General features: G+C 29.4%; 59 protein-coding genes and 1 tRNA gene (1 of these 60 running past the window's edge). 26 read left to right on the forward strand and 34 right to left on the reverse strand.

Annotation, left to right across the window (positions count from 1 at the left end):
• Positions 1–40: 40 nt before the first annotated feature.
• Together L8X33_RS04955 and L8X33_RS04960 are read left to right on the forward strand one after the other, a co-directional pair.
• Positions 41–1,387: an ATP-dependent DNA helicase gene (locus L8X33_RS04955; protein WP_263670108.1), complete on the forward strand. Its 1,347-nt coding sequence runs from the start codon at positions 41–43 to the stop codon at positions 1,385–1,387.
• Entirely contained in the window at positions 1,384–2,034 is a 651-nt protein-coding gene (locus L8X33_RS04960) for a flagellar basal body-associated FliL family protein (RefSeq protein WP_263670110.1), read from the forward strand. The genes L8X33_RS04955 and L8X33_RS04960 overlap by 4 nt, the downstream gene beginning before the upstream one ends.
• Here the strand turns inward: L8X33_RS04960 and lolA are convergent, their stop codons facing one another.
• Complete coding sequence (gene lolA, locus L8X33_RS04965) at positions 2,035–2,541, reverse strand: LolA-like outer membrane lipoprotein chaperone (protein ID WP_263659319.1); 507 nt, start codon at positions 2,539–2,541, stop codon at positions 2,035–2,037.
• A 119-nt stretch (positions 2,542–2,660) separates the two neighbouring features.
• Here lolA and secA point away from each other — a divergent pair, with 119 nt between their 5' ends.
• The 7 genes from secA (at position 2,661) to L8X33_RS05000 (ending at position 10,181) form a co-directional block, all read left to right on the forward strand.
• Complete coding sequence (secA, locus tag L8X33_RS04970; protein WP_263670112.1) at positions 2,661–5,252, forward strand: preprotein translocase subunit SecA; 2,592 nt, start codon at positions 2,661–2,663, stop codon at positions 5,250–5,252.
• Positions 5,253–5,260: 8 nt separating this feature from the next.
• Positions 5,261–6,550 carry a sigma-54-dependent transcriptional regulator gene (locus L8X33_RS04975; RefSeq protein ID WP_263670113.1) on the forward strand — a complete coding sequence of 430 codons (1,290 nt, stop codon included), beginning with the start codon at positions 5,261–5,263 and terminating at the stop codon, positions 6,548–6,550.
• 9 nt (positions 6,551–6,559) lie between these two features.
• Positions 6,560–7,579, forward strand: coding sequence for an aspartate-semialdehyde dehydrogenase (locus L8X33_RS04980; protein WP_263660564.1), 1,020 nt, complete (start codon positions 6,560–6,562; stop codon positions 7,577–7,579).
• Positions 7,580–7,590: 11 nt separating this feature from the next.
• Entirely contained in the window at positions 7,591–8,097 is a 507-nt protein-coding gene (locus L8X33_RS04985) for a YqhA family protein (RefSeq protein WP_087699510.1), read from the forward strand.
• A 14-nt stretch (positions 8,098–8,111) separates the two neighbouring features.
• Positions 8,112–9,134 carry a uroporphyrinogen decarboxylase gene (gene hemE / locus L8X33_RS04990; RefSeq protein WP_263670114.1) on the forward strand — a complete coding sequence of 341 codons (1,023 nt, stop codon included), beginning with the start codon at positions 8,112–8,114 and terminating at the stop codon, positions 9,132–9,134.
• Positions 9,131–10,039: a radical SAM protein gene (locus tag L8X33_RS04995; protein ID WP_263670116.1), complete on the forward strand. Its 909-nt coding sequence runs from the start codon at positions 9,131–9,133 to the stop codon at positions 10,037–10,039. The genes hemE and L8X33_RS04995 overlap by 4 nt, the downstream gene beginning before the upstream one ends.
• A 67-nt stretch (positions 10,040–10,106) precedes the next feature.
• Positions 10,107–10,181, forward strand: a tRNA-Asn gene (locus tag L8X33_RS05000).
• Between the two features lie 102 nt (positions 10,182–10,283).
• Here L8X33_RS05000 and L8X33_RS05005 read toward each other — a convergent pair.
• Genes L8X33_RS05005 through der form a run of 5 tightly spaced genes read right to left on the reverse strand, consistent with a single transcriptional unit; the run spans position 10,284 to position 16,764 of the window.
• A complete protein-coding gene (locus L8X33_RS05005) occupies positions 10,284–12,686 on the reverse strand; it encodes a tetratricopeptide repeat protein (RefSeq protein ID WP_263670118.1) in 2,403 nt (800 codons plus the stop codon).
• Between the two features lie 8 nt (positions 12,687–12,694).
• Positions 12,695–13,930 (reverse strand): serine--tRNA ligase, encoded by a 1,236-nt coding sequence (serS, locus tag L8X33_RS05010; RefSeq protein ID WP_263670120.1) that lies wholly within the window; start codon positions 13,928–13,930, stop codon positions 12,695–12,697.
• A gap of 11 nt (positions 13,931–13,941) precedes the next feature.
• Positions 13,942–14,901, reverse strand: a complete 960-nt coding sequence (trpS, locus tag L8X33_RS05015) for a tryptophan--tRNA ligase (protein ID WP_263664759.1) — start codon at positions 14,899–14,901, stop codon at positions 13,942–13,944.
• Positions 14,898–15,395: a shikimate kinase gene (locus L8X33_RS05020; RefSeq protein WP_133319327.1), complete on the reverse strand. Its 498-nt coding sequence runs from the start codon at positions 15,393–15,395 to the stop codon at positions 14,898–14,900. Before L8X33_RS05020 ends, trpS begins: the two co-directional genes overlap by 4 nt.
• Positions 15,379–16,764, reverse strand: a complete 1,386-nt coding sequence (der, locus tag L8X33_RS05025) for a ribosome biogenesis GTPase Der (protein ID WP_263670122.1) — start codon at positions 16,762–16,764, stop codon at positions 15,379–15,381. Before der ends, L8X33_RS05020 begins: the two co-directional genes overlap by 17 nt.
• Before the next feature lie 99 nt (positions 16,765–16,863).
• Between der and L8X33_RS05030 the strand changes: the two genes are divergently transcribed.
• The 6 genes from L8X33_RS05030 to pyrF are packed head-to-tail and all read left to right on the forward strand — an operon-like array spanning position 16,864 to position 21,533.
• Positions 16,864–17,796 carry a DMT family transporter gene (locus L8X33_RS05030; protein WP_133319325.1) on the forward strand — a complete coding sequence of 311 codons (933 nt, stop codon included), beginning with the start codon at positions 16,864–16,866 and terminating at the stop codon, positions 17,794–17,796.
• Complete coding sequence (locus tag L8X33_RS05035) at positions 17,786–19,147, forward strand: uracil-xanthine permease family protein (RefSeq protein ID WP_263670123.1); 1,362 nt, start codon at positions 17,786–17,788, stop codon at positions 19,145–19,147. The genes L8X33_RS05030 and L8X33_RS05035 overlap by 11 nt, the downstream gene beginning before the upstream one ends.
• Positions 19,148–19,166: 19 nt before the next feature.
• Positions 19,167–19,970, forward strand: coding sequence for a 3-deoxy-8-phosphooctulonate synthase (kdsA, locus tag L8X33_RS05040; RefSeq protein ID WP_263670124.1), 804 nt, complete (start codon positions 19,167–19,169; stop codon positions 19,968–19,970).
• 12 nt (positions 19,971–19,982) lie between these two features.
• Positions 19,983–20,453, forward strand: a complete 471-nt coding sequence (gene ribE, locus L8X33_RS05045) for a 6,7-dimethyl-8-ribityllumazine synthase (protein ID WP_263670125.1) — start codon at positions 19,983–19,985, stop codon at positions 20,451–20,453.
• Between the two features lies 1 nt (position 20,454).
• Positions 20,455–20,853 carry a transcription antitermination factor NusB gene (gene nusB / locus L8X33_RS05050; protein WP_133319322.1) on the forward strand — a complete coding sequence of 133 codons (399 nt, stop codon included), beginning with the start codon at positions 20,455–20,457 and terminating at the stop codon, positions 20,851–20,853.
• Positions 20,850–21,533, forward strand: a complete 684-nt coding sequence (pyrF, locus tag L8X33_RS05055; protein ID WP_263665646.1) for an orotidine-5'-phosphate decarboxylase — start codon at positions 20,850–20,852, stop codon at positions 21,531–21,533. The genes nusB and pyrF overlap by 4 nt, the downstream gene beginning before the upstream one ends.
• A 10-nt stretch (positions 21,534–21,543) precedes the next feature.
• Here the strand turns inward: pyrF and L8X33_RS05060 are convergent, their stop codons facing one another.
• The 11 genes from L8X33_RS05060 to rpmH are packed head-to-tail and all read right to left on the reverse strand — an operon-like array spanning position 21,544 to position 32,605.
• The gene (locus L8X33_RS05060) at positions 21,544–21,957 is read right to left on the reverse strand and encodes an META domain-containing protein (protein ID WP_263670127.1); all 414 of its coding nucleotides are present in this window, start codon (positions 21,955–21,957) and stop codon (positions 21,544–21,546) included.
• Between the two features lie 17 nt (positions 21,958–21,974).
• The gene (locus tag L8X33_RS05065) at positions 21,975–23,567 is read right to left on the reverse strand and encodes a methyl-accepting chemotaxis protein (RefSeq protein ID WP_263665645.1); all 1,593 of its coding nucleotides are present in this window, start codon (positions 23,565–23,567) and stop codon (positions 21,975–21,977) included.
• Positions 23,568–23,582: 15 nt separating this feature from the next.
• Positions 23,583–25,115: a bifunctional phosphoribosylaminoimidazolecarboxamide formyltransferase/IMP cyclohydrolase gene (gene purH, locus L8X33_RS05070; protein WP_263666750.1), complete on the reverse strand. Its 1,533-nt coding sequence runs from the start codon at positions 25,113–25,115 to the stop codon at positions 23,583–23,585.
• Entirely contained in the window at positions 25,115–25,882 is a 768-nt protein-coding gene (locus tag L8X33_RS05075; protein WP_263670128.1) for a DnaJ domain-containing protein, read from the reverse strand. Before L8X33_RS05075 ends, purH begins: the two co-directional genes overlap by 1 nt.
• Positions 25,883–25,884: 2 nt before the next feature.
• The gene (purL, locus tag L8X33_RS05080) at positions 25,885–28,062 is read right to left on the reverse strand and encodes a phosphoribosylformylglycinamidine synthase subunit PurL (protein ID WP_263670130.1); all 2,178 of its coding nucleotides are present in this window, start codon (positions 28,060–28,062) and stop codon (positions 25,885–25,887) included.
• A gap of 13 nt (positions 28,063–28,075) precedes the next feature.
• A complete protein-coding gene (mnmE, locus tag L8X33_RS05085) occupies positions 28,076–29,404 on the reverse strand; it encodes a tRNA uridine-5-carboxymethylaminomethyl(34) synthesis GTPase MnmE (protein WP_263670131.1) in 1,329 nt (442 codons plus the stop codon).
• The gene (locus L8X33_RS05090; RefSeq protein ID WP_133319314.1) at positions 29,401–30,246 is read right to left on the reverse strand and encodes a Jag N-terminal domain-containing protein; all 846 of its coding nucleotides are present in this window, start codon (positions 30,244–30,246) and stop codon (positions 29,401–29,403) included. Before L8X33_RS05090 ends, mnmE begins: the two co-directional genes overlap by 4 nt.
• Entirely contained in the window at positions 30,230–31,813 is a 1,584-nt protein-coding gene (yidC, locus tag L8X33_RS05095; RefSeq protein WP_263661572.1) for a membrane protein insertase YidC, read from the reverse strand. Before yidC ends, L8X33_RS05090 begins: the two co-directional genes overlap by 17 nt.
• Positions 31,777–32,160 (reverse strand): membrane protein insertion efficiency factor YidD, encoded by a 384-nt coding sequence (gene yidD / locus L8X33_RS05100; protein WP_039664776.1) that lies wholly within the window; start codon positions 32,158–32,160, stop codon positions 31,777–31,779. The genes yidC and yidD overlap by 37 nt, the downstream gene beginning before the upstream one ends.
• A complete protein-coding gene (gene rnpA / locus L8X33_RS05105; protein WP_082018444.1) occupies positions 32,148–32,474 on the reverse strand; it encodes a ribonuclease P protein component in 327 nt (108 codons plus the stop codon). The genes yidD and rnpA overlap by 13 nt, the downstream gene beginning before the upstream one ends.
• A complete protein-coding gene (rpmH, locus tag L8X33_RS05110) occupies positions 32,471–32,605 on the reverse strand; it encodes a 50S ribosomal protein L34 (RefSeq protein WP_012661270.1) in 135 nt (44 codons plus the stop codon). The genes rnpA and rpmH overlap by 4 nt, the downstream gene beginning before the upstream one ends.
• A 141-nt stretch (positions 32,606–32,746) precedes the next feature.
• Between rpmH and L8X33_RS05115 the strand changes: the two genes are divergently transcribed.
• The 3 genes from L8X33_RS05115 to L8X33_RS05125 are packed head-to-tail and all read left to right on the forward strand — an operon-like array spanning position 32,747 to position 35,045.
• Positions 32,747–33,220 (forward strand): GNAT family N-acetyltransferase, encoded by a 474-nt coding sequence (locus L8X33_RS05115; RefSeq protein WP_263660624.1) that lies wholly within the window; start codon positions 32,747–32,749, stop codon positions 33,218–33,220.
• Complete coding sequence (locus L8X33_RS05120; RefSeq protein WP_263670132.1) at positions 33,220–33,831, forward strand: uracil-DNA glycosylase family protein; 612 nt, start codon at positions 33,220–33,222, stop codon at positions 33,829–33,831. Before L8X33_RS05115 ends, L8X33_RS05120 begins: the two co-directional genes overlap by 1 nt.
• A complete protein-coding gene (locus L8X33_RS05125) occupies positions 33,828–35,045 on the forward strand; it encodes a hypothetical protein (protein ID WP_263670133.1) in 1,218 nt (405 codons plus the stop codon). The genes L8X33_RS05120 and L8X33_RS05125 overlap by 4 nt, the downstream gene beginning before the upstream one ends.
• Here L8X33_RS05125 and L8X33_RS05130 read toward each other — a convergent pair.
• On the reverse strand, positions 35,023–35,403 hold the full coding sequence (locus tag L8X33_RS05130) for a YbgC/FadM family acyl-CoA thioesterase (protein ID WP_087699453.1): 381 nt from the start codon (positions 35,401–35,403) through the stop codon (positions 35,023–35,025). The two genes, L8X33_RS05125 and L8X33_RS05130, sit on opposite strands and share 23 nt — an antisense overlap.
• Before the next feature lie 173 nt (positions 35,404–35,576).
• Here L8X33_RS05130 and L8X33_RS05135 point away from each other — a divergent pair, with 173 nt between their 5' ends.
• The 4 genes from L8X33_RS05135 (at position 35,577) to L8X33_RS05150 (ending at position 39,715) form a co-directional block, all read left to right on the forward strand.
• Positions 35,577–36,227 (forward strand): thiol:disulfide interchange protein DsbA/DsbL, encoded by a 651-nt coding sequence (locus L8X33_RS05135; RefSeq protein WP_263670134.1) that lies wholly within the window; start codon positions 35,577–35,579, stop codon positions 36,225–36,227.
• A gap of 196 nt (positions 36,228–36,423) precedes the next feature.
• The gene (locus tag L8X33_RS05140; protein WP_263670135.1) at positions 36,424–37,086 is read left to right on the forward strand and encodes a thiol:disulfide interchange protein DsbA/DsbL; all 663 of its coding nucleotides are present in this window, start codon (positions 36,424–36,426) and stop codon (positions 37,084–37,086) included.
• A 13-nt stretch (positions 37,087–37,099) separates the two neighbouring features.
• A complete protein-coding gene (gene dsbI / locus L8X33_RS05145; protein ID WP_263670136.1) occupies positions 37,100–37,837 on the forward strand; it encodes a protein-disulfide oxidoreductase DsbI in 738 nt (245 codons plus the stop codon).
• Positions 37,838–37,858: 21 nt separating this feature from the next.
• Entirely contained in the window at positions 37,859–39,715 is a 1,857-nt protein-coding gene (locus L8X33_RS05150) for an aryl-sulfate sulfotransferase (RefSeq protein WP_263661569.1), read from the forward strand.
• Between the two features lie 35 nt (positions 39,716–39,750).
• Here the strand turns inward: L8X33_RS05150 and L8X33_RS05155 are convergent, their stop codons facing one another.
• Together L8X33_RS05155 and L8X33_RS05160 are read right to left on the reverse strand one after the other, a co-directional pair.
• A complete protein-coding gene (locus tag L8X33_RS05155) occupies positions 39,751–41,145 on the reverse strand; it encodes an anaerobic C4-dicarboxylate transporter (protein WP_133319306.1) in 1,395 nt (464 codons plus the stop codon).
• A 134-nt stretch (positions 41,146–41,279) separates the two neighbouring features.
• Positions 41,280–42,548, reverse strand: coding sequence for a M20/M25/M40 family metallo-hydrolase (locus L8X33_RS05160; protein ID WP_263670138.1), 1,269 nt, complete (start codon positions 42,546–42,548; stop codon positions 41,280–41,282).
• 53 nt (positions 42,549–42,601) lie between these two features.
• On the opposite strand from L8X33_RS05160, the gene L8X33_RS05165 reads away from it, so the two are divergent.
• Both L8X33_RS05165 and L8X33_RS05170 read left to right on the forward strand, forming a co-directional pair.
• A complete protein-coding gene (locus L8X33_RS05165) occupies positions 42,602–43,126 on the forward strand; it encodes a thermonuclease family protein (RefSeq protein ID WP_133319304.1) in 525 nt (174 codons plus the stop codon).
• 8 nt (positions 43,127–43,134) lie between these two features.
• Positions 43,135–43,320, forward strand: coding sequence for a hypothetical protein (locus L8X33_RS05170; protein WP_133319303.1), 186 nt, complete (start codon positions 43,135–43,137; stop codon positions 43,318–43,320).
• Here the strand turns inward: L8X33_RS05170 and L8X33_RS05175 are convergent.
• The 7 genes from L8X33_RS05175 to L8X33_RS05205 are packed head-to-tail and all read right to left on the reverse strand — an operon-like array spanning position 43,300 to position 50,039.
• Positions 43,300–43,863 (reverse strand): hypothetical protein, encoded by a 564-nt coding sequence (locus tag L8X33_RS05175; protein ID WP_133319302.1) that lies wholly within the window; start codon positions 43,861–43,863, stop codon positions 43,300–43,302. The genes L8X33_RS05170 and L8X33_RS05175 overlap by 21 nt on opposite strands.
• Before the next feature lie 2 nt (positions 43,864–43,865).
• On the reverse strand, positions 43,866–44,741 hold the full coding sequence (cmoB, locus tag L8X33_RS05180) for a tRNA 5-methoxyuridine(34)/uridine 5-oxyacetic acid(34) synthase CmoB (RefSeq protein WP_220566748.1): 876 nt from the start codon (positions 44,739–44,741) through the stop codon (positions 43,866–43,868).
• Between the two features lie 38 nt (positions 44,742–44,779).
• Entirely contained in the window at positions 44,780–45,529 is a 750-nt protein-coding gene (locus tag L8X33_RS05185; RefSeq protein WP_263670140.1) for a flagellin, read from the reverse strand.
• Positions 45,530–45,562: 33 nt separating this feature from the next.
• Complete coding sequence (locus tag L8X33_RS05190) at positions 45,563–46,030, reverse strand: DUF4149 domain-containing protein (protein WP_263670141.1); 468 nt, start codon at positions 46,028–46,030, stop codon at positions 45,563–45,565.
• Between the two features lie 30 nt (positions 46,031–46,060).
• Complete coding sequence (locus L8X33_RS05195) at positions 46,061–46,861, reverse strand: HemK/PrmC family methyltransferase (RefSeq protein ID WP_263670206.1); 801 nt, start codon at positions 46,859–46,861, stop codon at positions 46,061–46,063.
• Complete coding sequence (locus tag L8X33_RS05200) at positions 46,861–48,048, reverse strand: M48 family metallopeptidase (RefSeq protein ID WP_263670142.1); 1,188 nt, start codon at positions 48,046–48,048, stop codon at positions 46,861–46,863. Before L8X33_RS05200 ends, L8X33_RS05195 begins: the two co-directional genes overlap by 1 nt.
• A 53-nt stretch (positions 48,049–48,101) precedes the next feature.
• On the reverse strand, positions 48,102–50,039 hold the full coding sequence (locus tag L8X33_RS05205) for an ABC-F family ATP-binding cassette domain-containing protein (protein ID WP_263670145.1): 1,938 nt from the start codon (positions 50,037–50,039) through the stop codon (positions 48,102–48,104).
• A 70-nt stretch (positions 50,040–50,109) separates the two neighbouring features.
• Here L8X33_RS05205 and L8X33_RS05210 point away from each other — a divergent pair, with 70 nt between their 5' ends.
• Both L8X33_RS05210 and L8X33_RS05215 read left to right on the forward strand, forming a co-directional pair.
• Positions 50,110–51,240, forward strand: a complete 1,131-nt coding sequence (locus L8X33_RS05210; RefSeq protein ID WP_263666737.1) for a metallophosphoesterase — start codon at positions 50,110–50,112, stop codon at positions 51,238–51,240.
• Positions 51,241–52,050, forward strand: coding sequence for a phosphatidylserine decarboxylase (locus L8X33_RS05215; protein ID WP_263660591.1), 810 nt, complete (start codon positions 51,241–51,243; stop codon positions 52,048–52,050). It abuts the gene before it with no gap.
• Here the strand turns inward: L8X33_RS05215 and L8X33_RS05220 are convergent.
• The 7 genes in view from L8X33_RS05220 to L8X33_RS05250 are tightly spaced (at most 2 nt apart) and all read right to left on the reverse strand, a layout consistent with a single transcriptional unit that may run on beyond the window.
• Positions 52,025–52,315 carry a FlhB-like flagellar biosynthesis protein gene (locus tag L8X33_RS05220; protein ID WP_133319292.1) on the reverse strand — a complete coding sequence of 97 codons (291 nt, stop codon included), beginning with the start codon at positions 52,313–52,315 and terminating at the stop codon, positions 52,025–52,027. The genes L8X33_RS05215 and L8X33_RS05220 overlap by 26 nt on opposite strands.
• Before the next feature lie 2 nt (positions 52,316–52,317).
• Entirely contained in the window at positions 52,318–54,327 is a 2,010-nt protein-coding gene (locus L8X33_RS05225; RefSeq protein WP_263670147.1) for a flagellar hook-length control protein FliK, read from the reverse strand.
• Entirely contained in the window at positions 54,317–55,513 is a 1,197-nt protein-coding gene (locus L8X33_RS05230) for an MFS transporter (protein ID WP_133319290.1), read from the reverse strand. The genes L8X33_RS05225 and L8X33_RS05230 overlap by 11 nt, the downstream gene beginning before the upstream one ends.
• Positions 55,507–55,992: a hypothetical protein gene (locus L8X33_RS05235; RefSeq protein ID WP_012661294.1), complete on the reverse strand. Its 486-nt coding sequence runs from the start codon at positions 55,990–55,992 to the stop codon at positions 55,507–55,509. The genes L8X33_RS05230 and L8X33_RS05235 overlap by 7 nt, the downstream gene beginning before the upstream one ends.
• Positions 55,976–56,254, reverse strand: coding sequence for an AtpZ/AtpI family protein (locus L8X33_RS05240; protein WP_039641170.1), 279 nt, complete (start codon positions 56,252–56,254; stop codon positions 55,976–55,978). Before L8X33_RS05240 ends, L8X33_RS05235 begins: the two co-directional genes overlap by 17 nt.
• On the reverse strand, positions 56,251–57,528 hold the full coding sequence (gene hemL / locus L8X33_RS05245) for a glutamate-1-semialdehyde 2,1-aminomutase (protein WP_263666735.1): 1,278 nt from the start codon (positions 57,526–57,528) through the stop codon (positions 56,251–56,253). Before hemL ends, L8X33_RS05240 begins: the two co-directional genes overlap by 4 nt.
• Positions 57,525–57,671, reverse strand: partial view of a c-type cytochrome gene (locus L8X33_RS05250; protein WP_263666734.1) — the 3' end only. 198 nt of this gene lie beyond the right edge of the window; the window shows 147 of its 345 coding nt (coding positions 199–345); its start codon lies off the right edge, out of view; its stop codon occupies positions 57,525–57,527. The genes hemL and L8X33_RS05250 overlap by 4 nt, the downstream gene beginning before the upstream one ends.

Raw genomic sequence — 57,671 nt, forward strand, 5'->3', positions numbered from 1 at the left:
TTAGTTGAGTTTTAGTAGATTATAATATAATATTAGGATGATGTTAAATAAATTAGATTTTTTCTTAAAAGATAATAATATATTTCTAAGTGGTTCTGCTGGAGTTGGTAAATCATTCTTAACTACAGAACTTGTTAAATTATATAGAAAACAAGGTAGAATTGTTGTTGTATTAGGTTCTACTGGATTAAGTGCATTTAATATAGGAGGAGTTACTTTACATAGTTTTTTTGCTTTTAAAAGATGTCAAAATTATGATGAGTTATATTATGAAGATAGAAAGCAAAGGGATAAACTAGAAAAATTAAAGAGAATTTTAAAGCAATGTGATTTATTAATTATTGATGAAATTTCTATGATAAGTGCATCTTTGATGGAAATGATTTATTATAGATTAACAAGAAGTGACTTTAGTGGTAAAATTTTATTAGTCGGTGATTTTTTTCAACTTCCACCTGTAATAAACTACAAAGAGAATCAAAACACTTTATTTCAAAATACTCTATATGCTTTTTCTTCTCAAGCTTGGAATGATTTAAAATTTGTCAATTTAAAGCTTAGTATTACTAAAAGAACTTTAGATAAACAATTTTATGAATATTTATTTTTTCTTAGAATTGGCAAAGTAAATCAAGAAATACTAAGTTTTTTTAAAAAAATGTTAATTTATCCAAAAGATTTGCTTGAGTATATGGACGAATATACCCTATTGTGTGCTACAAATAAAAAAGCTAATTGTATAAATGCTAAAAAATTAAATCTTTTACAAGGTAAAGAAAAAATATTTAAATCAAGAATGGAAAAATTAGATTATACTTTAGATGATAAAATTTATGAGCAGTGGATTAAAGGATTAAATTCTTTAGAGGAGTTAAAATTAAAAATAGGTTCTAAGATTATTTTTTGTGTAAATAATAAAGAGGAAAATTATTACAATGGAGAACAAGGAATTATTTTAGATTTTATAAAAGATAAAGAGCAAGAATATATTCTGATAGAGAAAAATAATGGTGAAAGATTGAAATTAAAACCATATGAATATACCTTAGAAGAGTATGAGTTAGACAAAGATGAAAAACTAGAAGTTAAGATAAAAGCTAAATTTGTTCAATTTCCTATAAAGTTAGCTTATGCTATAACAATCCATAAATCTCAAGGTATGAGTATAGATAAGCTTATATGTGATATTGATGGAATTTTTGAAAAAGGACAATTATATGTATGTTTATCAAGGGCCATTAATCCTTGTAATTTAAAAATCATATATAATTATAAAATACCTTTTGAGGATTATTTTTTAAGAATTTTAAAAACCGATAAAGAAGTGAAAAAATTTTATTTACAGGAAAAATTTATAGATTTAGAAGAAGATGAGGAGATAATATGAAATGGATTATAGTTTTGCTTTTAATGTTTTTTAATATCCATGCTAGTTCCTTGAGTATAGAAAATTTTAGAACTGATTTATATTCAAAGGTTGGAAATAATACTTTAAAAAAAATTGAAATGAATTTAGATTTTGAAGGAGAAAATTTAGATCAAAAGAAAATTATAGATGCTTTAAATACCATTGTATCTAGTTATTTTTATGAAGATTTATTTACAGAAGTTGGTAAAAATAATTTTAAAGAAACCTTGCTTAAATTTAGTAATAAAAAATATAAAACTCAAATTAAAAATATTTATATTTTAAAAATTAATTCGGTAGCTAAGTTTGACTTGGAAGAATTTAAGCGTTTTATAAATGATTTGGAAAAAAAAGATGACAATACAATAAAAACTATCAAACAAAAGAAAATTCAAGATAATTCCAAAGTTGCAAAAAATACGGATCAAAATAATACTCAATCAAAAGATATAAATACCGATCAAATAAACAACAATGATAAAGATGATAATAAAAGTTTTAATCAAGATACTAATACAAGTAAAGAGGCTATGGATATGATTTTAAAAACCATGGAAAAAACTCAAATGCAAATGTTAGCTCCAAGTAAAGAACAGCAAGATTTGTTTAATGAAATACCATTTTGATTATTGAATAATATCAAAATGGCTTGGGATTTTTGGTATAAAAATATTTTCGTTGATATTTTGATCAAATTTCTGATTATAAAAATAAATACTAACTAAGTTTCCTAACTCATCTTTATAAGAAATATTACTAAGATTATCATTTTTTAGTTTGATATTATATGTGATATTTTCGTATTTTGCTTCATAATTTTCATGAGATATTAATTTTGCATTTTTAAAAATTTCTTGAAGATTTGGTAAATTTTGCAATTGAGTATAAATGGCTTGTTCTAACTCAGGCTCTATGATAATAACTTCTTTGTGATTGATATAAATTTGTTTTTTATTTGGTTTAGTATAATTCCAAAAGGCTTTATTTTGAGTAATGATAAAATTTCCTTTATAATTTAGTGAAGAATTATTGCTTTGCACCTTTTGTTCAAAATCACTACTAAAATTTTTAAAATTTATATCAAAAGCAAAAATACTACAAGCAAATAACATTAAAAATATAAAATATCTCATAATTATCCTTTAAAAATTTTGTAAATTATATAAAATTTATCCAAACAAAACTTTTTATATAGTTCTAATTAAATTCAAGGTATAATCTAGCATATATTTTTGTAATTAAAGGTAAAAAAATGTTTTCTAGTGTATTTAAAGCAATATTTGGCACAAAAAATGATCGAGAAGTAAAAAAATATTTAAAGAGAGTTGCACAAATTAATGCTTTAGAATCAAAATACCAAAATTTAAGCGATGATGAATTAAAACAAGTATTTATAGAATTTAAAACACAAATTCAAAAAGAAGAACAAACTTTAGACCAAATACTGAATGATGTTTTTGCGATAGTTAGAGAAGTAGGAAAAAGAACTCTTAATATGCGTCATTTTGATGTGCAATTAATTGGTGGTATGGTTTTACATGATGGAAAAATTGCTGAAATGAAAACTGGGGAAGGTAAAACCTTGGTTGCAACTTTACCTGTTGTATTAAATGCTATGAGTGGTAAGGGTGTGCATGTGGTTACCGTAAATGATTATTTGGCTAAAAGAGATGCAGAGCAAATGAGTGCTATTTATAATTTTTTAGGTTTTAGTGTAGGTGTGATACTTTCAGAACAAAATAGTGATGAGGCACATAAAAAAGCTTATGAGTGTGATATAACTTATGGTACAAATAATGAATTTGGCTTTGATTATTTACGCGATAACATGAAATTTTCAAAGCTTGAAAAAGTACAAAGAGAGCATAATTTTGTTATAGTTGATGAAGTAGATAGTATTTTAATAGATGAAGCAAGAACTCCGCTTATCATAAGTGGACCTACGAATAGAACTTTAGACGGCTATGTTAAAGCAAATGAAGTAGCAAAACAAATGCAAAAAGGCCAAGCAGCTACTACTCCTCAAGAATTGCCAAGTGGTGATTTTGTTGTCGATGAGAAAAATAGAACTATTATGATTACAGAGGCTGGAATTTCTAAGGCTGAAAAATTATTTGGAGTAGAAAATTTATATAGCTTAGATAATGCAATATTGGCCCATCAGCTTGATCAGGCTTTAAAAGCGCATAATTTATTTGAAAAAGATGTGCATTATGTATTAAGAGATAAAGAAGTTGTAATTGTTGATGAATTTACGGGAAGATTAAGCGAGGGAAGACGCTTTAGTGATGGTTTACACCAAGCATTAGAAGCTAAAGAAGGGGTAAAAATTCAGGAAGAAAGTCAAACTTTAGCAGATATTACTTTCCAAAATTATTTTAGAATGTATAAAAAGTTAGCAGGCATGACAGGTACTGCACAAACTGAGGCAACGGAATTTTCTCAAATTTATAATTTAGATGTAGTTTCTATACCTACAAATATACCAATTGCAAGAATAGATAAGGATGATTTGATTTATAAAACTCAAGAAGAAAAATTTAAAGCAGTTATTGAAGAGATAAAAAAAGCAAATGCAAAGGGTCAGCCAGTTTTAGTGGGAACTGCAAGTATTGAAAGAAGTGAAGTATTTCATAATATGCTTGTAAAAGAACGCATTCCTCATCATGTGCTTAATGCTAAAAATCACGAGCAAGAAGCTTTGATTATCCAAGATGCAGGTAAAAAAGGTGCAGTGACTATAGCTACTAATATGGCAGGTCGTGGGGTTGATATAAAAATAGATGATGAAATAAGAGCTTTAGGCGGGCTTTATATTATAGGAACTGAGCGTCATGAAAGCAGAAGAATAGACAATCAACTTCGTGGTCGTGCAGGGCGTCAAGGTGATCCTGGTGTAAGTAGATTTTACTTAAGTTTAGAGGATAATCTTTTGAGAATTTTTGGTGGTGATCGCATAAAAAATATCATGGAAAGATTAGGTATAGAAGAGGGCGAGCATATAGAAAGTCGTATTGTTACAAGAGCTGTTGAGAATGCGCAAAAAAAAGTTGAAAGCTTGCATTTTGAGAGCAGAAAACATTTGCTTGAATATGATGATGTGGCAAATGAACAAAGAAAGACTATTTATAATTATAGAAATGAATTGTTAGATGAAGAATTTGACTTGCAAGATAAAATTTTAAAAAATATTGCCGAGTATAGTAATCACTTGGTAAGCCAAATTTATCTAAATGCAGAACTTGAAGATGATGTTAAGCATTTTGAAAGCTTAAAGCAAAAAGTAAGTTATGAGTGTAATCTTGATCTTAGCGAAGCTGATTTTAAAGATTTAGGTGTAATTGAAGCAGAAAATAAATTAAGTGAAATTTTAGAAAAAGCTTACAAAGATAAAATGAATATTATTGAAGATAAGGAAGCCAGAAGAATTGAAAGAATTCTATATCTTCAAATTTTGGATAATCTATGGAGAGAGCATTTATACCAAATGGATATTTTAAAAACTGGTATAGGTTTAAGAAGTTATAATCAAAAAGATCCTTTAGTAGAATACAAAAAAGAAAGTTATAATCTTTTCATGGAGCTTGTTGAGCGTGTTAAATTTGATAGTTTGAAATTGTTATTTAATGTAGTTTTTACTCAAAAAGAAGCACAGAATTTTGAAGAAAAAAGCCATGAGCAAAACGAGCAGTTTTTAGCTAGTACTACAGAAAGTGGTGTTAATGAAAATGGTGAAGCACAAATTACTAAAGTACCTAGAAATTCACCTTGTCCTTGCGGTAGTGGTAAAAAATATAAAGAATGTCATGGTAAAAGTGGTCCTAAAAAGGGTATTTTAGCTTAAGGTTTGAAATGAATTTAGTTATAGTTGAAGATGATATAAATATGAGAAAATCACTCGAAATTGCTTTGAGTGAGTATGAAGAATTTGCTATAAAATCTTATAAATCAGCAACTGAAGCTTTAAAAAAACTAAATGATGATGTTGATTTGATTATTACAGATATTAATATGCCGGGTATGGATGGTATTGAATTTGTGCAAGCTTGTGAGAATAAATATGATTTTATTATTATTACAGGTAATGCAACGCTAAATCGTGCCATAGAAGCAGTAAGACTTGGAGTAAAAGATTTTCTAGTAAAACCATTTGATATTAATACTTTAGTAACTGCGATAAAACGCGCAAAAATAATTCAAGAAAAGACTTCTAAAAAAACAAACAAAAAGATTATCAAAAAAGAAGAAAATCAAGATTTTTATGGCACTTCTAAAGCTTTGGAAGATTGTTTAAAATTGGCTACTAAGGCTGCTAAGACAGATGCAAGTGTGCTTTTTTTTGGAGAAAGTGGGGTAGGTAAAGAAGTTTTTGCAAATTTTGTGCATAAAAATTCAAAAAGAGCACAAAAACCTTTTGTGGCTATTAATATGGCAGCAATTCCATCAAATTTGATAGAAAGTGAGCTTTTTGGTTTTGAAAAAGGTGCATTTACCGATGCTAATACTACTAAAATAGGGTTGTTTGAGCTTGCTAATGAAGGCACTTTGTTTTTAGATGAAATAGGTGAAATGCCTTATGAAATTCAAGCAAAATTATTAAGAGCCTTGCAAGAAAAAGAAATTACAAGATTAGGAAGTACTAAAAGTATAAAGATTGATGTAAGAATTATTAGTGCAACTAATGCTCATATAGAAAAAAAGATTACAGATAATGAATTCAGACAAGATTTATATTATAGGCTTAATACTATTCCTATTAATATACCACCACTAAGAGAGCGTCAAGAAGAAATTTTGCAAATTGCACAAAAGGTATTACTTGATACATGTAAAGAATATGATTTTAATGAAAAAACTTTAAGTCAAGAAGCACAAGATGCTTTGCTAGCTTATGATTTTCCAGGCAATATTAGGGAGTTAATTTCTATTATACAAAGAGCTTGTATTTTAAGTGAAAATGATGAGATTAGCGCTCAAGATTTATTCTTAGAAAGTAGAAAAAGTAAAGATATTAAAAATCTTGAAAAAGAATTGATTTTAGAAGCTTTAAAAAATTCGCAAGATATTGCAGAAGCAGCTAAGCTTATAGGGATGAGTGAAAAAATTTTTAGTGAAAAAATGAAAAAATACAATATTACTTAAAAAGGATGGATGATGAAAAAAATAGCCATTGTAGGTGCAACTGGAGCAGTCGGAGAAGAGCTTTTAAATGTTTTAGATGAGCTTGATTTCCCGGTTGAAAGTATTTTACCATTAGCAAGTGCAAAAAGCGCAGGCAGTGAAGTAGAATTTAGAGGAAAAAGTTATAAAGTAAAAGAATTAACTCCAAATGTTTTTAAAGAAAATCCTGTAGATATTGCTTTTTTTAGTGCCGGAGGAAACATAAGTGCTGAGTATGCAAAATACGCAGTAGAGTGTGGTGCTGTAGTGATTGATAATACTAGTCATTTTAGAATGGATGAAAATGTTCCTTTGGTAGTTCCTGAATGCAATAGCGAAGATATTAAAGATTGGGAAAAAACAGGAATTATTGCTAATCCAAATTGCTCTACTATACAAATGGTACATGTTTTAAAACCACTTGATGATGTATTTAATCTAAAAAGGGTAGATGTAAGTACTTATCAAGCAGCAAGTGGTGCAGGTAAAGAAGGTATGGAAGAATTAGTTCAAGGAATGCAAAGTTTTTTTGCTTTTAAATTAGATGAATTTGAGGCAAAAACTTTTCCATATACCTTAGCTTTAAATTTAATTCCTCAAATTGATGTTTTTAGTGAAAATGGCTACACTAAAGAAGAATTAAAAATGGTAAATGAAACGCAAAAAATATTGCATAAAAAACTTGAAATTTCAGCAACTTGCGTAAGAGTTCCTGTGCTTAGAAGTCATAGTGAAGCTATTACTATGCATTTTGAAAAAGATGTTGATGTTGCTAAGGTTAGAGAGATACTTTCTAAAGCACCAAGTGTTGTTGTGATTGATGATGTAGAAAATAAAAAATATCCTATGCCACTTTTTACAAGCGATACTAATGAAACTTATGTAGGAAGAATTAGACGCGATATTAATCATAAAAATATTTTACACTTATGGTGCGTGGCTGATCAAATTCGTGTAGGAGCTGCTACAAATGCAGTGCGTATTGCACAAAAATGGCTAGAATTGGTTTAAAAAGGAGAAAAATGTTAGAAAGATTTTTTGAAAATTTATTAGTTAAAAGTCGTTTAGTCACTATTTTGCCTGTAATTTTTGGCCTTATAGGAGCTTTTGTTTTATTTTTTATTGCAAGTTATGATGTGATTAAAGTTTTAAAATATGTATTTGAGTATTTTATGTTGCCTAATTCTACGGTAGATTTGCATGAGGATATTGTTGGTTTGATTATAGGGGCTGTAGATTTATATTTAATGGCTTTAGTTTTATTTATATTTTCTTTTGGAATTTATGAACTTTTTATTAGTGAAATAGAAGAATTTAAACAAACTAAACAGTCAAAAGTTTTAGAAGTGCACAGTTTAGATCAACTAAAAGATAAGCTTGCAAAAGTTATTATTATGGTTTTAGTCGTAAATTTTTTCCAAAGAATTTTGCAAATGCAACTAAATACGGTTTTGGATATGACTTATCTTGCAGGTTCTATTTTAGCTCTTTGTATAGGACTTTATTTTTTACACAAAAGTGATCATTAAAATAAGGAATAAAAATGATTTTTATTGATGCATGTTTTAAAAAGTCAACCCCTTATACTCCAGTTTGGATGATGCGCCAAGCAGGAAGATATTTACCTGAATATATGCAGGTTAGAGCAAGTGCTGGAGATTTTTTATCACTTTGTAAAGATTATAAAAAAGCGAGTGAAGTTACCTTACAACCAGTAGATATTTTGGGTGTTGATGCAGCTATTATTTTTTCAGATATTTTGGTAGTACCTTTAGAAATGGGTATGGATTTAAAATTTGAAAAAGGCGAGGGCCCTATATTTTCAAATCCTATTAAAACAAAAGAAGAATTGGAAAGATTAGATGTTGAAAAAAGCATTAAAAATCTTTCTTACGTTTATGATGCACTAGCATTTACTAGAGAAAAACTTACACAAGATAAAGCTTTGATTGGTTTTTGTGGAAGTCCTTGGACTATTGCTACTTATATGATAGAGGGTGGTAGTAGTAAAAATTATGCAAAGTGTAAAAAATTAGTCTATCAAAATCCTGAATTTTTACATCAAATTTTATCTAAACTTACTTTTGTTTTAAAGTATTATATTCAAGAGCAAATTAGAGCAGGTGCTAATGCTATACAGATATTTGATAGTTGGGCAAGTGCTTTAGAAAAAGAAATGTTTTTTGAGTTTTCTTTTAAATATATGCTTGAAATTGCTGATTTTATAAAGGAAAAATATCCGCATATTCCTGTGATTTTATTTCCTAAAGGGGTAAGTGGGTTCTTAGATGATATAAATGGAAATTTTGATGTCTTTGGAGTAGATTGGAGTACCCCTTTAGAGTTGGCTAAGGAAAAACTAGGCACTAAATATACTTTGCAGGGTAATATGGAGCCTTGCAGACTCTATGATAAAAAAGCTATTGAACAAGGTGTGGATAAAATTTTAAATATTATGCAAGATAGTGCACATGTTTTTAATCTCGGACATGGAATTTTACCTGATATTCCTGTTGATAATGCTAAATATTTTATCAAGCTAGTTCAAGAGAAATCTAAAAAGTGAGTAAAATAACTTTTGGGCCTATAAGTTCAAGAAGATTTGGACTTTCATTGGGAATTGATTTAAGTCCAAATCAAAAACAATGTAATTTTGACTGCGTTTATTGTGAATTACAAGCTGCAAAACCTTTGGAAAAATCTTTAATTTATCCTAAAATAAAAAATATTATCGATGAAGTACAAAGTGTATTGAAAGGTAATGTGCAATTTGACTTTTTAACATTAACTGCAAATGGTGAGCCTACTTTATATCCTCATTTAAAAGAATTAGTTTATGAGTTAAATAAAATAAAACAAGATAAAAAACTCTTAATCCTAAGCAATGGTAGTGGAGTTTTAAATTCGGATATTTTTGATGCTTTAATGTATATTGATGTAGTTAAATTTAGTCTTGATAGTGCAATGGAAAAAACTTTTTATAGAGTTGATAGGGCTTTAAAGCAAATAAAACTTGAAACAATGATAGAACAAATGATCGCCTTTAGAGAGAAATTTTTAGGTGAGCTTGTTATGGAAGTTTTAGTTGTCAAGGGATTGAATGATAACAAAGATGAGATGTTGGCTTTAAATGAGGCATTTGACAAGATAAGACCATCAAGAGTGGATTTTAGCACTATAGATAGACCGCCTGCGTATCCTGTTAAAGGTATATCTTTGGAAAAGTTGGAAGAATTAAGTATGTATATCACTAGTGTGCCTGTTGTACTTGCTAAACATTATTACAAAGGTGAAAAAATTGATTTTAATATCCAAGAGCTCTTGAAGATGCTGCAGCTTAGAGCGCAAAGTGAATTTGATATAGAAAACAAATTTAGTCAGCATAGTAAAGATATATTAGAAAAATTAATTAAAGAACGAAAAGTTGTTGTAGAAAATTTAGCAGGAGTAAAATTTTACAAAAAAGCGTAATTTTTTATAAAAAATCTTGACAAAAAAGTTTTTTTCTTATATAATATCATTTCTTATTTATTGATGTTCCGGATTAGCTCAGCGGTAGAGTAGTCGGCTGTTAACCGATTGGTCGTAGGTTCGAATCCTACATCCGGAGCCACTTCATAAAGTTAACCTCATGTATATTTTATAATAATCTAATTTGTAATTTATAATTATATTTTTTGATAGTTAATTAGTATTTTCTTATTTTATGAAAATACTAATTTTTAATATCAAAAGTAAAAAATTTACTTTCAAAATTATTCCCTACTTTTTCATATTGAAACATAGCAGGTTCTAAATTTTGGACTTCATGATATAATAGTCCTAGTGCAAGTCTTGCTTCTAAGGTTTCTTCATTTTCTAATTTTGCAAGCTCTAGTAAAGCTATGGCTGAATTTGGATTATTAGAACCTATCGCTGCTACTGCGGCTAAAAATAAAGTTTGTGCATCTTTGATTTTATAATCATCTATTAAGATATTGTAAAGCGTATATGCTTCTTGATATTCTTTAGCAAAAATATCAACATAAGCTAGAGCAAAAATCAGCCCGATGGAATTTTTATTACTCATAGCAAGTCTTTTTTTTATGTCATTTCTAACATGATTTAATAAGCCTGTAATTTGCATAAGTGTCACATAGCTGTCTTTAACTATACCAGCTCCACCAAATAAAGAATTATAATCAAGCTTGGTTGTTAAAAAATACATTTGTGCTTGTTTGGCATACTCTTTAATATCAAGATTTGTGTTTTTAGAATTAAAATATAAAATATTGCTAATAATATCCTCACCGAGCAAATCTTTTAATTCTTTTATTTTTTGATTTCTTAAAATTTCAAGATTATTGCCATTAGCAGCTACTATAGCAAACATTAGTTCTAAAGGAGTATTTTTGCTATTTGAAAGGTTGTCTAAATAAGGAATCATAGCAGTAAAGTCACTTTTAACTAGATGTAGTAAATATTTATAGATATTATGATTTTGATCGATATTATTATCTGCTTGTAAATTTTCCAAAAGTTCATTAGCAAGTTTGGTATAATCTTTTTTTACTAAATCCATGCAATATATGGCAAAAATACCTGCAATATAATTTTTTGGATTTAAATGATAAGCAGTTGAAAAATGTTTATATGCATTATTATAATCTTGCAGTTGTGCATAAGTTAAAGCAAGATTATAATGAATTACATCATGAGCATGATAAATTTCACTTAAATTTTTAAATTCTTGATTTGCTTCTCTTAGATGAAAATTAAAAGCTAGATTGATAGCATGAGATAATTCCACATTAACGCCTGATAAAGCTTTGCTTTTAACAAGCAATTCATTTTCATACTCATACCCTTGTATGAAATTTCCCAAATCAGCTTTTGTGATGAGCTCCATGCTTTGTTTTATATCAAAAACGCGATAAGGTGAAAAATAAAAAAGTAAATCATAAATTTGTTGTTTTCCTGTGATTAAACTTTTGGCAAAATGTTGCTGCGCTATATCAATATTTGAAAAATTTCTTTTTAGTCTTGTTTTTATGTTATAGTATTTTGAGCCAATAGCTCTATCTTTTACATATAAAGTTTTTAAAATTTGTGCACCATTGTCAAATTGGCCTGTTTTTAACTCTACTAAAGCTAGAGCCATTTTGCTTCTTATGGTTTGATTTTCTATTTTTGATGCTTTTTCAAGATATTCTTTAGCTTTTTTATATTCTCCTAGTTTTGCATATAATAAACCTAAGGGTAAGCTTGCTTCATAATCTTGTTGCTTTTGCAGAAGATTAATGGCGTTTTGATCAGATTTTAATAATGCGTAAATTTTTGCCCCAAGGTAATAAGACTCTCCTTGATAGCTGTTGATATTACTTGAACGCATGAACATTTGTAAAGCCTCTGGATAAAATCCTTGATAGTAATTAATTAATCCTAGATAATAATCATACAAAGAAGATTTAGAATCTTGTGGTAAATGTACTCTTGCTAAATCAAGATAATATTTAAATTTCTCTTTATCGCCTAGATTAAAATAACACACAGCTATATTAATAGCTGCTGCAACTTTGTGTTCTTCTAATTCTAAAGATTGTTTGAAATTCTCAACAGCACTAATATAATCTTTTTGTTTCATTTGGGCTACACCAAGATTATAACTAGATAAAGATTGATTGAAAATATTAATATTATTATAAAGCTCTAAAGCACTTTCTATATCACCTTTTTCATATAATAAATTTGCCTTTTGTACTACAAGATCTAAAGCAGATTGTTTCACCTTTGTGATACTTGTACTAGCATTATCTTCTAAAATTGGATTATTTGTGATTACTTTTTTATCTTCTTTAAAAACAAGAAGTAAAACTAAAATAATAAATAAAATTAGAGCAAGAGCACCAAGTGTTGAAATCAAAATAAGAAATTTTTTATCAAAAAGCTTTTTCTTTTCTTCAGGTTGTGATGCTTGAGGTTCTTCCTCTACTCTTTGAAAAGTACTTTCTTCTTCCTCTAATTCAGGAGGTATTGTGTCAGGAGGGATAGTTTGTTCTTCCACTCCTGGATTTTCATCAATCTCTGAAAAAGCTTTTTCTTGATTATCTTGTTCTTTAGGTGTTACTTCTTCGGCCATGTTTTCTCTTAAAAGTATTTTCTTAATGCATCAGGAATTCTTATATTTCCATCTTTTTCTTGATAATTTTCCATAATAGCTACTAAGGTTCTACCAACAGCTAGCGAAGAACCATTAAGTGTGTGAACTAATTCATTTTTGCCCTTATCGTTTTTAAAACGGATCTTTGCACGTCTTGCTTGAAAATCTTTACAATTTGACACAGAGCTAATTTCACGGTATTTGTTTTGCGATGGAAGCCATACTTCTAAGTCTACTGTTTTCGCAGCAGAAAAGCCCAAATCTCCCGTGCAAAGCATTAAATGCCTATGTGCTAGACCCAAAGAGCTTAGTAAATCACTAGCGCAATTTAACATTTCTTCAAACATCAATTCACTTTGATCAGGCTTACATATACTAACAAGCTCTACTTTTTCAAATTGATGTTGCCTTATAATACCTCTTGTATCTCTACCCGCGCTTCCTGCTTCTTGTCTAAAACAAGCACTATAGCAGGTCATTTTTAAGGGTAGTTCTTCTTGAGTTAAAATTTCATTAGAATAAAGATTAGTTACAGGAATTTCAGAAGTTGAGATGAGATATAAATCATCATTTTCTACCTTATACATATCATCTTTAAATTTAGGAAGCTGTCCTGTGCCATACATGGTTGCGCTATTTACTAAAAATGGTACATTAACTAGCTCAAAACCTCTACTTCTATTAAAATCAATCATATAATTTACCAAGGCTCTACTTAGTAAAGCTCCTTCATTTTTAAGTACACAAAAACGACTTTGTGAGATTTTAACCCCTCTTGTAAAATCAAGCCAGTTTAATTTTTCTCCCAAATCATGATGTTCTTTGATTTCAAAATCAAAACTAGGAGGTGTCAGAACTTTTTTTAATTCTATATTTTCATCTTCATCTTCTCCAAAAGGCACGCAATCATCAGGGATATTTGGTATTGCTAGGGCAATTTGTTCTAGTTTTTCTTCTAGCGTGCTAACGATTTTTGACTGAGTATTGATTTTTTCTTTATTTTGGCTTAGTTGTACCTTTAAGCTTTCTTTATCTTGTGCTGTTGCAAGCTCTTTACTAAACTTATTTTGAAAAGCTTGAAATTCTTCCAAAAGTGCTTTTTCTTTTTTTAAATTTATAAATAAGTCGCTAAGTTCTTTGAGTAAATTTTCATCTACTTTTTTAGCTTTTAGTTTTTGTGCAATTTTATCAAAATTATTTTGCAAAAGTTTTAAATCTAACATTCTAACTCCTTTTATAGTCCTATTTTAGCATAAATTTTTTCCATTGTTTCTCGGGCTTGTTTTTTTGCTTTGCTTGCTCCAAATTCTAAAATCTCATCGATTTTAGAAGGATTAGCTAGTAATTTTTCATATTCTTCCTTAGCCGAGGCAAAATACTCACTAATGATTTCATTTAAATACATTTTAAAATGCCCATAGCCTTCACCACCTTTTTCATAACGGCTTTTTAAAGTTTCTTGTTTTGTTTTGTCTAAAAACAATTTTGCGATTTTAAATACATTACAATTTTGCCAATCTTTTGGATCTTCTAAAGCTGTACTATCTGTAACAATAGAAGAAATTTGTTTTTTAATAGCTTTTGGTGTATTGAAAATATCGATTGTGTTTTGATAAGACTTGCTCATTTTAGCTCCATCAGTACCAGGTACTACTGCAACTTCATCATTAACTTTAGCTTGAGGTAGGGTAAAAATTTCACCCCATTCATTATTTACTTTTAAAGCTATATCTCTTGCTATTTCAACATGTTGAATTTGATCTTTACCTACAGGAACTACTTGAGCATTAAAAAGTAAAATATCTGCAGCCATTAAAACAGGGTAAGAAAAAAGCCCATGGTTGGCATTTAAACCTTTGGCAATTTTATCTTTATAGCTATGTGCTCTTTCTAAAAGTCCCATTGGGGTAAATTGAGAAAGAATCCAATAAAGCTCCATCACTTCTTTTACATCACTTTGTAACCAAAATACGCTTTTTTGTGGATCAATTCCTAAACTTAAAAAAGCTGCCGCAGCTTTGAGTGAATTTTGTTTAAGTTTTTCCCCATTAAAATTTGAAGTCATAGCATGATAGTTTGCTATAAACATATACATTTGATTTTCTTCTTGCATATTTAGCATTTGTTTTATAGAGCCAAAATAATTTCCTATATGTAAATCCCCACTTGGCTGTAATCCTGTAATAATTCTCATTTTACCTCTTTTTTGATTTCTTTAATTATTTCTTGGATATTTTTGTTTTCAATATTTATAATGATATTTGCTTTTTTTTCATATTTTTTGATTCTTTGATCAAATAGTATTTTAGCATTGTTTGTGTTTGAAAATAAGGGTCTTGTGGCCAATTCTTCTTTATTTAGTCTTTGCAAGAGATAATCAAAACTTGCTTTTAAGTAAACGATAGTACCAATATTTTTTATTTTTTTTTGTTCTATGAAGCCACCACCGCTTGCAATAGAACAATTTTGCACATAAGTTAAAAACGAAACAAGTTTTTTTTCTTCTTTGCGAAATTTTTTTTCTCCATATGTTTTAAAAAATTCACTAATTTCAAGATTAAATTTTTCTTTGATTAAAACATCTGTATCTAAAAAAAATTTATCATATTTTTTTGCATAAGCCCTTGCTATAGTTGTTTTACCACAGCCCATAAATCCTACAAAAAGGAGGTTAGTTTTCTTGCTCATCTTTGCTACCTTTTTTTCTTGAAGCTAAAATTAAAGGTACACCTTCAAAGTTAAATTGTTTTCTAATTTGATTTTGTAAATATCGTTTATAACTAAAATGTAAAGCTTTTGGTCTATTCATAATTAGAGCTATTTTTGGAGGTGCTAAGTCGTATTGAACTGCATAATAAATTTTCACTAATTTACCATAATCATGTGGTAGCGGGTGGGCTCTTGTGGCTTCTTCTACCAAAGCATTTAATTTTGCTGTTGGAATTTTTTGGATGAAATTTGCAAAAACTTCTAAAATTTTATCCAAAAGCACGTGTATTCTTTTTCCACTTAAAGCTGATACGCTTACAACGGGCGCATAAGCTAGGAATTTAAAACGATCTAGTTTTAATTCTTTTAAAGTTTTATCAAAATCAAGTTCGCTTTTATCCCATTTATTAAGTACGATAATCACACCTAAACAATGTTTAGCAGCAAGTCCTGCAATACGCTCATCAAGTTCGTTAAAACCTTCAGCTGCGTCAAGTACTAAAAGTGCAATTTGAGCATTGGCTAGGGCATATTCAGTTCTATTAAGTGCATAACGCTCTAAACCCTGTATTTTCCCGCGTTTTCTAATACCTGCGGTATCTACAAATTCGATGATTTTATCTTTATGCATAATGCTTTCATTAACAGGATCAATTGTAGTGCCTGCTATATCGCTTACCACGCTACGTTCTTCTTTTACTAAAGCATTTAAAAGACTTGATTTTCCTACATTAACCCTGCCGATAATTCCCACTTTAATATGATTTTCATTAATAGTTTTTAGCTTAAAATCTCCGCTATTTTCATCAAAATTTTCTAAATAACTTTCAAAGTCTTCTTCTTCATCTGCATTTAAATAACTTTCATCTAAAAACTTACTAGCCCACATACAAAGCTCATCAATGCCTATATTATGTGTTACAGAGATATTAAAAACTTCTTTTACTCCAAAATTAGAAAATTCCCAAGATCTTTCCTCATCTTTTTTGTTATCGACTTTATTGATTACTAAAGCTATGGGTTTGTTGAGTTTTTTCATTTCATAAAAAAAAGCTTTATCTTCATCATCAGGTAAAAATTTTCCATCCACCATATAAAAGATAATATCACTATTTTTAGCAGCTTTAAGCGAATTTGCTTTGACATTTTTAAAAAGCTCATTACTCTCATCAAGCCCGCCGCTATCTATCAACAAAGCTTTTTTGCCATCAATTTCTACTTCTATTTTATTAGTATCTCTTGTAGTTCCACTTATGTCACTAGTTATCGCTATGCGCTTTCTTGCAAGTCTATTAAAAAGACTTGATTTGCCAACATTTGGTCTTCCTATTAAAATAATACTTTGCATTAATACTCATTTTTTAAATTTTTATTTGTGATTATATAAAAATTGCCTTAAAATTAAGCAAAAAAGACTAAAATAACAGGAATTTTATATGGAATTTATATGTTAAGAATAGTTAAAAAGAATTTAGGTATATATTTTATGATTATTGCTTCTATAGAATTTGCATTTGTAGGTGCTTGTGCAAAAATTCTTAGTGAAGAATTATCATCGATTGAAATTATGTTTTTTAGAAATATTATAGGCACAGCTTTTATGCTTTATGCGCTTTCAAAATTAAATTTTCATAAAAGTGGCGGACATCTTGGACTGCTTATTTTTAGAGGTATTATAGGAACGATCGCTTTATATCTTTTCTTTTATAATGTTTCTAATATTTCATTAGGTGGGGCTTTTGCTTTTCAAAAAACAGCGCCTATTTTTATAGCTTTGATTGCTTTTTTGTTTTTTAAAGAAAGTTTGGGATTAAAAGCTTGTTTTGGGATTTTGATTGCTTTTATAGGAGTATTATTAATCTGTCAGCCTTTTGCAGATAGCACTACGCATTCAGGTTTTGATTTAAAAAATAGTATTTTAGGAATTTTAAGCGGTTTTTGTGCAGCCTTGGCGCTAACTAGCGTAAGAGAGCTTAGAAAATCATACCCAGCGCCATTTATAGCTTTATCTTTTGTTTTAATTGGTACTTTGATGCCTTTAATGTCTATGATTGTAGGTTCTTTTTATGAAATAAAAGAGCTTGATTTTTTAATTGCTCCTTTTGTTATGCCTAGTCTTAAAGCTTGGATTTTTATTGTTTTGATGGGAATTTTTGGAGCAATGTATCAAATTCATGTTACTAAAGCTTATGGAGTAGCAAAAAAGGCAGGAGTTGTTGCGGGAGTTAGCTATATAGATGTAGTTTTTACTTTATTTTTGGGCATATTATTAGGAGATGAATTTCCTAGCTTAATGGTTTTTATAGGAATTTTTAGCATTATTTTAGGAGGAATTATTTTGGTTAGTAAGCAAACAAAAGGAAAGAAAAATGGAAAATAAAACAGATTTAATTTATGGTTTAGAAGATAGACCACCTTTTGCTAAGGCATTTTTTGCTGCATTAGTGCATTTAATGGCTATGTTTGTGGCTGTGATTACACCTGCTTTGTTAATTTGCAAAGGACTTGGAATAGATGATACTAATACGGCTAGAATTATTTGTATGTCGCTTTTTGCTTCAGGTGTTGCTTCGCTTTTGCAGATTAAAACTTGGGGTCCTATAGGGAGTGGACTTTTATCTATTCAAGGGACTAGTTTTAATTTTGTTGCACCTATTATTTTAGGTGGGCTTGTTTTAAAAAATAATGGTTTATCGCAAGAAGCAATGCTTGGAGCCATTTTTGGCACTTTAATGCTTTGTTCTACTACTGAAATGATTATTTCACAAATTTTACCTTTTATTAGAAGAGTGATTTCGCCTTTGGTTTCAGGTATAGTTGTGATGATTATAGGTCTTAGTTTGATTAATGTTGGCCTTGTGAGTGCAGGAGGTGGATTTGCGGCTAAGGCAAGTGGTGAATTTGGTTCTTTGCAAAATTTATTATTAGCCGGAGTTGTGATTTTAAGTATTGTTGTTTTAAATCGTTTTAATAATGCCTATATAAGAATTTCTTCTTTATTTATAGCTATGATAATAGGGCTTTTAGTAGCTATGACTTTTGAAAATTTTAGTTTTAATTTTAATGAAAATTTACCTTTAGTGTTTTTACCCGATCCTTTACATTATGGTTTGAGTATTGATTATAATCTTATTTTACCTTTGATTTTAGTTTTTATGGTAACTTCTTTAGAAACTATCGGCGATATTAGTGCTACTAGTGAAGTTTCAAATCAGCCAGTTAAAGGCGAACTTTATGCAAAAAGATTAAAAGGTGGGGTTTTGGCTAATGGTTTTAATTCCTTTGTTTCAGCCTTTTTTAATACTTTTCCAAATTCATGTTTTGGGCAAAATAATGGCGTTATAGCTTTAACAGGTGTTGCAAGTCGATATGTTGGATTTATTGTAGCTTTTATGTTGATGATTTTGGGTTTATTTCCTATTGTGGCTGATATTACTTTACAAATTCCAGAGCCTATTTTAGGTGGAGCAACTTTAGTAATGTTTGGTACTATAGCTGCAACGGGAGTTAGGATTATTTCTAAAGAAAATTTAAACCGTCGTTCTATTATCATCATAGCTATGAGTTTGGGTATAGGGCTTGGAGTTTCTAATAATCCTGATATTTTAGAATTTATGCCAATGTGGTTTAAAACTTTATTTTCTTCAGGGATTGCAGCAGGTGGGATTACGGCTATTATTTTAAATTGTGTTTTTCCGCTTGAAGAAAATGAAAAAAATAAAGTAAAATAATAAAAAATAAGGAAAAATAATGAAAAAAATGATACTAATAGCAGGTCCTTGTGTAATAGAAAATGAAGAACTTGTTTTTAAAGTTGCACAAGAGCTTGAATGCTTTTTAAAAGATGATAGAATTGATTTTTATTTTAAATCAAGTTTTGATAAAGCAAATAGAACTAGTATTAATAGTTTTAGAGGGCCAGGCATTGAAAAAGGCTTGGAAATTTTGCAAAAAGTTAAAGACAAATTTGGCATGCAAATTCTTACTGATATTCATGAAAGTTCTCAAGCGAGTGTTGCGGCTGAGGTTGTAGATGTTTTACAAATTCCAGCCTTTTTATGCAGGCAAACTGATTTATTAGTAGCTGCTGCTAAAACAAAAGCCAAGGTAAATGTAAAAAAAGGGCAATTTTTAAATCCTGAAGATATTAAATACAGCGTAGCTAAAATTTTACAAACTAGAGGCATTAATGAAGAAGGTTTTGAAATAGCCAAAGAAAATGGAGTTTTTGTAGCTGAGAGAGGTTCGAGTTTTGGCTATGGAAATTTGGTTGTAGATATGAGAAGTTTGGTTATCATGAGAAAATATGCTCCAGTTATTTTTGATGCTACTCATAGTGTGCAAATGCCAGGAGCAAATGGTGGAAGTAGTGGAGGCAAAAGTGAATTTGTAGAGCCATTAGCAAGAGCTGCTGCTAGTGTAGGCGTAGATGGATTTTTCTTTGAAACGCACATTGATCCTTGTAAAGCTTTATGCGATGGACCAAATATGCTTGATCTTTCAAGACTTAAAAACTGTGTAAATACGCTTTTAAAAATTCAAGAAATCATTTAAAAAAGGAAAATTATGAAGATAATAGAGGGAAATTTAAGTTTAAAAGGTGATGAGAAAATTGCGATTATCAATGCAAGATTTAATCATATCATCACAGATCGTTTAGTTGAAGGTGCTAAAGATGCTTTTTTAAGACATGGAGGCAAGGAAGAAAACTTAAGTCTTATTTTAGTGCCAGGTGCTTTTGAAATTCCTTTTGCATTAAAACAAGCTTGTGAGAGTAAAAAATTTGATGGAATTTGTTGTGTTGGAGCAGTAATTCGTGGAAGTACACCACATTTTGATTATGTAGCAGCTGAAACTACTAAAGGTATAGCAAGTATAGGGCTTGGAGCTAATGTGCCTGTGAGTTTTGGAGTTTTAACAACTGATACCTTAGAGCAAGCCATAGAAAGAGCAGGTAGTAAAGCAGGTAATAAGGGTTTTGAAGCTATGCTTACTGTAGTTGAAATGCTTAATTTAATCCAAAAAATTAAGGCTTAAAATGGCTACTAGACACCAAGTAAGACAAAGTATAGTTTCTTTGCTTTATGCAGCACAGTTAAATCAAGAAAATAAAGATTTTATCAATGAATTTTTGGATGAGAAAAAAATTCGCAATGACCAAAGAAAATTCACTCTAGATTTATATAATGGTATTAATGAGCAACTTACTTTGCTTGATGAGAAAATCAACGAGTGTTTAAAAGAGCACAAATTAGATGGAGTAGCTAGTATAGAAAAGGCCATTTTGCGTTTGGGTACTTATGAGATTTTATTTACTTCTACACAAAAAGCGATTATCATTAATGAGGCTATAGAGCTTGCAAAAGAAATGGCAGGAGATAATGCTCCTAAATTTATCAACGGGGTGTTGGATAAAATCAACAAGGAAAAGCAATGAAACTTTGTGTGGCTTTTGATGTGTCAAGTTATGATGAGTGTATTAGTTTGGCTAAAGAATTAAAAGGTTTAGATCTTTGGGTTAAAATAGGGCTTAGATCATATTTAAGAGATGGAGCAAAGCTTTTAGAGGCGATTAAAAAAGTGGATGATTTTAAAATCTTTTTAGATTTAAAGCTTTATGATATACCAAATACCATGGCAGATGCTTGCGAAGAGCTTGCTAAACTTGATGTGGATATGTTTAATATCCACGCAAGTGCAGGTAAAAGTGCTATGTGTATGATTATGGAGCGTTTAAGTGCTTTAAGCAAAAGACCTTTGGTGCTTGCTGTATCTGCTTTAACTAGTTTTGATGAGCAAGAATTTTTTAGTATATACAAACAAGATATCAAACAAGCTGTTAAGGAATTTTCTAAAATTAGCTATGAAAGCGGTCTTGATGGTATGGTTTGTTCGGTATATGAGAGCTTATTGATTAAAGAAAATACAAATACAAATTTTATTACACTAACTCCTGGAATTCGTCCTTTTAAAGAAAATTTAGATGATCAAAAAAGAGTAGCTGATATACAGTGTGCTAAGGATAATCTGTCAGATTTTATCGTGGTTGGAAGACCTATTTATAAGGCAAAAGAACCTAGAATGGTTTGTGAGAATATATTAGAGCATTTAAAATAAGCCTCTAGGCTTATTTTAAATAAATTTTCATTTTCTTATTTTCTAAAATAATTCCATCATCATCACTAATAATTTGAAATTCTCCATTAAAATATCTTAAGAAGTCGTTTTCAAATTTCATAGATTCTTGATCGCAAAGCATTTTTGTCGAAGCAAGATTATCTTCTATTTTGATACTACTTCCTTGATCTTTATAGTTTCCAAAAAATCTATTACATCCTGATACACCAAAAACTCTTTTATCTTTATTATCAAAACTAATGCTTGCTTTAGCATTTTGAGGAAGTTCATGATTTTTTCCATTAGTTTCATAAGAACTTATAGTAAATTCTTTATTTTGTAAATCATCAACACTTAAATTTGCCACAGAACACCCACTAAAAATAGCTAAGCTCGCTATACTTAATATGATTATTTTTTTCATTTTTATACTCCTTTGATTTATACATGAAAATGTTTTAATTCATCCTCTAAATTTTGACAAACTATATTTAACTCATGAGCAACATCTAATAAAATTTTTGAAATTTCTTCATTTTTATCACTTAATTTTACCGTTTCTTGCATTTTATCAAGCAAAGATTGTAAAGTTTCTTGTGTGCTTGAAATTTTTTGCATGCAAGCATTTGCTAAATCTCTTGCATTTTCATTGCAAACTTTTACTTCATTGGTTCCTTCTACAAGTTCTTTTGCATCTTGATTTAAAGAGTTAATTTCGTTAGCATTGTGTTTTAACTCTTTAGAAACTTCATTGATACTATCTACTAATTGTTTGGTTACGATGGCAATATTTTTTAAAAATTCTTCTGAATTTTGAGCAAGATTTCTTACATCTTCAGCAATAACTGAAAAGCCGCGACCAAATTCTCCAGCACGCGCAGCTTCAATACCTGCATTTAAAGATAATAGATTGGTTTTATCAGCAATTTCTCCCATCATGTCAGAAGCTTTTTTAATCTCTTCTGCTTGTTTTTCCATAACTTCTACTTTTTGAGATAATATATCTTCATTTTCAGCTACAACTTTTACCTTATCTACTACTTGATTTAATGAGTCAAGCATGGTGTTTAAAACTTCAAAAGATTTTGTATTGGCTTTATTTGCGTTATTTGAAAGTTCAGCAAGATCTTGTAATTCTGTATGAATTTGCTCACTTAAATGATAAGATTCATCAGTTTTTGTATGACCTTCTTTAGTTCTATTTGCTAGATCAAGTGCATTAGCATTTAAAAGTTTAGATTGTTTATCTACCATTTGAGAGTTTTTATTAGTAGAAACTACTGCATTTTGAATTTTTTCAATAAATTGGTTGATGTAGGTGCAAGCTTTACCTATTTCATCGGTGCTTTTTATATTAATTCTTGCGCGTAAATCTCCATCGCCGCTAGCTAGTTCTTTAGCGTGTTTTAAAAGATCTAAAACAGGATTACCTACAACTATTTTCAAGATATAAAGTACGGCAAAAACGGTAAAAAGTAAAGCAACGCTAAAGATTATAATATAAGTTCTAGCTGAACTTGCCAAATCATCATCTACATGTTTTAAATCATTATACATATCCATAACACCCAAAACATCGCCTTCTTTAGCATTAGCATGACAAGCAAGACAACCTTTATTGGCGATAAGTGGGCGTATAAGTCTTAGATAATGTCCTTGATCGTTATTGATTTCAACGGCTTTAATTTCTGGCTTGTTAAATTGCTCGTTGATAATACTCTCATCACTTTTTGTAAAATGTTGTATTTCAAAGAGCTCAATTGTGCTTTTTGAAGGATAAATTTTAATATCTTTTATACCTTCTATTTCACCAGCATCTTTTATAGCTTGTTCTATAATAGCAGGATCGCCCAAATTCATTGCCATTCTTAATGTTTGAAAAACAGAAGTGCTTAAAGTATCTAAATGTGCACGGCTGATTCTATCTGTAGTTTGTTGAGAATCTTTTTGTAAGATAATCTGCATGATAATAAAACTAATTAGCAATGTAGAAATCATTGCTAAAGATATTTTTGCACCTATGCTTTTAAACATTTAAAACTCCTTTTATTAGTGTAAAAAGTGTCTTATGCCGCTAAAGTATAATGCAATACCATACTCATTAGCAGCTTGAATAATATCCTCATCTCTTATGCTTCCACCTGGTTCAATGATGGCTTTTACTCCTATTTTGCTAGCCTCATCTATACTATCTCTAAATGGAAAGAAAGCTTCGCTTGCTAAAACACAACCATTTAGATCAAGCCCCATTTCCTTGGCTTTATTAATAGCTGCTTTAGCTGCATCGATACGACTTGTCATACCCATACCAATGGCTACCATAGCTCCATTTTTTACATAAACTACATTGTTTGATTTAGTAAATGCAGCAATTTTCATAGCTATTTCAAGATCTTTTAATTCTTGTTCATTAGCTTTTCTTTCGCTTTTTAAAATCGCATTTTTTAATTCATCTTCTTTAACTTCATCACTATCTTGATATACAAAACCACCATCTATGTGTTTAAAATCATATTTATCATAAGCTCTAGTTAAAAATGGCGCTTTTTGTGTAAAGATTTTAATACGCTTTTTATCTTTAAAAACTTCCAAAGCATCATCGTCTACATTTGCTGCAATGATTACTTCTATATAAATTTCATTGATTTTTTGCGCTAATTCTTTATCTAAAGTTCCATTGATAGCAACAACTCCTCCATAAGCACTCAAGGTATCGCATTTAAGAGCATGGATATAGCTTTGGAGTAAGTTTTCTTTTATGGCAAATCCGCAAGCATTTGCATGTTTGACTATGGCTACTGCCGGAGCTTTATCAAAAGCACTTGCTAAATTTAAAGCCGCGTTAATATCGGTTAGATTGTTAAAACTTGCTTCACCTTTTAAGGTTGTAAAATTGTGTGTGAAAAAGTCATCAAATTCATATAAAGCACCTTTTTGATGAGGGTTTTCTCCATATCTTGTGTCAAACACTTTTTGACCTACGATAAATTTACTTGCACCAAAGCCACCATTAAAACGCTCATTCATATAGTTTGCTATGTAAGCATCATAATTTGCTGTATGCTCATAAGCTTTGATCATCAATGCTCTTCTAAAATCAAGATTTAAGGTATTATCTTTTAAAGCTTGTATGATTTTATCATAGTCTAAAATATCACAAACGACAATGACATTTTTAAAGTTTTTTGCACCACTGCGTATCATAGCAGGACCACCAATGTCGATATTTTCTACAATCTCATCAAAATCTTGGGTCAAAATTGTAGTTTTTTTGAAAGGATATAAATTCACACAAAGTAAGTCTATGCTTTCGATGTTGTAATCTTTGGCTTGTTTTTGATGATCTTCATTTTCTCTTTTGTATAAAATTCCACCATGAATTTTTGGGTGTAATGTTTTAACACGCCCTTCAAACATTTCAGGGCTTTGAGTAAATTCACTAACTTCTTGTACTTGTAAATTATTTTCTTTTAAAAGCTTATAAGTACCTCCGGTGGATAAAAGCTCATAACCTAATTTAGTAAGTTCGCTAGCAAATTCTACAACACCTTCTTTATCACTCACACTAATTAGTGCTTTCATTAATTTTTCCTTTCTATATATTGTTTTAAAAATTCATATGATTCATTAATTTCTTGAAATTTTTTAACACCTTCTTTGATTTTTTCTTCATCACTATTGTTTGCGTTTAAAATATCAGGGTGGTATTTTTTGGCAAGTTCTCTATAGCGTTTTTTAAGCTCTTGTAAGTTTGCATTTTCATTTAAGCCTAAAATTTCACAAGCCTTTTGTAAATTCATACCTGTATTTTGTGTTTGCATAGAGTTTAAAAGTTTTTCAAGTATATTTACATCAAGTTCAAAAGCTCTAATGATAGCTCTTAAGACATCTTTTTTGGTATTGTTAAGTTCTCCATCAATCAAAGCCATTGCTACTAAGACATTTAAAATATTAATTCTTTCTTGTTGTGGTAAAGGCACTTCTTTGATAAACTCTTTGACTATATCAAAAGTATCATTTAAAGTGTTTTTATGTTCATTAAAACATTGTTTTAAAAAATCTCTTTCTTTTTTATCTTTAGCATTATAATCAAGAATTTGTGAGATCATGTTTGCTTCATTCTCGCTAACTCTACCATCACTTTTTGCTATTTTTGCTAAAAGCGCTATAACATAATAGTTTAATCTCCTTTTAAAGCCATCAATCCTTTCTTCATGATAGCCTTGTTTAAAGCCTTGAGAGAAGCTTTTAGCTCCTTTTTTGAAAGAGCCTAAAAGATCATCTTTGCCCCAAGTTTTGTAATACCAATAAAATGCAAGAATTGCTAATACCAATAAAACAAAAAGCATTTCTATCCTAAATATTCTTTAAATTTATCAAAATAAATTTTTTGTAGTTTTACTAAAGATATCTTAATATCATCTAAAACGAAATCTTTTTCATTTAAAATTCCAAGTTTTGCAAAATTAATTTTCATTTTGTTTGCAAATTCAATAAAATTTTCTTCATTTTTAACACCAATTACAACTCTAGTTGGACTTTCTTCAAAAATAAAACTTCTGTTTTCAAAATTTGTTTTTACATTTACACCTAAATTCGCCTTTGCGCTCATTTTGGCTAAAGTCATAGCAAGACCACCTATGCCTATGCTATTAGCACAATCAAGTAACTTTGCTTCGTTTGCTTTTAGTAAGAAATCCCATAGTTTTAATTCTGCTTTAAAATCTATATCTTCAAGCTCTCCTGCGACTTTTTGATCTAGTACTTTAGCAATCAAAGATCCACCAAAACTACCTTTGCTTTTTCCTATTAAATAAATAGCTTGCGTTTCTTTACTAAAGTATGATTTTAAAACATTTTCTGCTTTTTCGTGAATACCAACGCAAGCTATGGTTGGACTTGGAAAAATACTTACTCCATCGGTTTCATTATATAAAGAAACATTTCCGCTTACCACAGGGGTATTGAGTTCTTTACAAGCTAGTTTAATACCTTCGCAGCCTTGAGCAAATTGCCACATTACTTCAGGGTTTTGTGGGTTGCCATAGTTTAAACAATCACTAATTGCCAAAGGTCTAGCTCCCGAGCATGCTATTTTTCTTCCTGCACTTACAACGGCTGCTGCTGCACCGATTTTTGGATTTACATAGTTTAATCTTGAGTTGCACTCAATGGCCATAGAAAGCAAGCAATTATTTTCTTTAATTCTAATACTATTTGCACCTAAAGCCCCATCGCTTTTTAAAGTGTTAGTTTGTACGCTTGAGTCAAACTGCTCATAAATATAAGCTTTATTGCTGATATTTTCATTTGCAAGAAGTTTTTCAAAGGCTTCTTGAGTGGGAATGCTAAGTTTAAATTGATAGTTTTTTATTTCATCTAAGTATTTTGGCTTAGCCACAGGTCTATCAAGTATAGGTGCTTTTTCGCTTAGTGGTTCAATAGGGATTAGACCAACTAATTCATCATGCCAAAATAATTCCATTTTGCCAGTATCTGTAACTTCGCCTATAATGGCTGCATCAAGCCCCCACTTATTAAAAATCTCAATAACTTTTTCTTCATAGCCTTTTTTAGCACAAATTAGCATTCTTTCTTGAGATTCACTTAGCATTAACTCATAAGGAGTCATACCTTCTTCTCTCATAGGAGTTTTATCAAGGTAAAGTTTCATCCCGCTACCACTGCGTCCCGCCATTTCAAAAGAGCTTGAAGTAAGTCCTGCTGCACCCATATCTTGAATTCCAACTATATAATCAGTTTTGAAAAGTTCCAAACAAGCTTCCATTAATAATTTTTCAGCAAATGGATCACCAATTTGAACAGTTGGTCTTAAGCTTTTGCTAGATTCATTAAAACTATCGCTTGCCATTACAGCTCCACCAAGTCCATCACGACCAGTTTTTGAGCCTACATAAATTACAGGATTTCCTATACCTTCAGCCTTTGCATAAAAAATATCTTCGATTTTGCAAGTTCCAAGTGCAAAAGCATTAACTAAGATATTTCCATTAAAGCACTCATCAAAAGCACATTCTCCACCTATAGTAGGAACACCCATACAATTACCATAGTGTGAAATTCCACTTACTACACCCTTAACTAAATATTTTTGATGTTTGCCTATTTTTTCATCATGGATATTACCAAATTTTAAAGAATTCATACCTGCAACAACTCTAGCACCCATGGTAAAAACATCGCGTAAAATTCCACCCACACCAGTAGCTGCACCTGCAAATGGCTCTATAAAACTTGGGTGATTATGACTTTCTACTTTAAATACAGCAGCCATTCCTTTGCCTATATCTATTACTCCAGCATTTTCACCAGGACCTTGGATTACCCAAGGAGCTTTAGTTGGAAAGCCATTAAGGTATTTTTTACTTGATTTATATGAGCAATGTTCACTCCACATTGCAGAAATCACTCCAAGTTCTAATAAATTAGGTTCTCTACCTAGTATATTTAAAATTTCTTGATATTCCTCATCGCTAATTTTGTGTTGTTTTATAACTTCTTTATCCATAATTATCTCCTTTTTATTTTCCTAAACAAAAATTACTAAACATTGCATCTAAAATTTCATCTCTTTCAAAATTTTTGGTAAATTGAGCTATTTCACCTATGGCTAAATTTAATTCAAAAGCAAAAAGCTCTAAAGAACTTTCCTTTAATAAATCTCTTGCACGCAAAATAGCTTCACTAGCATTTTTACAAGCATTGAGTATTAAGGTATTGCTAATTAGCATTCCATCGCCATCTAAAGTATTTAAGTATTCATTTAAACTTTCCTTAATGGCTTGAGTGTTTTTTTGGGCGCAAATGCGTATACAAGAAGTGCTAATTTCATGTTTAAATTTGGTAGCCAAATCGCTTTTATTTAAAACATAAATGATTTTTTTATCACAATCTTTTAAAGCTTGTAAAATATGTTTATCTTCTTCTTCAAATTCTTTAGATCCGTCAAAAACAGCTATAATAATATCTGCTTCTTTAATGCTTTCATAACTTAAGTTGACTCCGATTTTTTCTATCTCATCATCTGCGTTTCTTATGCCTGCTGTGTCGATGATTTTAATTAAATGTGAGCCTATTTTTAAACTTTCCTCGATACGATCTCTTGTGGTGCCTGCAATATTAGATACAATAGCTCTATCAAATGCTAAAAGCGAATTTAACAATGAACTTTTTCCGGCATTTGGCTTGCCGATAATAGCAACTTTAAAGCCATTTATAAGACCTTTTTTACTTAAGGAAATATCTACTATATCGCTTAAAAGTTTTGAATTTTTTTCACACATAGCAATGATTTGATCAAGTAGATCTTGCGGTAAATCATCATCTGCATAGTCAATGCTAGTTTCTACAAAAGCAAGAGTTTGAACAAGGTCTATTCGAATGGCGTTTAAAAATTTACTTAAATCACCTTTAATATTTTTTGCTATGATATTTGCAGCACTTGTTGATTTTGACATGATAGCATCTTGTATGCTTAAAGCTTTTAAAAGATCCATTTTGCCATTTAAGCAAGCTCTTTTGCTAAATTCTCCAGGATTAGCAAGGCGCGCGCCTGCTAAAACAAGCTCATCGAGTAAAATTTCACTCAAAGAAAAACCGCCATGAAGTTGAAATTCTACAATATCTTCTCCTGTAAAAGAGTAGGGTGCTTTAAAATAAATTACTAAAGCCTCGTCTAAAAAGTCATTATTGTTTTTATAAAGTTTGCACAAGCGTGCATAGCGTGGTGTGAGTTCTTTTTTGTGGGTAATTTTTAATGCAAGTTCTAAAGCTTTTTTTCCACTTACTCTAATGATGCTTATAGAGCCCACTCCGTGAGCTGTAGCAATAGCAGCTATCGTGTCATTCATTCATTTTTCTTCAAAAAATCATTCACAACGATATATCTTTGATCGTCATTTTGTTTGATAGCTACATACTTATCAGGAAAGCGTTCTCTTAATTTTTCTAAAGCAAGTTTTAGCCAAATTCCATCTAGTGGTTTTGTTTGAACTCTTCCAGTGTTCTCTACTTTTTCTATGAGAATTTTTAAATAACTATCAATAGCTTGGGTTTGGTTTTCCAAAAATTGTGCTATTTCTAGTCTTGGTTGAATTTTATATTTAGCATTAAGCCAATTATAAAGTAAATATGAAAAAGCTTTATATCTGTGAGCTTCTTTGCCTATAAGCAAGGCTGCATCTTCTCCATCAAGTTTAATTAAAACACAGGTTTCATCCCAAACACTAACTTGCACAACTTTAATATCAAAATCAAAAGTTGCTAGTAAATTTTCTAGTGAAATTTTTATCTCATCAATATAAGAAACAATGTTTTTTTCTTCTGAAGACTCCTTATGAAAAGAATCAAAAATAGCATCATTTTTTACTTTGTAATGTTCTTTAGGTTGAGCAATATTTTCAATTGGTTTTTGAAAATTTTCTTTATATTCTTTTTTATATTCATTTTTTTCAAAATTTTTTTGAGAATATTTGTTAAATTTCTCATTTTGATTTTTTTTAGGTTTTTCATTATGGACTTTTTGAGTTTTTTTATGTCCTTTAATACAGATTATCGCATTTTTTTTAAAAAGGCCAAAAAATCCTGCTTTAGCATGTTGAATAACTTCGTATTCTAAGTCAATCACAGAGCACTCAAGTTGTTTTGAGGCTTCTATGAGTGCAGTTTGTAAGTCTTTAGCTTCTATGTTCATGTTTAGCTATTTCCTCTTTTTTGTGGTTTTTGAAAAGCTTATTAACAATTACTTGTTGGATAAGTGAGCATATATTATTTACACACCAATATAAAGTTAAACCTGCTGGGAATGTTAAGAAAAAGAAAGTGAAAATTAATGGTAAGAATTTCATAATCTTTTCTTGCATAGGATCTTGTATAGCCATTGGTGTAATAAGTTGTTGGATAAACATAGTTAGACCCATAAATATAGGTAAAATAAACCATGGATCCATCACAGATAAATCTGTAATCCAAAAAGCCCAAGGTGCAGCTTTAAGTTCTATGGCATTTAGTAAAACTCTATAAATTGCAAAGAAAATTGGAATTTGAATGAGTATAGGTAAACATCCGCTCATTGGGTTTGCACCATGTTTTTTATAAAGTTCCATCATATGTAAATTCATTTTTTGTGGATCACCTTTGTAGCGTTCTCTAATTTCTTTCATTTTTGGTGCTAAATCTTTGAGTTTATTCATAGAAATCATTGATTTGTAAGTAAGTGGGAAAAGAATAATACGCACAATTAAAGTCATCACTACGATAGCCCAACCCCAATTACCCAAATAACCATGTAAGAAATTTAAAAATTCAAACATAGGTTTAGCTATAAAAGTAAACCAACCATATTCTACCACATCATCTAAATCCGCATGAATGCTTCTTAAAATTTCATGCTCTTTTGAACCTATATATCCGGTTGCTTTAAAATTATTAGTTGCACTTGCAAAAACGATAGAATTTTCGTGATTATCTTTAGTAACTACTGCATTTAAAGGTTTTTCAAAATTATAAAAGAAAGTACTATAATAGCGATCTGAAGCTGCCATAAGGGTTACATTAGAAAAACTTTCATCGTTTTCTATATCACCATCTTCTAACATTGTTATTTTATCATCTTTATCTAAGATTAAAACTCCATGTACTGTATAACTATCAACTGCTATATTTGGACGATAACCTGGAGTGATAAAATAAGCTGTATCTTTGCTTAGATTTACTTCTAAATCATAATTTCCATATTTGTGAAAAGTGATTTTTTTAGTTATTATTAGATCATTTAAATTTTGAGTAAGAATTAATGTTGTATTTTCATCATTTACATTGATAGTTTTTTGACTAGCTGTATATACTGTATTGAATGCCTCTTGATTTATCTTTGCATCACTAAATCTTATTTCTAGTGGCAAAGGTGATAAAGAAGTATCTACTAGATTAATGCTTTTACCATTTTCATCTTTATATTTTTCATCGCTTAGATAAAATTTAGCTATTCTACCTAAAGAGTCAATATGTGCTTCAAAATGCTCACTTTTAACAACTGCTATTTCTTCTTTTTGATTAACACTAAGTTCTGTCTTTGGAGCTTGTGTATTTGTATTTGCGGTTGTAGTTTGTGGAGCTGAATTGTTTTGTTCTATATGAGTGATATTTTGCTCATTTTGTGGTGCTTTTGGAATAAAAAAATAATCATAAACTACAAAAAATAAAAATGATAATACAACGGCAATTAATATGCGTTTTTGCTGGGATAAATTTTCTGACACGGATTGTCCTTTGGAAATATAATCTTAATTAAAAAAAATTGATTATCATTGCAAGGGATATAAAAATAATTGAGTTGTTTTAAAGCATTAAAACTAGGTTTAAAACATACACCTGAGTTTAGAGTATTCTTGCGTATTTTAGGATAATCAATACCACCTTTAAAAAACGGATTGCATTTTAAAATTCTTAAAAAAACTGCACCAAATGCTTTAAAAATATTATTTTTTTTAAATTGCCATAAGGCATATTCAGAACAACTTGGATAATACCTGCAGCATTGTGGCTTAAAAGGGCTGATAAAGAGCTGGTAAAATCTAATAAGTTTTAAACAAGCTATTTTATACATCCTATTTTTTTCAAACCCCATTTCAAGTTTTTTTCTAATTTTAAAAAAGGAATTTCAGTAATACTTGTCTTAGCTACAAGTATGTATTTCCCGTTTTCGACTTGATTTTTAACCTGAAAAAAAGCTGATCTTAAGAGCCTTTTGGCTCTATTTCTAACGACAGCTTTTCCAACTTTTTTACTAGCAACAACAGCAAATTTTTTTTCTTTACTTAAAGTATAAAAGATGATTACACCTTCACAGTGCCACTTTTTACCTTCTTTATAAATTGTTGCAAACTCTCCTAAGTCGTTAATACTTAGAAAATCTTTTATACCGCTAATCTTTTTCTACCTTTAGCGCGTCTAGCATTGATCACCTTACGACCATTTTTGCTTTTCATACGCACGCGGAAGCCATGAGTTCTTTTTTTAGGAGTTTTGTGTGGTTGATATGTTCTTTTCATATTCTTTCCTTAACTTAAAATAAAAAACAAAATAATAAGCGTGTATTTTATCAAAATCTTACTTAAATCTGCTTTTAATTAAGAGTTATTTTAAAAGTTTTTGCTAAATTTTTGTTTTATTTTTATGTATTTTAAGGAAAAATCATGAGTTTTGAAATTTGTGAGAGTAAAAAAGAAGATTTAGAAAAAATTTTAGAATTAATTAAAGAGCTTGCTATCCATGAAAATATGCTTGAAGATGTAAAATGCACAACTAAAGAACTTGAAGAATCTTTTTTTGAAAATAAATATGCCAAGGCTTTAAGTCTAAAAGTTGATGGTAAAATCATAGGTTATGCAATGTATTATTTTACTTTTTCGTCTTTTTGGGGTTTAGGTGGGTTATATCTAGAAGATATTTATATACAGGCAAAACATAGAAAAAAAGGCTATGCAAAAGCTGTTTTTAAATATTTAGCACAAATTTGTAAAGAAAAAAATCTTAAAAGATTAGAATGGGTATGTTTGAACGATAATGATTTAGGGATTGAGTTTTATACTAAATTAAATGCAAAGCATATGAATGAGTGGAGAACTTATCGTTTAGAGGGTGAAAATTTAGAAGCATTGATGTGATGAATAAACGCAGTTTGTATTATCTAAAAGCTTTTGGTTATGAATACTTTAACGAACAAAAGCAAATTAGACATTTTAACTTAAGCTTTAAAGAATTAAATGAAAGAGTGAAAACTTGCAATCTTTGTCATTTTTCTAAATTAAGAAAGTATAGTTTAATAGAAAAAGAAGCCAAAAATGCTAAAATTTTGATTTACCAAGCCTTTGTTGATAAAGAAGAAAATGAAAGTGGAAAGTTTTTTGCTTCTAAAAATAAGCAAGAGTTTTTAATGCTTTGCAAAGAGCTTTTAAATTTAAAAGAAGATGAGATATATTTTTCTTATATGTTTAAATGTTTTAGTAATTTTAAAATAGATGATCAAGCACTAAAATTATGCTTACCATATTTTTATAATGAGCTTGATTTTATAAAAGCAAAGATTATTTTATGTCTTGGTCAAGAAGCTTTTGCGAGTTTGGGTTTTGAGAATTTTCAAAAATACAAAGGGCAATGTATGCGTTTTAATAATGCTTTGCTTTTGCCAAGTTATGATTTGAATTTTGTGAGTAAAAATCCTAGCTTTTATGCTGAATTTATAGAAGATATTAAAAAAATAAAAGGTTATTTATGAGAAAAAGTTTAGTTTGTTTGTTGATGAGTTTTGTTTTAACTTTAAATGTCTTTGCAAAAGAGCAAAAACCATCACCCATAGAACCTAGTGAGTCTTTTTATCCTAATTTAGAATTTCAAAATTGTGATAATGATTGTTTATTTACTTTGCTAGAAACAGGACTTTATTTTAATTTTTTATCAAGATTTAATAATGATAATGCAAATGAGCTTTTAGTTAATATCTATACTAAACTTTTAAATTCTATTATAGATTTTGAAAAAAGAATTCAAAAAAATGCTAGCATAAAACTAGCTATTATTATACCTGAGCAAACGATTAAAAGTTATTCTAATACTATTATAAATTCAAGCATAGCGTATTTATTAAGGCAAAGAGCGCAAATAAAAGTAAAGGTATTTTTAATAGGCACAGAAGATGAGAGTAAGATAACTAAAGCTTTTAAACAAGCTCAAGATGAGAAATTTAATTATATTATCGCAGGTTTTACAGATAAAGGTGTGAAAAATTTATTAAAAGAAAGCCTTGATTCTAATGTAAAAGTTTTTATTCCTACTGCACATAAAAGAAATTTTGATACGCAAAATGAAAATGTGTATTTTGGAAGTATAGATTATCAAAAACAAATCCAAAAACTTTTGGAATACTCAAATGGTAAAAATATTATTTTTTCAGATGGAACAGCCTTAGCTAATCGCTTAGATGAGAATGTTTTAAACGCAGGTAATGGTAGTGAGAAAATTTATACTATTAATAGTTCTAAATTTGATTTTAGAAGTATTTTAAATCAAAATAGAAGTTTTCAAGATTCTAGTATTATTTTAAATACTTCTTTGATTAAAACAGCACTCATAAGCTCACAAATAAGAACTTATGATATAGAGCCTTTTGTATTATTATCAACTCAGATTAATTATAATCCTATCTTGCTAAGTTTAACGCAAATTAATGATAGAAAAAAACTTTTGCTAGCAAATTCCATTTCTAATGAGGATCAAACTCTAAGCTATCTTAATGAACTTTTTTCGCAAAATATTAATTACAACTGGATAGCTTATGCAACTAGTGTGGGCCTTGATTATTTTTATACGCAGTTTTTAGATAAAGATTCTCAAAGAATTTTTGATGAGGGTTTAAATGATAATCAATTTGACTATAAGGTTAAAATCATTCGCTCGCAAGGCTTAGGTTTTACTCCTTTGCAAGATCAGTAAAAACCTTAGTTATAGTCTCATCTATAGGAGCTACTTTTTCATTTTTTAAAAAAGCTAGGGTAAATTCAGCTTCAAAAAGCTTGGTATTTTCTTTATAAATCTCTTGTTTTATACAAACTGAGGCTTTTTTAAGCTTTGTGATAAATGTTTTTACTTCTATAAGATCTCCAAGTTTAGCGGGTTTTAAAAAGTTACAATTTGCTTTAGTAAGTAGGAAATGTCCTGTATTTTTATCAAAAATTTTTGCATTTTTTTGAAAAAATATCTCACTTCTTGCTCTTTCGCAAAATTTTAAGTAGTTGCTATGGTATACCACTCCACCTGCATCGGTATCTTCATAATAAATTCGTATTTGCATTTTAGACCTTTTATTTTATTATATATTGATCGGAAAATATCGCTTGCAATTAACTTTTTTATTGATAAATTTGTTGAAATTCTACTTAAAATGTCATAAGAAAAGCATAAAATATTCTTGATTTTATATCTTATGTTAAAATTGTATTTTATATCATTGAAAAAAGGAAAATCATGCAAGTTTTGCAAAAAATGTTTAAATTGCTAGCTATTATGGCTTTTGTTTTTAGTGTGAGTGCAAATGCACTTAGTGAGGGTAAAGAGTATATTACTTTAAAAACACCTATTCCAAATGCACAAAATTCTCTAATAGAGGTATTTTCTTATCGTTGTATTCATTGCTATAATCATCATCAATTTCACACTCTAGCAAAAGTTAAGCAAGCTTTACCAAATTTAAAATATGATCTTTTCTCGGTAAGTTCTATGCTCGAGTACGGTGGTGCTTTAAATGAGATGTTTGCTTTAGCTTCTTTTAAAGAAAAAGCTTTAGGTTTAGATGTTACTAGTGAAAAAAGTCTTACTTATAAGCTTGCTGATGTGTATTTTGTAAGTCATTTTGAAAAAAAAATAAATTTAAATAATCTTGATTTATTTTATAAAATAGGTTTAAATGCTATTGGCGCTAGTAAAGAAGAATTGCAAAAATTTTTACAAACTAAAGAAGCCAAAGAGCTTTTAGTTGCTTATGATGTAGCTAATGAAATTTCAAGAAATTATGGCACGCCTGCTTTTGTAGTAAATGGCAAATATCAAATCAAACCTGAGTATATCACTTCTTTAGAGGAACTAATCCGTATAGTTAAAGAACTTTCTACCAAGTAATGCTTTTTTAAGCATTACTTTTTGTAATTTTTGTGATAAAGTATTATTATTTTTTATTTTTTTAATAATTATATTTTCATTTTGAAATTTTTTCTTATTGTTTAATTAATATTTAAGTTATATTAATATAACTTTAGCATGTTTATAATAAATTGCAAATATTTATTATATATAAAATACAAATAGGAGAAATAAAATGAAATTCAACTTAAATAATTTGTCAAAAGCAATGGCGGCAGCTGCTTTTGTTCTTGGTGTGAGTGCAAATGCACTTAGTGAGGGTAAAGAGTATATCACCTTAAAAACACCTATCCCAAATGCTCAAAATTCTTTAATAGAAGTATTTTCTTATCGTTGCACACATTGTTATGATCATCATAAGTTTAATACCATGTCAAAAGTCAAAGAAAAATTACCACAATTAACTTATAAATTTTATCCTGTTAGCTCTATGGGTGATTATGGTAAGCAAGCTAATGAAATTTTTGCTTTTGCTGCTTTTAAAGATGAGCAAAATAAAGTAAGTCAAAGCGATAAAAATAGTTTAACTCATAAAGCTTCTGAAGCATATTTTAATGCTTATTTTAAGAAAAAACAAAGATGGGGAAATGGAGCTAATCCTGAAGCGTTTTATGAAGTAGGATTAAAAGCAATTTCAGCAAGCAAAGAAGATTTAGATAACTTTTTAAAAACTCCTGAGGCTAGTGAAATTTTAAAATCTTATGAAAATGCTAATGATATCTCTAAAAACTATGGTACACCTGCATTTGTAGTAAATGGTAAATACCAAATCATACCACAAGCTATCACATCTCCACAAGCTTTGATGGAAATAACAGAAGAATTAAGCAAGATGTGATTTGAGGTATTTTATGAGTTCTTGTCCTATTAGTAAAATCACTACTTGGCAAAATACAAGAGTTCCTTGGTTGATAATGGTTATAGCTATGATAGGCTTAACTTTTATAGCGCACTTTTTGTTTCAAGAATACCTTTATATGGAGCCTTGTGAGCAGTGTGTTTATATAAGATTTGCTATGTTAACTATGGCTTTTGGTGGTATTTTAGCCTTGATAGATCCTAAAAATGATTATTTGAAAATTTTTGCTTATACTTTTGTATTTTGGGGTATATGGCTTGGTATAGAGTATTGTATTACTCTTAATCATATCCACGAGGTAGTACATTCAGAAAATCCTTTTGCTGGTGTTGATGGGTGTAGAGAAATTCCTATATATCCTTTTAATTTACCATTGCATGAATGGGCACCAGGATGGTTTTTACCAACAGGTGAGTGTGGTATGGATACACCTATAGTACCTGAAGATGTTTATGGTAGTTTAAATGCTTTTCAGAAATTTTTTGTTGGAACTCCTCCAAAATTTGAAGATGGGTTGTATAGCAATGGTTGGTATTTGATTCCTAGTATGGAATTTATGAATATGGCGATTTGTTGTTTGTTGGCTTTTGTTGTTTGTTTGGTGATTTTAGGAAGCATGTTTGTTTCTTATACATTTTCACATTCTAAGGCTAAATTTTATGCTTTGATTGTTTTGATATTAGTAGTTTTGCTAAAAATTTTAGGTGAGCCAAGTGTGCAAATAGCTTAATAATATAAAAAAGGAGAAAAAATGAAGATTAGTAAAATTGTAAGTAGTATTTTGCTTGCTAGCAGTGTTGTTATGGTAGTGCCTAGTGTTTCTTTGGCTATGGGTGGACCTAGTGGTGCTAAAATTGATTGGGAAATTCAAGGCAAAATTGGCGCAGTAAAGATGAATCCTTATGGTTTATCTCCACTTAGCGCTGTAATTATGGATGGTGGATATAAACTAAGTGATGTAAGCGTAACTATAGTTCCAAAACCAAATGGGCAAACTATATCTTATAAGGTTAGCCCTAGTAAAATTAAAACTTATGGAGGAATTCCTGTTTTTGGACTTTATCCATCATATTTTAATACAGTAAAAGTAAGTTATACCAAAACTGCTTTTGGAAAGAGTGAAAAAGTAGTAGATGAGGTATATAAAATAGCAACTGGTGGAGTTAATATAGAGCCAAGTGGAAGTATTATGCAAAGAGGTGTGCCTTTTGAAAAAGTAGAAGTGATTAAAGTAGATAAAGGTTTTGAAGATAGGTTGTATTTGGTTAATAATGCTCCAGGGAAACAAAGTGGAAAAGGCTCTCAATCTGTTTGGAATAACCCAGCAGGTGGTGCAATGGAATGGGATGAGAATTCAAATGCATTTATCATTGATACAAAAGGTGAAATTCGTTGGTATTTTGACAATGATAAATTAATGGATTGGAATAATATTTACAACCGTGGTATTATGATGGGATTTAGGCAAAATACTGATGGGGCTTTAACTTGGGGTTTTGGACAAAGATATGTTAAATATGATTTAATGGGTAGAGAAATTTTCAATCGTCTTTTACCTTCTTCTTATATAGATTTTTCTCATTCTATGGATAATATGCAAAATGGAAATTATCTTTTAAGGGTGGCTTCTGCCAATGTTAAGCGTCCTGATGGTAAAAATGTGCGTTCAGTGCGCGATGTGATAGTAGAAGTTGATAAAAATGGTAATGTAGTAGATGAGTGGAGATTGTTTGAAATTTTAGATCCATATAGAGCAAATGTAATCAAAGCATTAGATCAAGGTGCTGTTTGTTTAAATATTGATGCGAGTAAAGCAGGGGTTACTTTAAGTGATGAGGATTTAGCTAAAATGGATGCAAGTGATTCTTTTGGCGATATAGCAGGCACTGGAGTAGGGCGTAACTGGGCTCATGTAAATAGCGTAGATTATGATCCAAGTGATGATAGTATTATTATTTCAAGTCGTCATCAAAGTGCTATTATAAAAATAGGACGTGATAAAAAAGTAAAATGGATATTAGGAGCACACAAAGGATGGGGAGAAAAATATAAAAAAACACTTTTGCAACCTGTTGATAAAAATGGTAAAAAGATAGTTTGTGAAGATGAGTATAGCAAATGTCCAGGATATGAAAACGAAGAAGGTGGTTTTGATTTTACATGGACACAGCATACTGCTTTTAGAATAGATGAAAAATCTGACAAAAGATATATTTATATCACAGCTTTTGATAATGGCGATGCAAGAGGTATAGAGCAACCTGCTTTTGCTTCAATGAAATACTCAAGAGCAGTTGTGTATAAAATAGATCAAAAAAATAAAACCGTAGAACAAATTTGGGAGTATGGAAAGCAAAGAGGCAATGAATGGTTTTCACCTGTCACTTCTTTAGCAGAATACCATAAAGATAAAAATTCCATCATGGTTTATAGTGCTACTGCTGGAATGTCATTTGACTTAAGTAAGGGTGCTGCTGTAGGTGAGCCAAAACCTGAAATAGATGAATTTAAATGGGGAGCTAAAGAACCTTCAGTACAAATTCGCTTTAGCGGAGCAAGTACTGGTTATCAAGCTATGCCTATTGATTTAGAAAAAGCATTTAAATAAGAAAAAAGGGCTTTTTTAAAGCCCTTTTAATTTTTTTATAAATATCCTGCTCCTAAAGCTAAAAAATAACCTACTATACAAGAAACAATCACACCAATTAATCCTGGTAAGATAAAGCTATGATTGATAACAAATTTACCTATTTTTGTAGTACCTGATCTATCAAATTGTATAGTTGCAAGATCGCTTGGATAAGTTGGTAAAATGTAGTATCCATAGCAAGCTGCTGCAAAAGCAATGATAATACCTGGTTCAACACCAATTCCTAGTGCAAGTGGCACAAAAGCTGCAATTGCTGCTGCTTGAGAATTAACAAATTTAGAAATAAGTAAAAGCATAATAGCATAAGTCCAAGGATGTTCTATAACGATATTACCTAAAGATTCTTTCATCATAGGAGTATGCACTGCAAACATTGTATCTGCCATCCAAGAAATTCCAAAAACAGCTACTAAGGCTATCATACCGGATTTAAAAATTTCATTTTTTGCAATTTTGCTTGCATCAAGTTTGGTAAAAATGATTAGCGCTGCACCTGCTAAAAGCATAAACATTTGAATAGTTGCTACCATATTCATAGGCTTGGTAACGCCTTTTGAGGTAAATTGCGGTCTAAGCTCTGGAAAAGCTCCAAGTATAGCTACTATAGCAATAGCACCTAGGAAAATCCACATAGCTACCCATTGGATAGTTGGAAGTTTTTGTCCAAGAAGAGTTTTACTATCGCCATAGATATATTCTCTTTGTTCTGGATTTTTAATCTTAGCTTGAAAATCCTCATCTTTATCAAGATCTTTTCCCCTAAACCAAGAAAAAATTCCTATAGCCAAAACACCTACTAAGGTAGAAGGTATAGTAATAGCAAGTAAATCTACATAGCCATCAAATCCTGCTAAAGGGTGTTTATTAATTTCTGGATTTAAAAGTAGAGCTGTTAAGCTTACAACTGCAACTGAAACAGGACTTGCGATAATACCAAGTTGTGAAGAAATACTAGAAGCAGCCATTGGTCTTTCTGGGCGAATACCATTTTTAATAGCAATGTCATAAATAATAGGCATCATAGTATAGACAACATGCCCAGTTCCACAAAGCATGGTAAGAATGCAAGTTACAAATGGCGCCAAAATAGTTAAGAATTTAGGATTTTTTCTTAGAACTTTTTCTGCAATTTGCAACATTACATCCAAGCCACCACTAGCTTGCAAAGTTGCACTAGCAACAACAACAGCTAAAATGGTAAGCATAACATCAATAGAAGGTTTTCCAGGTGCTACAGCAAAACCAAAACTTAAAACTAATAAACCTATACCGCCTAATAAGCCTAGAGCGATACCGCCTTTTTTTGCCCCATAAAAAAGACAAATAAGAACAACAATTAGTTGAATACTAAATTGAACACCTTCGCTAAGGCTAGTTAGTATTTCCATACTCTCTCCTTATTTTTTGAAATATGTGAGAGTATAATCCAAGTTTTATTAATAGTAAATAAAATTTTTTATTATTTAAATAAATATTTACCAATATTTTGAATTTATTTATCAAAATATTGGTTATTTTATATTTATTGATAATATTTTAAGATTGCATAAAGAATTTTACTGATTTTTTCAATAGAAGCTATTTCACATTTTTCATCTGTTGAGTGAGGGCTATGGATATTCGGTCCTATTGAGCAACATTCTAAAGGTTGTTTTTCACTTATAATGCCACATTCTAAACCAGCATGTATAGTGTAAAGCTTGGCGTTTGGGTTTTCTTTTTTAAAATAATTTAGAATTTCTTCTCCAAATTTAGTATCTTTATTAGCCCACGGTGGATAAAAATTTGCACTTGAAACTTCGCAGTTTTGCATCTTAAAATAAGTTAAGGTTTCAAATTCTATGTTTTTAAGTTCTTGTAAATCATTAGATCTTGCAAAAAGCTCAAAATGAAATTTGCTATCTTTTTCATAAGCTAGTGAAAGATTGATACTTGTTTGAACTAAATTTAATTGATGATTGAAAGTTCTAACTCCTTGTGCAAAAGCATTAATGAGATTTAAAATAACTTGAGAATTTTTATAATATGTTCTTTTGATTTTACCTATATAATTTACTTTAAAATGATCATTTTCTTTTGGAGGATTTTTAAAAAATGCTATAACTTTAGCATGTTTTGGTATAGAATTTATTCTTTCACCTGCTTTAAATTCGCAAAGTTCTCCTTGATTTTGAGTGATAAAATAGCTCACTTCTTTAATAGAAGATTTAATATTTTTAACAATATCAATTCCCGAGTGCCCACCTTTAAAATCAATTGCTTCTATCTCATAACAATCTTCTTCTTTTTCATCTATTTCTAAGTTTAAACTAGCAAAAATATCTACCCCACCAGCACAACCTATAACAACTTCATCATCGCTTTCGTGGTCTAAATTTAAAAGCTTGCTTGAGATCAAAGTATGGGTGAGATTGTTTGCTCCACAAAGTCCAACTTCTTCATCATTAGTAAAAAGACATTCTATATTTTCAAAATCTTTTAAAGCTTGCATCATTAGTGATACTCCTATGCCATTATCTGCACCTAAGCTTGAATTTTTAGCCTTTAAATATCCGTTTTCTTCATATATTTGTATACTTGGAGCTTCTCCCATGCAAACCATATCATAATGACTTTGTAAACAAATTTTAGGATTTCCTTTGTGTGCGTGGATATTACCTGCTTCATCAACGCTTACTTGGCAATTTTGACTTTTAGCAAAATCAATGAGAAAATTTTTCAATTCTTCGGTTTTGAAACTACAATGAGGTATTTGAGCAATTTGTTTAAAATTTTGTATAATTTCTTGCATAAATTCTCCTTTTTATTGTAATTATGGCATATTTTTATATAGATGAGGTTTAAATGAAATTTTCTAGGAAACAAATTAAATTATTTATAAACTTATTAAAAGATCCGAAGAAATTTTTAATCGCACTTTTTTTAGTTGCTTTTGCTTATGTTTTAAACTATGATAGTGGTTCATATATCAATGCTAAAGTAAGTCGTGTAGTAGATGGAGATACTATTGAGGCTAAATTCGAAAATGAAAAGCTTAAAATCAGACTTTTTGGTATAGATGCGCCTGAGAGTGATCAAGCTTATGGAAAGATGGCTACGCAATTTCTAAAAGCTATTGTATTAAATAAAGAAGTAGTTTTAAATGTAAAAGATGAGGATAAATATGGTAGAATTTTAGCCATTGTATATTTAAATGATAAAGATATTAATCAAGTTATGGTTAAAAATGGTTTTGCTTGGGCGTATGAGCATTATAGTGATTTATATATAAATGAGCAAAATTATGCCAAGATAAATAAAAAAGGATTATGGGAAAGTGAAAATCCTATAGAGCCTTATAAATGGCGTAAGCAAATAAGATTAAAATAGGATATAAGATGTTTAAAAAAATATTATTGTTTGGATTTTTAGTATTATTTTTTAGTGGTTGTTTTGTCAATGAAAGAGGGATCTCAAATCGATTTTACGATGATTGTAAGGAATATTATGATGCAAGTGGGACTTATCATAAAGAATGTCCAAAGAATTGGGTGGATTTACCTTTAACCCCCGATTCCTTTTAAGACTGCATTAAGTTCTTCTTGCATTGATTCTTGTTTAGTTGTTTCTTGCTGATTTTGATTATTATTTGTAGCGGCTTGATTTTGTTTAAGTTTAAATATATGATCATCTGTAGTAATAACTTGAAAAGATGCGTCAAAAATTTTAATCTCATTTACAAAACCAGCTACTTTAACCTCTCTTTTTCTTGAGTCATCGCTAAATAAAGCACTTGCTTCAAGATTTAAAATATCTCCCACTTTTAAAGGAGCATAGAAAAAGCTTCTTGAGCCTATTAAGACGCTAAATTCTTTATTAATTGCAGCTTGTGCTATGTAATTTGCTGCATTAAATACAAAGCCACTATGCACTAATCCTAGTTCATCTACTGCCATATCATGGGTTGTGATTAAAATACCTTTGGCGAAATTTTTTTCTATATGAGAAATACTTCCTGCTAAAGTATTGTTTATCCCTGGACAAGTGATAAGTTCTGATTTGATACGATTTAACTCTTCTGGATCTATTAATTCTTCTATGGTAACAGCACTTACTGTTCTTGCCATTTTTACACCTTTAATTTAACATAAACTCTTTTTGGTGCTTCATAGCCTTCGCAAGTTAAATTTGAATCATTTTTATCTAAAAATTGATCTAAAGAATAAGAATCAATCCATTGTGTTTTTCTTTGTTCTAAAAGATCGGTTTGTTTAGTTGTTATAACTTCAAATTCACTAAATCCAGCTCTATAACACCAATTTCTTAAACCTAATATCGACGGAATGAAAAAAATATTTGGTATTTTTGAGTAAGTTTTTTGAGGAATAAGTGCTATTTCTCTTTCATCTTCTATATACATAGTGTCTAAAAAGACTATGCCGTCTTTATTTAAAGATTGTTTGAGTTGTTTTAGCATGGCTATAGGATCACTACGATGATAAATCACTCCAAGACAAAAAATCACATCAAATTTTATGCCATAATTTGGTACATCAGCTACGCCTAAAAGCTCATATTGTATAGGAGTTTTTGCAATGGAGTTTAAAAGTAAAAATTGCAAATAATACTTAATAGAAGGATCAAAACCTATGAGCTTTGAAGGATTAAATTCAAGCATTTTAAACATATAATAACCATTATTGCAGCCAATATCTGCTACTATTTTGCCATTTATTTCTTGCATATAAGGCTTTAAAATATTAAATTTGATAAAACTTTGCCATTCTGTATCTATAAATAAATCATTAATTTTAAAAGGTCCTTTACGCCAAGGTTTTAATTCTAAAGTGATATTCTTGATCTCATCATCTAAACTTTTATCACAAAAAATATCAAAACTTTCATTTATAAGGTAATTTGAATTTTGAATTTTTTCACTAAGTTTTTGGATTTTTTCATATAAAGGATGTTTTAAAACTTGCTTAAATAAAGCATTATTTTGCATATTTTTCCTTGAAAAACTCCCTTATTTGGGAGTTTTTATTATTGAAGTAGGCTTGCTAGTTTAGTTTGTAGCATTACATTTGAATGTGCATTTGCAAATAAAAATGCATTTTCTTTTAGGTAATTTGCATTAAAATCATTGATATTTTGAGCTAAGTCATTATTTTGTAATTTGCTTTCAGCTTCTTTAGTGTTAATACTAGTTTGCAAAGATGAGTTGATATTAGAATGGATAGCGTTAATTCCAGCACCAATATCTGCGCGTAAAGAACCTACTTGATCTTGAAAATCACGAATTCCGTCTTGATTTTCAAGGCTTAAATTTGCTGTGCTTGGTTGATTTAAATTAATACTTTCAACTCCAGTACCAACAACAAAATCCATACTCTGAAATACATTTTTTCCATTAAAAGTCGCATTAGAAAAAGCATCATTGATTGAAGTTACAAGTTTGCTTGCTTCAGAATTTAGCATACTTTTTTGTCTGTCATTTAAGGCAGCATTGTTTGAGCGCACTGAAAGTTCATTAAGTTTATCTGTAGTAGCTGAAATGCTATTTAAAGTTGAATCAGCAATTTGTAAAACTCCTATGGAATCATAGGCATTTAAAATACCTTGATCTATAGTGCTATATTGACTTCTTAAAGAATCAGCTATGGCTAAATTTGCTCCATCGCTCCCATCTATAGCACGGATTGTGGCTATGTTTTCTAAAGCTTTTTCTTGGCTTTTTTGAGCTTGATTTAAGTAGTGATTTTGTTGAGTTGTTCCTATATCGCCTATTTTCATCTTTGACTCCTTTTAAAGACTTATTTTATTATATCATTTTTTTGTTTTAAAATTTAAGAAAAACAAAATTACTTGTGATAACATGATAATTTTCATCACAACTTCACTTGCACCATGAATTTTTATAAATTCTTGAGTTTTAGTTGCTTCTTCTCCTAAACTTTGTGCTTCTAAAACATAAGCAGTGAAGTAAAATACAAAAAGCAAACTTAGTGCCAAAATGATCAAAGAAAGCATAAATTTTGAAAAATTTATTTTAAAAGTTAAATTTTTGTCTTTAAATGAAAAAATTTCTATTAAAATAGACAAAACACTCACACTTAACAAAACATAGCCAAATTGCACAAAAATGTGTGTCATTAAAAGCCCACTTTGAAAATGAGTTAAAACCCCTTCGCCTATGAATTTAGCAGGATAAAATATAGTCGGAGCTAAAAATACACCTATGCTAATTTCAATCCCAATTAAACTTGCTAGTAAAAATAAATATATTGATTTCATATTTTCTCCTATAATAAAGATAATTATAGTCTAATTTTTTAAATTCCACGCAACAAAGGCTCTATCAAATCCATTATAATCTTGATAAAAAGTAGCCTTGAAATCATTTTCTTTTAAAATTTTATTTAAAATTGTTTTTTGATCATAACCAAACTCACATGCTAAGACTTTTGTGTTGTGATTTTTGGCAAAAAGGATAATTTCATGTAAAATTTCCCAACCTTTATCTCCGCCAAATAAAGCATTGTGTGGTTCGTTTTGAACCCATTTATCTAAAGGATAGTCATTTTTTATGTAAGGAGGATTAGAAAAAATAAAGTCAAAATTTCCTTGCATATTTTTAAAATCACAAAGTTGAAAATTGATTAAATTTGAAACATTATGAAAATCTGCATTTTTTTTAGCAAGCTCTAATGCTTTTGGATTGATATCACAAGCTTGTATAAAAATTTGTTTTAACTTTGCTAAGCAAATACTTAAAATTCCACTTCCAAAGCCAATTTCAAGTATATTTTTAAAAGAGTTATGATCTAAAATTTCTAAACATCTTTCAAGTAATATTTCACTATCAAAACGCGGTATCAAAACCCCTTTTTTAGTAAAAAAATCAAAACCATAAAATTGTGTTTTTTGAAATAAATACTCAAAAGGCTCACCATTTAAAAATCTATCTATATATTCTAAAAAAACTTTCTCATTGATTTGAAATTCAGGATTTAAAAAAATCCAAGCTTTATCTTTTTGCAAAAGCTCACAAAGAATAAAAAGTATATATTCTTTGTGAGTAGGATCTTTTGCGTAAGCTTGCTTTAAAGCTTGTTTGATTGAAATCATTGCAAAGCTTTGATTCTATCATAAATACAAGGATGACTTAGATGAAAGAAAGTATAAATTTTACTTGTTTTAACAAAGGCTTTGTTTTCTTTTGCTAAAGCTATGAGAGCATTTTTCATATCTTCTTTAGAGCTTAGTTTTGCTCCGTGTAAGTCAGCATTAAATTCATTTTTTTGACTCATTTTATTAAGCAGTGGAGAAACAATAAAAGTAAAAATATTTCCAAAAATCAATAAAAGTGCAAAAACTCCAGCATTCACTCCATCTAAATGACTTTCAATATAAAAAAAGCTTGGTAAATGTGCAAAGATGAAAAATAAAGCAAAAAGCATCAAAGCACTAGCAAATAACATTTTTAGCAAATCTTTATGCACAAAATGTCCTAGCTCATGACCCAAAACAGCAATGAGTTCTTTTTCTTTTAAAGCATTTAAAAGTGTATCAAAAAGTACTACTCTTTTGCTTTTAAATAAGCCACCAAAATAAGCATTTAATCTTTTATCTCTTTTGCTTGCATCAATAACATAAACACCATTTGCACTAAAGCCACATTTTTGCATTAAATTAGTGATTTTTTCTAATAAATTTTCATCTTCAAGTTTTTTCATTTTGTTAAACATAGGTGCAATAAGTGTAGGGTAGATGAGATTTATAATAAGTATAATTATAAAACTTAGAGCAAAAGCCACTACCCACCAGTATGTGTTAAAAAATTCAAAGCAAAATACTAAGGCATAGATGATTAAAAAGCCAAAAACAAGCATTAGAGCTAAAGATTTAATGCTGTCTTTAACAAAAAGTGCTAAAGTCATATTTGAAAAGCCGTGTTTTTTATCTTTTATAAAGCTTTCATAATAGCTAAGTGGTAAATTTAAAATACTAATAATAAATAAAAATGCAAGCAAAAATAAAGTATTTTCTAAGGTAGAATTTTCTTTTATAAAAATTTCTTTTAAATACAAAAAGCCAAAGCTAATCCAAGAAATGTTAATCATCAGATTATAAAGATTAGAAAAGATTTTGTATTTTTCATTTTCTATGGCGATATTTGCAGCATTTTTATAATCTTGTTCATTTAAAATAATTGCTTGTTTTTTTCTTTCTTTTTTTAAAAAAGAAATTTGCACACAAGATATAAAAACCAAAAAAGCTGTGTAAATACATAAAATAGTTATCAAAGTCATAGTTTTTCCTTAAATAAATTTGAGTAATTTTATCTTATTTAAAATATATAAAGTTAATCAATATTTTCACTTTTTTCCAAAACCTCAAAATAAGCTTCTTCTAAAATACTAAGTTCATTTTCTAAAGAGTTTAGCTTTTCATAAAGGGTATTTATACCTAGTTCTTGATAGATTGCAGGATTGCTTAGAGCATTTTTGATTTCTTTGATTTCTTCTTCTAATTTATGAATTTTATCAGGATATGAGTTTAAAATTTCATTTTCTTTATAGCTTAGTTTTTTACTTGATTTTTCTTTTGTTTTTACACTTGTTGTAGTGTTTGTTTCTAAACTTTTAGAAAATTCTTCAAAGTCCTTGTATTCTTTTTCATTTTCTAAATATTCACTATAAGAAAGAACTTCTATGTTAATATTTGCATTATCTTCAAAAGCATAAAGTTTAGTTGCTATTTTATCAACAAAATATCTATCATGTGATACAAGCAAAATCGCACCTTCAAAAGAAAGTAAATATTCTTCTAAGATATTTATTGTAGCTATATCTAAATCATTTGTTGGTTCATCTAAGATTAATACATCATATTCTTTAGTAAAAAGCAAGGCAAGAGCAACTCTGTTTTTCTCGCCCCCACTTAGTACACTCACACTTTGCTCTAAAAATTCTTTTGGAAATAAAAATTGTTTTAAATACCCATAAACATGCATATTTTTACCACGCACTTGAATGTGATCGCCACCATTTGGGCAAAAAATTTCTAAAAGTTTTTTATCAGTATTTAATAAACTTCTGCTTTGATCAAAATAGCCTATTTTAACTTCACCTCTTTTAATCTCTCCGCTATCAAGCGGAATTTGATCAAGTAAAATCTTTAAGAAAGTAGATTTTCCACAGCCATTTTTACCTACTATGGCTATGCGTTCACCTTGTAAAATTCGTGCATTAAAGTCTTTAAAAAGTGTCTTGTTGGCAATAGACTTTGAGATATTTTTAAGTTCAAAAAGCATTTTTTTGCGGTTTTGGCTTTGAGTTTGGTTAAAATTTTTACTTGCTCTTTTGATTTCAAGTTGTAAGCGCTTGATAGCTCCTGGGTTTTTCTTAGCTTCTTCACGCATTTTAAAAATGCGTTCTTTGCGTCCTTCGTTGCGTTTAAGCCTAGCTTTGACTCCTCTTCTTAGCCATTCTTCCTCACTTTTTAGTTGCTTAAGCAAGGTTTCATGGCTTTTAGCTAAGGAAGCTAAAATAGCTACTTTTTTTTCTAGATATTGCGTATATCCACCCTCAAAAATGCTTAATTTTCCCGCTTCTATTTCTACGCATTTTTGCGCTATAGCATCGATAAAATACCTATCATGAGAGATGAAAATAACACACATTTTAGAGGTTTTTAACCTTTCTTCTAAAAAGTTACTCATATATACATCTAGATGATTAGTTGGTTCATCAAGCAATAATATATCAGGATTTTTTAGCAAAAGTGTGCAAAGCCCTACGCGTCTTATTTCGCCCCCGCTTAAAGAGCAAAGTGTTCTGTCTTTGTATTCTAATAGTTTAAATTCTTCTAATATTCTTTGTATTTTTTGGTCTAAATTCCATGCGTCTTTTGAATCTATAAATAAACTTAATTCATCTACTTTTTTTAAATATTCTTTATTTTCAGGATCAAAAGCTAGTTTTTCATTATAGCTTTCAAATTCCTTCAAGGCTTGATAAATTTCTTCAAGTTCTTTTTTGATGACTTCGCTTACGCTTAAGGTGCTTTCAAAGCTTACTTGTTGGCTTAGCATACCTATACTAGTGTTATTTTGTTTAATTACTCTACCGCTATCTAGTTTTAAAGTTCCCATAAGGGCTTTTAAAAAGCTTGATTTTCCTTCGCCATTTTTGCCTATAATGGCGATTTTTTCTCCTAAATTTGCACTAAAATTTGCATTTTCTAAAACTATTTTTGTATTAAATTTCTTATTTGCATCGATTAAATCTATTAAAGCCAAATTTCTTTCCCAAATGTTTTTTACGATTTTACTTTAAAAAGTATTAATTTTGCTTAAATAAAATTACACTATGAGAGTGTTTGTTTTTTTTACTTTATTAGTTTTATTTTTTGCTTTGGCAAATTGGTATATTTATAAAAGATTTTTAAGTAGGGTTGATTTTTTAAAACCTTATAAGAAGTTTGTATTAGCTTTTGTTTTAATAGTTTTTGTATGTGAATTAATCTTTTTTGTAAATATGCGCGGGGATTTTTTGCATGAAAAGCTTTATTATATTTTAGCGATTTTTCCTACTATTACCTGTTTTTTCTTGCTTTTTGGAGTGGTTTTTGAAATTGGCTCATGGATTTTCTTTAACGAAAATAAAAAAGAGCAAATTTTCAGTGTCCAAAGAAGAAAGTTTTTAAAATTAATTTTTGATTCTTGGCTTATTATACTTAGCGTTAGTATGGTGTTTAAAGGTTTTGTAAATGCTATTAGTACACCTAGGGTTAATGAAGTAGATATTAAAATTAAAAATTTAAAAGAAGATTTAAATATAGTTTTACTTTCTGATGTGCATTTGGGTAAAAATTTAGGTGAAGATTTTTTAAAAACCTTAATCGATGAAGTTAATGCTTTAAATGCTGATATAATCATCATAGCTGGGGATTTAATTGATGCAGATATAGCTAGTATGTCTTATATTAATCTATTAGAAAATTTTAAATCAAAATATGGTACTTATTTTGTTTATGGAAATCATGAATATTATAATGATATAAATGCGATAAGCAAAAAGCTTAAAACGCTTAAGAATTTCAAAGTTCTAGAAGATGAAAGTATTGATTTTGGGGATTTTACTTTAAGTGGGACTTTGGATTTGGCTGCTAAACGTTTGGGTTTTAAAGAAAGCAATATAGAAAAAATCAAAATGCAAATCAATCAAGAAAAAGTTAATATTTTAATCACGCATCAGCCAAAATATGTAAAAACTTATGATGTGAGTGGGTTTGATTTGATTTTATCAGGACATACACACGCAGGGCAAATTTTTCCTTTTTCTTTGCTAGTATATTTAGAGCAAGGCTTTGTGTATGGGCTTTATAAATTAAGCAAAGATAGTTTGCTTTATGTAAGTAGTGGAGCTGGATTTTGGGGACCTGCTGTGAGATTTTTAGCCCCTAGTGAGATAGCTTTGATTAGATTAAAAGGAGAATGAGTGGGATTTAGCAATAGTGCTTCAAAAATGTTTGGAATCATAGCAAAATATAAATTTCCAAAAATTATACAAAAAAATATTAATAAAGCTTATGTAAATGCTTTTAATATCAATATGAGTGAATTTAAACCTTTAGAAGAATATGAGAGTTTAAATGCTTTATTTACAAGAACTTTATTAAATGAGCGAGAATTAGAAGATGGCTTTATAAGTCCAAGTGATGGTAAAATTTTAGAACTTGGAAGTAGCTTTCAAAATGATTTAAAAGAAAATTTAGCCTTTAGCATTAAAGGTTCAAGTTATAGTATAGAAGAGCTTTTAAAAAACTCAGCTAGTAAAGAAGAATTGGAAAATGGCATAGATTATGCAAATATTTATTTATCTCCAAAAGATTATCATCATTATCATGCACCTTGTAATATGCAAATTTTAAGTGCTACTTATATGAGCGGGGCTTTATTTAGTGTGAGTGAGGCAAAGTTAGCTAAAATTATAAACCTTTATACTAAAAATGAAAGAGTAGTTTTAAAGTGCTTAGTGGAAGGAAAATTTATACTTTGGATGGTATTTGTGGGTGCGCTAAATGTCGGTAAAATGCACTTTAGCTTTGATACTAGCATACAAACTAATGCAGCAAATTTTGATTTTACTCATACCTATGAAGATCTTTTTGTAAAAAAAGGCCAAAGACTTGGAAATTTTGAGCTAGGTTCGACGATAGTTTTAATCGCTCAAAAAGGGTTTTTAAAATTTAGTAAAAATGCTTATGAGCAAGTTGAATTTTCTAAGAAGATTGCGGACTTTGCTTAGTCTCATCTTCATTAGCAACTTTATATAAAAAGGCAAAAATTTCAGCCACTGCTTTATACATATTAGGTGGGATTTCATCGCCTAGATCAAGTTTGCTAAGCACTTCTACTAAGTCTTTGTCTTCTTTTATGGGTATGCCATTTTCTTTGGCTAAAGAGATGATTTTAGCAGCGTTTTCACCTTTGGCATTAGCTAGGATTTTTGGTGCATTTTGTTCTTCTTTGTTATAGCCTAGTGCAACGGCTTTTTTTGTTTTTTTAGCCATTTTTAAGCCCTTGTGTCAAAACCCATATTAAAGTCATTATATTCTTCTTGATTGTGAAATTTACTTTTAATTATATCGCTGATGAAAAAATTAGAGCTTAGAAGTCCTACTTTAACTAAGGCTTTTTTTAGTTCATGTGCTCTTTCATAAAGTTTTTTTCTAAAATTAGCATTTTCTATCATCATATTTATATCGATGTATTTATCATTACTTAGAGATAAAAATACATTGATTTTTCCTAATTTTTCAAATTCAAGATTAATTTGTGCATAAAATTTATCTTTTTTACCGCGCTTAAAAACTACATTAGATTTTTCTAAATCATCCCAAAAAAAAGGTAAAAAAGTATGAATGCTATTATTGGCTAAAGATAAAAGTTGGTTAAATTCAAGCTGAGCTATAAGACGATTTGCTTGATTTAGTATGCTTTCATTGTCTAAATTTTTGGCTAGATTAGAAACTTGCAAAAGAGTGGATTTAATATCTTTTTGTAATTCTGAAGAAATTTCTGTGCTATCTTTTTGGGTGATTTTTCCAAGATCTTTTATAGAAAGTTCTAATTTTTTTTCTATATTTTTTATATCATCTAAAGAATTTTTTGCCTCATAATTTTTAGGATCTAAAGCTTTTAAAACTTCATTGAGTTTTCTTCCTATTAAGCCTAGTTCTTTGTTTAGATTGTTTAAAAGCTCTTCTTGTAAATTTTGGCTAAAATTAAGATTTTTGCTTACATTTTGTTTGAAAATATCTTCTAGTAAAATTTTACCCGAAGTGCTTTTAAATATATCTTCTAACTTAGTATTATTTGTTTGTAAATTTTGACTTTTGCTATCATTTTTGCTTAAATCTTCAGTATTTTTTTGCTGTGTTTTTGGCTCTTCTTTGGGATTTTCTTTGATATCTTTACTTTGTGGTATTTTTTCTTCTTTTGTGTTTTGAATTTCTTTATCTTTTACTATGCTTTCTTGTTTTTGTTGAGTTTCTTTTTTATCCTCTGTGCTTTTTTGCGGAGTTTTTATTTCCTCTTTTGATTCTTCTTTAATGTCTTTAGTATGTGGAGTTTTATTTAAATTTTCTTGTGTTGTTTCAGTTTTGTTTTTGTGGTTTTTGATATCTTTTAAAAGTGTTATAAAATCTTTTATATTTTGGCTAAGCTCTTTTAGTATATGAGTGTTTTGAATTTTTATGTTTTCGGGTTTGGCTAGTTCTTTGTTGATAAGTGCTAAATTTTTACTGAGATTTTTAATGAAATTATTAGCAATATTTTGTAGCTTTTCTTGATTAATGGAGTTTGGATTTTTATTGATATAGTTTTTAAAATTTTCTATTTTATCAAATAGTTTAAAAAGTGTCTTGTAGTTTGTATTTTCTAAAGAAATTTTATTATCTTTTTTATGATTTTGTAAGATGTGAATAAGTTCTTTTAGCGTACTTGCGGTGTCAAGATTTTTAAGATCTAAATTACTTATATCGCGTTTTAGATTTTCGCTAGTAGCACCTTTTATAGTACTTAAAAGATTAAAAAAACTCTGTGGCAAATTTTGCTCTTTTAAAGAATGATTGAGTTTTGCTTCTAAAAATACACCTGAATTTTTTACTAGAGATGAAAGATTTTTATTGTTGATATCTTTAGCGGGTTTAACTAAATCTTCTAAAATTTTAAGTAGTTTTTCAAATTCAGGATTTTTAGAAAGCTCTGCTTGAAGTTTTTTAACTTCATTAGCAAAATTAGGTGCAAAATTTAAATCTTTATGATTTTTTAATACTGCCAAATCAGGATCTTTGTTGGTTTTGATTTGATCTAAAAGTTTATTAAGTAATTCTTGTAGTTTTTGATCAATTTTGCTAACATAATCTTTGGGTAATTTAACTTCAGAATCGCTTTTGGAAAATAAAGGATTTTTTAACGCATCATTGAGAGAGGTTTTTTTGTCTGATTTTTCACTTTTATTTTCTTTATTTGTTTCATTTTTTGCAAACTGATTTTGACTATTAGAGATATTAGTTATCATCTAGCATTACCATATTACCAGGTTTTCTTTTAAATTTGGTAAGTTTTTTAAATTTTGGTTTATCGATGGCAAATAGTATCAAAATACTTAATAAAACTATATAAAAATACATAAAGCCATAAGCTTGAAAATAATACATCAAAGTTCCCAAAACTGCAGGTGCAAATAAAGCACCAAAAGAATAGGTAAAAAGAACTGCTCTGCCAAGTTCAACTCTTTTGCTAGGATTATCAAGCATATCATTTGCTCTTGCTAAAGAAAGAGCGTATAAACAACACATGCCCATGCCTAGCAAAAATCCAAAAAAGTATTTTAGATAAATATTATATTCTAAAAGTAGTATGCAAAGCATAGCGCTTAAAGCAATAAAAGCACACAATATAATGGCAAATTTTCTGCTAATTTTATCAGAAAGAGTTCCGATATAAAGTTGCGAAATAAAGCCACCTACCATAGTAGAGAAAATAAAAATAGAAGCTTCTTTTGCGCCAAATCCTTGTATAAGTACAAATAAAGAAGCCATGGAAAAAAAGCCATTTAAAAGCATGCCCGCTATAAAACTTGTTACTAAGGCTAAAGGCACTATATCAAAAACCTTAGGAATGGAAATTTTTGTTTTTTGTGGCAAAATAGGCTCTTTAATGCGGATTAAAAATAAAGGAATGGAGGCAAACATAATAAAACTAGCACTTAAAATAAATACTGTATTACTTGGAAAGTCAAAAGACATAAGTAAAATTCCAAAACCTGATGATGAGTAAAATACAACCTCATAAAAGGCTATTACTCTTGAGCGAATAGTGTTTTTTGCTTTTTCATTAAGCCATGATTCTATTACCATTAAAAGCGCATAATAGCAAAAACCTAGCAAAAATCTTAAAAACATCCAAAAATAAAGATTAGAATTTAAGCTATGAAGCATGGTGGCTATACCAAAAATAATAGCAAAAATTCCAAATGATCTTATATGTCCTACTTTAGAAACTATTCTATGGGCACTAATTGTACTTACCATAGCACCAAGAAAATAACAACTTCCTATTACGCCTATATAAAAATTACTAACATTATTATGCTTTAAAATAATAGCTATGGAATTTACTGTTAAAGCACTTCCTATGAAAACAAAAATCATACCAAGAAATAATGCTGTTAGTGATCTAATCGTTCTTTTTGAGCTTAACATTTTCTTATTAAAAAATTATATATTAATACCGCTATGGGTGTGACAAACATTGCACAAAACAAGGCAAAAATACTCATTAAACCTTGAAACTCTAAAAATAAAAATCCTGCTATTAAAAACACATAAGCAAAAATTTTAAATAAAGAAAAAAAAGCTAACGCGTTTTTAAAAATACTTTTAAATTTTGGTTTTAAATCGTCATCTATATGGATAAATTTTATAATTTTTGGCAAAGAATATTGTTTTTTAGCAAAAATTTGTAAAGGTCTTTGCGTAAAATCATAATTTTTAGCTGCTTTAAAAATAAAATTTTTATAATTTAAAAAAGATATTAGAATGATTAAATTTTGAGCTAAAAAGCCAAATTCAAAGCTTATAAAGGTTTTAAAGCTTAATTCTTTGTAAAAAAAAACTCCTGCTAAGAAAAGTAAATTTAATCCTAGCAAGAGTTTTAATAAAATTTTAGGCTTTAGGATCATTTTTTAAATCTTTATAGCGATTTTCTTCTTTAAATTCTTCGTAACTTTTTACTTGTGCTTTATAGGCTTTGTAAACATTTAAAATCGCCGCAGCTACTCCTATAAACACTCCTACCCAAAAAAGCCAAACAATGCCGGTTAAGTTTTTTAAAAAATAGCCTATACCAACTCCGATTAAAACAGCTACAACCATGGATATACCAAGGCTTAATCCATCTGCAGCTTCTATACCTTTGCGAATGATTTTTTGTCTTTTATTCATAATGCTTTAAAACTTTCTTGTGCTGCTTGTATAGTTTTATCAATGATTTTTTTATCCATACATTCACATATAAAACCTGTTTCAAATTGAGATGGTGCTAAATATACACCTTTGCTTAGCATCTGCGCATGAAATTTGGCAAATAATTTAGTATCTGATTTTAAAGCGTCTTTATAATTATTAACAGGGTTTTCACAAAAGAAAAATCCAAACATAGAACCAACGCAATTAACTTGCAAAGGAATTTTGCAATCATTTGCAGCTTCTTTAAAGCCTTGAGTAAGTCTTTTGCCTAGTTTTTCTAATTTTTCATATAAGCCTTCATAATTTCTTGCTTTTTTTAAGCTCGCATAACCTGCAGCCATAGCAAGAGGATTGCCACTTAGTGTTCCTGCTTGATATACCCCGCCCAAAGGACTTAATAAATCCATGATTTCAGCTCTTGCAGCAAAAGCAGCTGCAGGAATACCTCCGCCTATAACCTTACCAAAAGTTACTATATCAGCTTTTATGTTATTAATCCCAAAAGAGCCAAGATATGAAGCTCTAAAGCCACTCATAACTTCATCAAAAATTAAAAGAATTTGATGCTCATCACATAGTTTTCTTAACTCTTGTAAAAATTCTATTTTAGCAGGTACTAAACCCATATTTCCTGCAATTGGCTCTATGATGATACAAGCTATATTATCATCATTATTGATTAAGTTTTTAACACTATCAATATCATTATAAACGGCTACTAGAGTATTTTTAGCTACATCGGTTAAAACTCCTAGTGAGCTTGGGGTGTTAAAAGTAGCTGCACCGCTTCCAGCGCTTACCAATAAAGAATCAGAATGCCCATGATAACATCCTTCAAATTTGATGATTTTATCTTTTTTACTAAATCCTCTTGCAAGACGAATAGCACTCATAGTAGCTTCAGTGCCACTACTTACAAAACGGATTTTATCCAAATGTGGCCAATCTTTTAAGATAAATTTGGCCAATTTAGTTTCAGCTAAAGTTGGCGCACCAAAGCTCGAGCCATGCTCTAATGCTTTTTTACAAGCTTTTTCAATATCCTCATCACAATGTCCAAAAAGTAAAGGTCCCCAACTTTGCACATAATCTATATAAGTATTTTCTTCTATATCGCTAATATAAGCACCTTTGCCTTGTTTGATAAATAAAGGATTGCTACCTACACTTGCAAAAGCACGCACTGGGGAATCTACCCCACCTGCTATATACTCACAAGCTTCCTCAAAGGCTTTTTTATTGTTTTTCATTTTTTACTCCTTTTATTGCTAGTAATATAATCATAAAGTGATTTTATTTCATCTTCTGTTAGCGAGTAAGTTGGCATAATGCTTTTTGCCTCTTGAGGTTGATTTAGAATTTTTCTAAAACGCGTATAAGGAGTGTTTTTAAT

Source organism: Campylobacter sp. CNRCH_2014_2849 (assembly GCF_025772845.1).
Classification (GTDB): domain Bacteria; phylum Campylobacterota; class Campylobacteria; order Campylobacterales; family Campylobacteraceae; genus Campylobacter_D; species Campylobacter_D lari_D.

What these genes read in the sequence shown, in the direction of transcription:
- L8X33_RS04955 (WP_263670108.1), top strand. Translation starts at nt 41, where the DNA reads ATGTTAAATAAATTAGATTTTTTCTTAAAAGATAATAATATATTTCTA.
- L8X33_RS04960 (WP_263670110.1), top strand. Translation starts at nt 1,384, where the DNA reads ATGAAATGGATTATAGTTTTGCTTTTAATGTTTTTTAATATCCATGCT.
- lolA (WP_263659319.1), bottom strand. Translation starts at nt 2,541, where the DNA reads ATGAGATATTTTATATTTTTAATGTTATTTGCTTGTAGTATTTTTGCT.
- secA (WP_263670112.1), top strand. Translation starts at nt 2,661, where the DNA reads ATGTTTTCTAGTGTATTTAAAGCAATATTTGGCACAAAAAATGATCGA.
- L8X33_RS04975 (WP_263670113.1), top strand. Translation starts at nt 5,261, where the DNA reads ATGAATTTAGTTATAGTTGAAGATGATATAAATATGAGAAAATCACTC.
- L8X33_RS04980 (WP_263660564.1), top strand. Translation starts at nt 6,560, where the DNA reads ATGATGAAAAAAATAGCCATTGTAGGTGCAACTGGAGCAGTCGGAGAA.
- L8X33_RS04985 (WP_087699510.1), top strand. Translation starts at nt 7,591, where the DNA reads ATGTTAGAAAGATTTTTTGAAAATTTATTAGTTAAAAGTCGTTTAGTC.
- hemE (WP_263670114.1), top strand. Translation starts at nt 8,112, where the DNA reads ATGATTTTTATTGATGCATGTTTTAAAAAGTCAACCCCTTATACTCCA.
- L8X33_RS05005 (WP_263670118.1), bottom strand. Translation starts at nt 12,686, where the DNA reads ATGGCCGAAGAAGTAACACCTAAAGAACAAGATAATCAAGAAAAAGCT.
- serS (WP_263670120.1), bottom strand. Translation starts at nt 13,930, where the DNA reads ATGTTAGATTTAAAACTTTTGCAAAATAATTTTGATAAAATTGCACAA.
- trpS (WP_263664759.1), bottom strand. Translation starts at nt 14,901, where the DNA reads ATGAGAATTATTACAGGATTACAGCCAAGTGGGGATTTACATATAGGA.
- L8X33_RS05020 (WP_133319327.1), bottom strand. Translation starts at nt 15,395, where the DNA reads ATGAGCAAGAAAACTAACCTCCTTTTTGTAGGATTTATGGGCTGTGGT.
- der (WP_263670122.1), bottom strand. Translation starts at nt 16,764, where the DNA reads ATGCAAAGTATTATTTTAATAGGAAGACCAAATGTTGGCAAATCAAGT.
- L8X33_RS05030 (WP_133319325.1), top strand. Translation starts at nt 16,864, where the DNA reads ATGTTAAGAATAGTTAAAAAGAATTTAGGTATATATTTTATGATTATT.
- L8X33_RS05035 (WP_263670123.1), top strand. Translation starts at nt 17,786, where the DNA reads ATGGAAAATAAAACAGATTTAATTTATGGTTTAGAAGATAGACCACCT.
- kdsA (WP_263670124.1), top strand. Translation starts at nt 19,167, where the DNA reads ATGAAAAAAATGATACTAATAGCAGGTCCTTGTGTAATAGAAAATGAA.
- ribE (WP_263670125.1), top strand. Translation starts at nt 19,983, where the DNA reads ATGAAGATAATAGAGGGAAATTTAAGTTTAAAAGGTGATGAGAAAATT.
- nusB (WP_133319322.1), top strand. Translation starts at nt 20,455, where the DNA reads ATGGCTACTAGACACCAAGTAAGACAAAGTATAGTTTCTTTGCTTTAT.
- pyrF (WP_263665646.1), top strand. Translation starts at nt 20,850, where the DNA reads ATGAAACTTTGTGTGGCTTTTGATGTGTCAAGTTATGATGAGTGTATT.
- L8X33_RS05060 (WP_263670127.1), bottom strand. Translation starts at nt 21,957, where the DNA reads ATGAAAAAAATAATCATATTAAGTATAGCGAGCTTAGCTATTTTTAGT.
- L8X33_RS05065 (WP_263665645.1), bottom strand. Translation starts at nt 23,567, where the DNA reads ATGTTTAAAAGCATAGGTGCAAAAATATCTTTAGCAATGATTTCTACA.
- purH (WP_263666750.1), bottom strand. Translation starts at nt 25,115, where the DNA reads ATGAAAGCACTAATTAGTGTGAGTGATAAAGAAGGTGTTGTAGAATTT.
- L8X33_RS05075 (WP_263670128.1), bottom strand. Translation starts at nt 25,882, where the DNA reads ATGCTTTTTGTTTTATTGGTATTAGCAATTCTTGCATTTTATTGGTAT.
- purL (WP_263670130.1), bottom strand. Translation starts at nt 28,062, where the DNA reads ATGGATAAAGAAGTTATAAAACAACACAAAATTAGCGATGAGGAATAT.
- mnmE (WP_263670131.1), bottom strand. Translation starts at nt 29,404, where the DNA reads ATGAATGACACGATAGCTGCTATTGCTACAGCTCACGGAGTGGGCTCT.
- L8X33_RS05090 (WP_133319314.1), bottom strand. Translation starts at nt 30,246, where the DNA reads ATGAACATAGAAGCTAAAGACTTACAAACTGCACTCATAGAAGCCTCA.
- yidD (WP_039664776.1), bottom strand. Translation starts at nt 32,160, where the DNA reads ATGTATAAAATAGCTTGTTTAAAACTTATTAGATTTTACCAGCTCTTT.
- rpmH (WP_012661270.1), bottom strand. Translation starts at nt 32,605, where the DNA reads ATGAAAAGAACATATCAACCACACAAAACTCCTAAAAAAAGAACTCAT.
- L8X33_RS05120 (WP_263670132.1), top strand. Translation starts at nt 33,220, where the DNA reads ATGAATAAACGCAGTTTGTATTATCTAAAAGCTTTTGGTTATGAATAC.
- L8X33_RS05125 (WP_263670133.1), top strand. Translation starts at nt 33,828, where the DNA reads ATGAGAAAAAGTTTAGTTTGTTTGTTGATGAGTTTTGTTTTAACTTTA.
- L8X33_RS05130 (WP_087699453.1), bottom strand. Translation starts at nt 35,403, where the DNA reads ATGCAAATACGAATTTATTATGAAGATACCGATGCAGGTGGAGTGGTA.
- L8X33_RS05135 (WP_263670134.1), top strand. Translation starts at nt 35,577, where the DNA reads ATGCAAGTTTTGCAAAAAATGTTTAAATTGCTAGCTATTATGGCTTTT.
- L8X33_RS05140 (WP_263670135.1), top strand. Translation starts at nt 36,424, where the DNA reads ATGAAATTCAACTTAAATAATTTGTCAAAAGCAATGGCGGCAGCTGCT.
- dsbI (WP_263670136.1), top strand. Translation starts at nt 37,100, where the DNA reads ATGAGTTCTTGTCCTATTAGTAAAATCACTACTTGGCAAAATACAAGA.
- L8X33_RS05150 (WP_263661569.1), top strand. Translation starts at nt 37,859, where the DNA reads ATGAAGATTAGTAAAATTGTAAGTAGTATTTTGCTTGCTAGCAGTGTT.
- L8X33_RS05155 (WP_133319306.1), bottom strand. Translation starts at nt 41,145, where the DNA reads ATGGAAATACTAACTAGCCTTAGCGAAGGTGTTCAATTTAGTATTCAA.
- L8X33_RS05160 (WP_263670138.1), bottom strand. Translation starts at nt 42,548, where the DNA reads ATGCAAGAAATTATACAAAATTTTAAACAAATTGCTCAAATACCTCAT.
- L8X33_RS05165 (WP_133319304.1), top strand. Translation starts at nt 42,602, where the DNA reads ATGAAATTTTCTAGGAAACAAATTAAATTATTTATAAACTTATTAAAA.
- L8X33_RS05170 (WP_133319303.1), top strand. Translation starts at nt 43,135, where the DNA reads ATGTTTAAAAAAATATTATTGTTTGGATTTTTAGTATTATTTTTTAGT.
- L8X33_RS05175 (WP_133319302.1), bottom strand. Translation starts at nt 43,863, where the DNA reads ATGGCAAGAACAGTAAGTGCTGTTACCATAGAAGAATTAATAGATCCA.
- cmoB (WP_220566748.1), bottom strand. Translation starts at nt 44,741, where the DNA reads ATGCAAAATAATGCTTTATTTAAGCAAGTTTTAAAACATCCTTTATAT.
- L8X33_RS05185 (WP_263670140.1), bottom strand. Translation starts at nt 45,529, where the DNA reads ATGAAAATAGGCGATATAGGAACAACTCAACAAAATCACTACTTAAAT.
- L8X33_RS05190 (WP_263670141.1), bottom strand. Translation starts at nt 46,030, where the DNA reads ATGAAATCAATATATTTATTTTTACTAGCAAGTTTAATTGGGATTGAA.
- L8X33_RS05200 (WP_263670142.1), bottom strand. Translation starts at nt 48,048, where the DNA reads ATGACTTTGATAACTATTTTATGTATTTACACAGCTTTTTTGGTTTTT.
- L8X33_RS05210 (WP_263666737.1), top strand. Translation starts at nt 50,110, where the DNA reads ATGAGAGTGTTTGTTTTTTTTACTTTATTAGTTTTATTTTTTGCTTTG.
- L8X33_RS05220 (WP_133319292.1), bottom strand. Translation starts at nt 52,315, where the DNA reads ATGGCTAAAAAAACAAAAAAAGCCGTTGCACTAGGCTATAACAAAGAA.
- L8X33_RS05225 (WP_263670147.1), bottom strand. Translation starts at nt 54,327, where the DNA reads ATGATAACTAATATCTCTAATAGTCAAAATCAGTTTGCAAAAAATGAA.
- L8X33_RS05230 (WP_133319290.1), bottom strand. Translation starts at nt 55,513, where the DNA reads ATGTTAAGCTCAAAAAGAACGATTAGATCACTAACAGCATTATTTCTT.
- L8X33_RS05235 (WP_012661294.1), bottom strand. Translation starts at nt 55,992, where the DNA reads ATGATCCTAAAGCCTAAAATTTTATTAAAACTCTTGCTAGGATTAAAT.
- L8X33_RS05240 (WP_039641170.1), bottom strand. Translation starts at nt 56,254, where the DNA reads ATGAATAAAAGACAAAAAATCATTCGCAAAGGTATAGAAGCTGCAGAT.
- hemL (WP_263666735.1), bottom strand. Translation starts at nt 57,528, where the DNA reads ATGAAAAACAATAAAAAAGCCTTTGAGGAAGCTTGTGAGTATATAGCA.